Here is a 56,173-nt window from a genome sequence, read left to right as displayed (position 1 = left end):
AGGCCGATGTGATTTTTTGGTGTTTTTCCCGCGCTGCGGAAATTCTGCAAGCGGCTGGCTTTCAAATTGTACTGCGGCAAACCGCGCAGCACCTCAAGGCACATCCCCCAGCTTGGCGCGACTGGGAAAGCGCGGAATTTGCCCGCGCGATTCAGCACATCAAGCCCGATGTGGTGTCATATGACGGTGCGGTCATTGACCCGTTTGTGTTTCGCGGCCTGCGCCATCCAGGATGCGGGCGCACCGCCTTTGTCTGGGTGTTGCGCGGCATGATGCGCCCGGATGCCGACCCCGCGTTTCTGGAGAACGCGCAATATTGTGACCTGATCCTTGAACCGGGCGATTTTGCCGTTTCGGTTGACCGCGGCGCGACCCGCACACGCCAGCCGTATTTACGCGGGTTCAGCAGCAAGATCACCACGCAGCCGGTCGCGTTTTCGCGCACCCAAAGCAAGTTTTCCCGGCGCGAGGCCAAAAAACGCATGCAGCTGGGGTGGGGCAAACATTGTCTGGTCTCGCTCGGCGGGGCGTTTGGCGATTGGGACGCGATTGAAGCTGAAATTATTGCCGAGGCCAAGGCACATGGGGTGACGTTGATCTGGGCGCAGTCCCCGTTGGCCCCGCCCCCGCGTGACAGCGATACGCCTGTGCGCCGGCTGTTTCCTTTATCGCGCTATCTGGCAGGCATTGATGGGGTTATCACCGCGACGGGCTACAACAGTTTTCATGAACTGATGCTGGAATATACCGGCCCGGTGATGTTTGCGCCCACCAATCATATCCGCATGGACGATCAGGTGGCGCGCGCACAATTTGCTGCCGATCAGGGCTGGGCCTCGATTGTACTGGCCGATCAGCAAAGTGAGATGAAAGGCCAGATTGCCGCCTTCATGGCCGAGGTGCAAGCGGGGCAAACCTATGAGACACGCCCGGACCAATCGCTGGACGGCGCAGAGTTTGCCCGCCACATTTCAGCGATTTGTCAGCGATACGCGGTCGTGCAGCCGGAATGGACAACATGACCCAGAATGATGATACCCACCTGAGCGCGCCTGCATTGCTGCGCCGCCTGACCCGCGATGCGGAGGCCATGGGGCCACGTCTGGCGCAGCTTGAGTATCAGCTTCTGGCCAAGGAACTTGAAACTCCGGGTCTGTTCGACCTGGATTTGACCATCGAAGCGACGGGGCACGCAGAGCCGCTGCGCCTGCCCGACCTCAACGACATGCCCCAGCGGGCACGCGCCGTTGCGCTGAATGTCACCCTGGGCAAAACCGCCTGGGTCGAAACCCCCGAAGCCCTGCCGGTGATCGGCGTGCTGGTGCGCAGCGCGGACCTTATGGCCTTGCAGCACGCGCTTGCCGCACTGCTGAAGCAACACTACCAGCAGCCCTTCGCCCGCTTTGTTTTTCTGTGCACAACGATGCGGCCGATTCCATTCCTTGGGCGATATGAGTTCACCTATGACTATATCGCCACAGAAAATCCGCTGATCGCGGCGCAACGGCTGAAGCTCCGGTACGAGATGCAGCAGATTCGCGACCTGATCACAGGCCGCGAGATCTGGCGCGCGCCGAAAGTGTAAATCGGTTTTTCGATGGACCGCAGCGGCAACAGGCAGGTTTTTGACCGAAACTGGCCAAAATCCGCCTGCCATAGTCTTGCCACATTTTCTGCGTGACGAGGGCAGAAACGTTTTTTAAATCCCTCTCAGGCATAATCGAATTATGTTGTTTTCGACAACAAACCTGAATGCAGGTCAAACAAGAGCGGAAATTGAGGGCTAGAGTATGAAACTGAAACTCCTCGGAGTACTGTCTCTGTGCATACCAATGGTAGCGGTCAGTGGCGCATCTGCCGCTACATGTGCTGACAGAGATCACGTCACAGCACGTCTTGCAGATCAATTCGGCGAAGCGCCGGTGGCCAACACCGTCAGCCGGAACAATCATGTGCTGGAAGTCTTTGCATCCCCGAATGCGGAAACATGGTCCATCGTGGTGACGCTGCCAGAGCGGAACCTGGCCTGTCTTGCCGCAACGGGCAAGGGCCAGGTCCGGCTAACTTCGACTTTGCAATCGCTCTAAGCGATCGCAAAGCCAAAGCGGTGATTGGGCGCGGGCATCCCCTCCCGCGTGTGGTGACTTGAGTCAGGTGGTTTAGTCGTGACCACCTGAGCCACCGCCGTCGCAATCACCCCCGCCGCCGCCGCCACCCCAGGCTTTCCAAAGCCAACTGTCGAGCGCGGAGCCATCCCCTTGCGGGATCGGCACATCAAGCGATGCGCGCAGGGCAAGATATTGGCCCATCTGCGCAGAGCTGCCCTGAGACACCATCAGATCGACCCAATGGGAATCAAGCGAGGCGATTTCTTCCGGCAAGGCGATGGCATAGGAACTGCGCACCGCAAAATCCAGATCCGCGTCCAGATCGCTCAGCGACAGAATATCCATCAACTCATCGCGCAGGGGCATTTGCGTCTGGCTGTTGTCCAGCTCCTGACGCAGCTTGTCCCAATTGGCGGCGAACTGATCGAACCCCTCATTGGCTGGCGGGGCCATCACAGCCGAGGCGCGTGTCACCGCGATCGACCCGATAATCAGCCCCTTTACGACCGAGGACATCAGTTTGAGTTTGTTTCTGATTTTCATCGCTCAACCCTCCTGATCTGCCAGGACAATGCCGGCGATTGAAAAATCGTTGCTGGCATCAAAGGGCGCGAAGAAATCCAGACCATCCAGACCCGTTGCGTCGCTCAGGTCTACGCCAACCTCCCCGTTGGACATCTGAATCGTTTGACGCTTGCGTTCAGCCACAAGACGCAGGTTGTTCAACTCGGTCTCATTGTCGGCGACGCTTTGCACCTGTTCATAGTTATTGGTGCCAAACGCAAAGAGATTGGTGCCGTGGAACTCTGTCAAAATTCCGGCCAAATCAATTTCGAAGGTTTCGGTGCCTTCGAAAATGGCCTTTTTCTCTTTGTCAATTTTGCCGATTTCATTCTGCAACAGCAGATCTTCCTGATCGCCGGTGCCACTTGGGGCAAGCACTGTCACCAGATCATCCTGAATGATCACCCGACGCCGCAAATCCCCATTCTCTTCGAACCGGGCCGAGACTTCCTGATTAAAGGGAGCCCATGGCAGGCGGTCCTGCGCCGAATAGGTATCTGTGTTGATTTCCTGTCCCGCGGCGATCATCGTCATGCCGGCAATTTCGGCATCCTCTGGTTCGCCCTCAACACGGTCCGTTGCAAACGACCCGTAGCGGCGATCTTCTGAATGGAACAGATCGCTATACCAAACCTTGGCGACGGTCTGTGCCGAAGCAAAGCGAATTTCCAGCCGTTCGTCAAAATCGATCTCGTCGTTCTGGGCCCCGTTTTGCACACCGATACCGTCAATCGGATCCCAGTAGATCGTGGCCTGGCGCCAGCTTTCGTTATCGTCGTTCAGCCGCAAGGCGCGCAGCGTGATATCACCGACGGTGCATTCATGTTCGCCGAGGCATGCCCGAAACAGCAATGCGCGAAAATCAATGTGCTGTCGCAACTCACTATCAATCTGCGATAATCCCTGAGCCTCGCCGGTTGTCGCTGTCGTCGACATAATGGGTGTCGCGGCGACAATAGCGAGGGCCGTTCTCCTTAATATTGACATATTTCCCTCCCTGCACTCGCTATTCGGGCTGCAAACTACGGTCTACAGCGGGTTTAGCCAGTTCTATTTTCTCCTTTAAAAATAACGGATTATGGGCAATTTTTGGAAAGTATTTAGGTTATTAATCGTTCGGGTGATGGGCCAAATCTCGCTGCGCTTCTAAATACGGCAAAAAAAAGGCAGGAGCCTCTATATATAGTGGCTCCTGCTAGCTGTGCTAAAATGCAACAGATAAAACTGATGTTTCGATCTAGAGAAGAGGTTTAGTTCTCCGCTGCGCCAGCGAGTCGTTCTTTCTTCCGCTCAGCCACAGCTTGTGCCATCAGCAAGGCGCTGTCATAGGTCACTGGCCCGTGTTTGCAGGTCTCAAAGATCCCTTCGGCCCGGCAGAAATCGAACATCGCATCAATGGTGCGCTGGGTCAGCTTGCCCGATACACTGCCGGGATAGGCCCCCAGCGCTTTCAGTTCGGACTGCATCAGATAGACATATGACGTGCGCTCAATGCCGCGCATCCGCATGGCAGCGGAGACAAAGGCTGGGCCACTGACCGCTTCGAGCTCTTCGGTCAGCGCGCGGCGCGATTTGCCGTGATTGGCAAGGTCATAGCGCGCGGTGACAATTTCTGCATAGCGGTCTTTTTCCGGCAGGTTTTGCAGGTGATCCGCCACCAATGCCGCATGTTTGGCGCTGGCACCGGGAATAAAGCGGCGCAATTCTCGATAAGCACGCGCCAGTATGTGCGTTGCCCGCGCGTCCCCTTGTGCCATCCGGTCTTCCAAGGCGGCGACAATCGCCGGCACATCAGCACCGCCCATCCGGGTCGAGCGGCGCTCATGGTTGCGCAACACGATATTGGCGGCGCTGGTGTTGCCCGCAGTCGCCATTTGCAAAAGACCACGTTCGCCAAGTGTGCGATCCGAACTTGCGCCCAATTTGCCTTCGTAATGCGCCAGTGCCTGCTTGGCCTCTGCGCCTTTCAGACCCAAGTCGACCGCTTTTTGCAAACTCTGTGCCGCATCAGCCCCCCGGCCAAGCGCAATCTGCGCCTCAGCCAAATGCAGCAGCGCCGCTTCATATCCGCCAGACACCGCCGTATTCAGCGCATCAGCGGCAGCGGTCATATCCTGCGTTGTGCCATTGCCGCGCAAATAGGCGCTGCCCAATTTTGCAGAGGCCCGCGCCTCGCCGGCCGTGGCGGCGGCCTGGTAAAGTGCAATGGCCTCATTGGGTGTGCCGCCAACGCCCTCCATATATAAATCGGCCAGCGTCATCTGCGCCCGCGCCGGGTTGGGCCCCTCGGCCAGGGCGGTCAACATTGCAATGCCCTTCTCCGGATCGGAACTGGCGCCGAAACCGCCGGTGGCATGATATTTTGCCAGCGACATGCGGGCAGAGGCGCTGCCACTTTCGGCGGCCGCTTCGAAGGCGGTGCGCGCAAGGTCCTTTTCACCCAGGGCAAAATGCAACTGCGCAATCCGCAATTGCGAGCGGTTGCTGCCCTGCGCCAGCAGATCCTGTTGCAGTTTCAGCGCCTCGCGCAGGTCAGCGTTACTGCGCGCGGATTTGCGCAGCACTTCAGCGCGTTCATAAAGCGCCTTGGCATTTTCGGCCGTTTGGGCCGCCAAATCAGGCGCGGCGCCCAAAAAGGACAGCAGTGATAAGATTGCGAGACAGCGCAGCATGTATAGTCCTCCCTAAATTGCGACCCTTCTCTGTCGCAAATACCTTTAATTACTTGGGGCCGGTGCCACGGGCTGCGAACTGCCCGCCCCGAGCGCAATTTGCAGCGCGATGTAGTTCAGGGCGCGCTGCCGCCGGTTTTGCGCCAGATTTGCCTCGGCCTGGATTTGATTGCGCTGCAAGCGCACAAAATCGAGCACGGACATTTCCTGCGCGTTGAACAATTGACGCGACAGGTTGATCGCCTCGGTGTTCAGTTTTACCGATTGGCTGGAATTGCCGACCGCCTGACCCAATTTGCGTTGCGCAACCAGCAGGGTCTCCACCTCTTCGATCGCCACAAGCACCTGAGATTTCCATTGCAAAAAGGCCGCCTGCGCATTGGCATGACGCGCTTTGACCTGTGCTTTGCCGGCACCTTGGTTAAAGATCGGGATCGACAGACCCAAAAGGCCAATCGCCCCGCGCACCGGGCTGGCGTCGCTGCGGGCCGAGATGGTGCCATTCAGCGTCAGCTGCGGATACAGGTTTGCCTCAGCCACATTCATTTCAGCAACCGCCAGACGATAGCGGTGCTCTGCGGTGCGGATGTCCGGGCGATTTGCCAATAGATCGGCAGGTACGCCAGAGGCGACATTAAAGCGCGGATAGGGCTGACCGCGATAGCGCAGATCCACAGGATTGGTGCCGGCAATCTTGCCGAGCAAGGTTGCAATGCGGTTTTTCTGACGCTCTACCTCGATTCCCAGCACCGAAATTTCGGCACGGGTTTCGGCGATTTCAGCGGTGGGCTGCAACACATCCAGCCGCGTGGTTGCGCCCTGCTGTTGCAATAGATCCAGATCGCGCGAGGTGCGCTGCCAGGTCTCCAGCTCTTTGTATTTCAGCGACAGGCGCTTTTGCACAAAGCGCAGATCGACATAGGCCGAAGCCAGGTTGGACAGCACCAGAAGCCGGGCGGCATCCAGTTCGGCCAGACTTGCACTGGCGCGGGCGCGCGCGGCCTCTTCGCGGAACCGTTGCGAGCCGAAGAGCACGGCCGAGCCTGAAATCGCCCCAAGGCTGCGGTCATTGCCAATGTTGGAGGACGCCACCTGAGACTCAATGCGGCCGTTGACGTCGATCACCGGACCAGCGGTAAGCACCAGGGCATCCGCCTCGTCAACGCGTAACCGCGCCTGCGCCAGCTGCAAATTATCTCGCAACGCGATGGCAACAAGTTGATTGAGAACAGGGTCTTTGAAGCCCTGCCACCAGGCAGAAGTGGTGGATACTTTGCCAGCATTGGCTGCAGGGGCCGCAAATTTGGCCGGTACAGGTGTCGTTGGTTTCTGATATTCCGTGCCCACGGCGCACCCTGAAACGAGCGCGGCCGCGATAAGCGGTTTGATAAATCCTTGTACGGCAATTGTCCCCATTGCACTTCTCCTGCTGCTTTAAGTCAATTTTTCAATCACTTCCCACTGTTTGAATGCTGCGGTTCCGGGCGCGCACGCCCAGCCCCCTATTGTGCCGTGCCACGGGTGGCGCGGGATGCTCGTGTATGTCTGCCTCGCTTTGGTGTCGGTCAAAGAGGAAAGCTGTGCTTGCGCACCAACTCCCAGATATCCACATTCAAAGCTTCGAGACGCGCGATGCAGCTGTCGATATCAGCTGCTTTGTCGCTGGTCAGAGCTTCGGTTTTGCCGACTTTAATCTCTTTGCGGCGATCCTGAATGCGCATCATAATGGTCTGGATGCCGCCGCTGTCTGCATCAAAGGAATAGATGCAGTGGTTGTATTTGTTGCGCAGCGCCGCCTCGCGCACCAGACGAGAGGTCAGCGCCAGAATATCATCGCGTAAATTCGGGGGCGTGCGTTGCAATTTGGACAAACGCTCCACCATATCCACCCGCGCGCGGGTGGTGTTCAGCGTCAGGAATATCACCACAGCCACATCTTTTTCGACCTCCGCGAGGCCTGCAATCAAGTGGATCAGCAGGCTTTCGGTATTGGTCCAGGTGTAGTTGAGGCGCCCGACGCGGTGAAGAATCTGGTCCAGTTCCACATCGCGCCCTCCAAAGTTTGGCCTGTGCACGGTCTGTCCCATACGCACCCCTCAGTGTGGCATGACTTCCATGAACTTCATCGCCGCCGCGGTGCGGTTGCTGACATTCAGCTTGGTGATGATGTGATGGATGTGCAGCTTGATCGTGTGTTCTGACACGCCAAGCTCGCCTGCGATCTGCTTGTTCTGCAGACCATTTGAGACATGTTTCATAACCGCCACTTCGCGCGGGGTCAGAATGTCGGGGTCAACCGAAGGCGGCGGTGCCGCGGCCGCTACGGGCTTTGGCTTGGGTTTCACTTCCGCAGAAACGGAGCTCAACGCAGCACCCGTTTGCGCCCCCTGCATGATCTCCAGCGGATAATACCCCCCGCCACTGATCAGCAGGCGCATCAGCGCCAAGAGAATTTCGATGCTTTGGTTCATGGGCAGAAAACCCTGCACCCGACCCGCATCGCCAAGCCCCGCAACAACAGCCTGGGCGCAATGATCGCTGCAATAGGCCACCACGATCCCGGGCAGTTCAGCGCCCGGGGCCGCTTCGCCGTGTTTGGCGAGCAATGTTTCGAGTTGCTGCAACTCCTGATCAAAAATCGCCGAGTCCACAATCACAAGCCGTGTTGCCGTTTTCTCAGGGTCGATTTGCGCGTGATATTCCTCAACGCTGTCAAATCGCACCGGCATCACGTCTGGGATTTCCTCTTCGACGTTTCGCAGAACAATATTACTGAAGTTTTTGACCGGGCCGATAAAAACGGCCAATTCACGGTCGACATTCGGTACGTTGTGGCCACCCAATACCAATGGGGCCACAGATTCAAATCCTGGCATTTATCCCTCCCACACAATCGCTACCCGGGCATGAACAATTACACCCGTTACGCAGTGCCGACCCTGCCCCGTCCTGCAACGGCGAACCGGCTTATCCCCAACTGCTCGACTAGTGAGTGGATGTCCTCGTATCCACATGAGACTAATTTAACGTAGGAAATTTTCCTTTGAAATCAGTCTTTAAACGTTAGTTCACAGGCTGCGGCATCGTCAATTAACCAAACGGTTAGTGCGAAACCCTCATTTTATCCACAGCTCGCCAAAGTATTATGTCAACTTTTTCGAGTCGTTTCAAATGATTAACGAATCATAAATCATTCTAGGTAAACGCAGCGATTCTCAGCCCGAGCATTTTTATTAAAGTCTCAAAGCAAGACATTGATTTTCAATGATTCTCGCCCGTCGCATTTTACCCCATCCGAAGTAGACCCAATCGGCAGCTTACGCCGTTACAGGAATTCCACGAGGCTTAGTGGCACCAGATCCCGGGCTATGCCTGCGGATTTGGCACCATTTTAACCGGCGTTTGCATGCCCCCGATTCGGTCCATTTCAGCGAACCGGGCAGCGCCCAAAAAACCAGGGGAGGGAAACAGAACCAAAGAGTGACTTCGCGCGGTCGCAGCTGCTTTTGCATGACCGCATCATGAAAACTCAACTTTCAAACAAATCTAAATCATGTTCGACAATGGTCACATTAGAATGACTGGTGACCGCTCGAACCCTTAGTTAGGGAGAAGTAACAATGCCAGGTGGATCACGACATCACCCACTTTTCGGCCTTCAAGGCCAACTGCAAGGTCAAGGTCAATTGCAAGGCCAAGGCCAGCATCAAGGGCAAGATCAGGGACAGGGCCAAGGCCAACATCAAGGCCAGCACAGCGAAAACCTGAACCTGAACGGGAACGGGAACCTGAACGGAAACGGTAACCTCAATGGCAACGGAAACCACAACGGCAACCACAACAGCAATACCAATGACACCAGCTCTGATTCTTCCAGTGCTGGGCTTGGTGCTGGTCTGGGCGCTGGCCTAGGGGCTGCGGCGGCAGGTGCGGGTTCGCACTCGAATTCTGACGCAAATTCCGGTTCCAATTCCGATTCTACGTCCAAGTCTGGATCGCATTCGAAATCCGGGTCCCACTCCAAGTCAGACGCGACCGCTACCAGCTCGAACACATCCACGACTGAAGTATCGAACACCTCTGACGTAGATGTGGACATCGACATCAGCATGGAAGGCTGGGAGCCAACCGATGATGATTTTGCTGATTTTGACCTGCATGGGTCAACCGTCGGCGACATCACAATGGCAGATGGGGATATGAACACCGATATTGGTGGTGACACCCATATGGCCAAACTGCTGCAAAACTCATTGACCGGTGCAGGGAATGATGTTGGCACGATCAACAACATGAACAACGCGCTTCAGGACAATGACATTGTCGAGGACGCTCGCGTCTCTAACAGCGGCGATTACTCTTCCAAGCAGAAAGCATATGGCGGCGAAGCCAATTCGGAAGAAGGCATCGACAACGAGTCTGACGGCGGCAACGCTGGCAGCGCCAGCACCGACAGCGGTGACGGCAGCGCAGACGATACCAGCGGCGGAAAAGCCTTTGCCATGGGTGGTAAGCACTATGGCAATGAAGGCGGCAAGTCCAAAGGCGACGACGGTGGTGACGGCGGCAATGCCACATCCACTGGCCTTGGGCTGGGCGGTCTAGGCATCGGCCTTGGCCTCGGCGGCGACGCTGGCACAACCGGCGACGGCGGTGATGGCGGCGACGGTGGCGACGGCGGTGACGGCGGCGATGGTGGTGACGGCGGCAACGCAGGTCACGCTGGTGCGCTGGGTGCCGGTCTTGGCGGCCATTCAGGAGCACTGGGTGCAGGTGCTGGCGGCGATGCTTCCGCAACCGGCGGCGGTGATGGTGGAAAAGCCAAAGCTGACGCTGACTCTGGCGGCGGGTATGCCCGTATTCCAACTGGTGGCGGCCGCTCAGACGCTGACGCAACTGGCGGTGCCGGTTATGGCCCAGCAGACGCTGATGGCGGAAACGGCAAAGGCTATGCAGACTCAGATGCCGGTCATGGCATGGGCGCTGGCATGGCGAAATCCTACTCCGGTGGCAATGATGCCGACGGCGGCGCAGGCGCAGGCGGTGGTTCTGGTGCCATGGGTGGCAGCTCAGGCTCTGCTGACAGTGGCGACACTGGCGGCTGGGGTGCTGGCCAAGGTATGGGCATGGGCAAAGCCGGTGCTGGCGGCGGTGACGGTGGTCATGGCGGCCACGGTGGCGACGCAAGCGCAGCTGGTGGTCACGCTGGCAACGGCCTAGCACATGGCGGCGACGCTGGTGTCTGGGGCGGTAATGGCGGTGCATCCGGTCATGCCTCTGCAGATGGCGGCATGGGCGGCAAAACCGGCGGCTCATGGGGTTCGCACAACGGCGATGATGGCTTTGTGAATGGCTATTCCACCGCGTCTGCTGATGCAGCGTTGGATAACGCAGCCTTCAACATGAACATCGTGCAAGGTGCGAATGTTCTGGGCAACACCGTCGATATGACCGTTGTAGGCGGTGGCTATTCCACCACCCTCATCGGTGACGACGACATGTCATAAGGCAAACGCCTGAAACACCGGCCTGCGCAGCGCAAGTTGCGCAGGCCTTTTACAAGAAAAAAATAATCGAGCAGCACAGGGTATTAACGCCAGAACGGCAGGGATTTGACCCATGCTAGACGATAGAACAGAAATTATTGCCCATTTCATCGGAATGTTTGAGCTGAATGCAGAAGCGGCTCGCATGAAGATCCAATATCAAGAAATGCTCGCACGGCTGGCCCAGCAGGCTGACCTGGGCGGGCTTTTGAATGTCACGGTCAATGTCACCAGCGCCTACGGGCTGCAAGATTTCATGGCCGGTATCAAATGGCCGCTATCTTTCGTAAATGTGCCGGTCAGCAATTTTTCCATTCTGGTTCCGGGCATGGCGGGCTTTGCCCCGGCGATGCTGCCAATGTTTTTCCCGCCGGCCTATTTCGGCGATGATTTTTTCAATGGGGTGCAGGCGGCCGCAGGGCCGGTGTTCAGCATCCCCCTGCCCTCATCGATGGCCAACATCACGGTCGAGGCCAACTATCTTGAGGATCAGGACAAGTTTCTCAACTATGACGCCGGCGTGGAATTTGTCGCGGCGCGCGATTTTGATGACGCGCTGCAACAGCTGGTAGATACGGCCAATGTGCTTCAGCCCCTCGGGGCCCCAGCCCTGCCGCAGAACGAAGAGGTGATCGCCCAGACCGGCGTCGATCTGGCACAGGACATCGCAACGCTGCGCACCGACGGCGGGCTGCCCGAAGTGGATGGCGCAACGCAACATGTCGCCTTTGGCGGCGACGTGGCGGGCAAGACCGTCAATGGCGAGAGCGTCGAGGACATTCCGAAGCTGGCCGAGCTGCGCAAACGTTTTGAGGAAAAGGACGAAGAGGACGAGGATGCGCCGCTGCTCGAAGATCATCTGGCCAATCACGAACTTTCGACGGGCCAGAACCTGCTGCTGAACGAAGGTGTGGTTGTTACCAATTGGCTGGACGCGCCGATGATTTCGGTGATGGGCAAGGCGATTTTTGCCAAAGCCATCAGCCAGACCAACGTCTGGAACGACAGCGACACGATCAACGGCATGCTGCATGCCAGCGCCAATTCCAGCACGCAAAGCATGAACGCAGCCGCGTTCACAGCCGAATCCAACCCACATCACAGCCAGATCGAAAAGGTCGAAGGCGAAGAGATGGGCGATGGGCCGAACCATGTGGTCGTCACCCGCCTGGAAGGCAATCTGATCAACTACAACCACGTGTGCCAGTATAATTTCGCCAATGATTCAGACACGGTCAGCGTGAAATTTGACGCGGATTCAACATTCCTGCAAATGGGCGACAACACGCTCTACAACGTGTTTGATATTCTTGGTCTGGGCTTTCACTACGATCTGATTGTGGTTGGCGGCGACATGATCGACGCGACGTTCATTTCGCAGACCAATATCATGCTGGACAGCGACTACCTCTATTACCAAGAGGGCTTCGGCGGCACGATCGAGACTAGCGACAACTTCCTTTATAACTACGCCTCGATCTCGGATTTCGGCATCGACATGACCGAAGAGATGACCGAGGACATGGCCCACGCCTCGCAAAAAGCCTCAGAAGGCAGCAATGCGCTTGGCGACAAGATCCTGGGTCACAAGGCCTTTGCCGACAGCGACATCATGAGCGTGCTCTACATTTCGGGCAGCTGGCTGGATATTCAGATCCTGCAGCAGTTCAACATTTTGGGCGATGCGGATCAGGTGGCGCTGGCGTCGGCCACAGTGCAGAGCGCGGAAGGCGCAGATATCTCTGTGCTGACCGGCGGCAACGATCTGATCAACTATGCCGCTGTCCACGACGCGGGGCTTGATTCCACGATCTACACCGCAGACGGGGCCTATTCTGAGGCCTTCTTGTATCAAGCAGATTTCGTCTCTGAGAGCGATCCATTGATGCTGCTGGATGCAGATCCGCTGGCTGGGGAGGCTGTGCTCTTCCTCGCGGATGGCATGCTTGAAAACACCTACGAAGAAGACGGCGTCACCGTGGCCGTGAATGCACCTGCTGAAACCACAGTGGATGTCATGCAATCAGTACTTGCCTGATTTGGGCATTATTTTGGGGAGAGCACCATTGAAGGACTACACATCAAAAGATGTAGAAACCGATCAATCCACTTCAGAGCTCAAAGGAATTTCTTCAGAAGACCCACGTCTTAAGACCACACTCACGGATAAGGACGGTGCCAAGGGCAAACCCAAGGCGCGGGCCTTTGAATTTCAATCCCGACGGGGGCAAGCCGCAGAGAAACCTGCGGGCACCGATCTGCAAAAGAAATCAAATGGCAAACCGGCGCTGGCCAATGGCTCTGGTGGGGGCGGGCGCAATGGTAAATTTCACCGTCGCCTCGGGCCGAATGATTTTGCCGGTGGGCTGAAACGTGGCCTCAAAGCCATTCGTAAGAACCTGGTTCTGGTGATCTTATTCACCTGCGCCACCAACGTTCTGATCCTCGCCATTCCAGTTTATCTGTTTCAGATCTCAGACCGTGTTCTGACCAGCCGGTCGTTGGATACGTTGATCATGCTGACCGCTGTGATTGTCGGGGCCGTGCTCTTGCAGGCCATGCTGGATGCGATCCGGCGGTTCGTTCTGATGCGCACCGCTGTCGAAGTCGCGGCGCAGCTTGGTTCGCCCATTCTCAGCGCGGCGGCGCGCGCCTCGCTCAACAGCAATGGGCGCGAGTATCAGACCCTTGGCGATCTGCAGCAGCTGCGCGCCTTTCTGGTCTCTGGGACGCTGCTGTCTTTCCTTGATGTGCCATTTGCACCGCTGTTCATTCTGGCGATCTATCTGGTGCACCCGCATCTGGGCTCCATCGTGGTGGTCACAGCGCTGATCCTGTTTATGTTGGCGATGATCAACCAGCGCATCACTTCGCGCAGTTTTGCCGAAGCCAACATGCACCAGAGCAAGGCGAACCTGCATCTGGACAGCATGTCGCGCAACAGTCAGATCATCAATGCCTTGGCCATGATCCCCGAAGCGGTTTCGATCTGGGGTGCGGATACGGCAAAATCGCTCAAAGCGCAGGTCAAGGCGCAGGACCGCAACATTGTCACCGCCGCGCTGTCGCGGGCGGTACGCCTGCTCACGCAGATCGGCATGCTGGGCTGGGGGGCCTATCTGGCGATCCATGGTGAAATCACCGGCGGGATGGTGATTGCCGCATCGATCATCGCAGGCCGTGCCCTTGCGCCCATCGAAGGCGCCATCGAAGGCTGGAACCACTTTTTGCTGTCGCGCGCTGCCTATGGCCGCATCTCGGCCCTGCTGCGCGCCTCGCCACTGAACACCGATCGGCTGCTGTTGCCGAACCCCGAAGGCCGCTTGGATGTTGAACGGCTACTTTATGTGCCCATCGGCACAAAGCGCGTCGTCCTTAATGGGCTGAGCTTTGCATTGGCACCAGGTGAATCCCTGGCCGTCATCGGTAACTCCGGCGCTGGGAAAACCACCCTTGGCAAGATGCTGGTCGGATCTGTCATGCCAACATCCGGTGCCGTACGGCTTGACCTGATGGACCTGCGCAATTGGGATCAACGGCAGCTGGGCACCAATCTTGGCTACCTGCCGCAAGATGTGCAGCTGTTTCCCGGCACAATCAAACAGAACATCGCCCGTATGCGCGCGGACGCCACCGATGATCAAATCCACAAGGCGGCTGTTCTGGCGGATGTGCATGAAATGATTGCCACATTCCCGGAAGGTTATGAAACCATCGTGGCGGCCGACGGCACGCCCTTGTCCGGGGGTCAGAAACAGCGCATTGCGCTGGCACGGGCCTTCTTTGGCGATCCGCGCCTTGTGGTGCTGGATGAGCCGAACTCCAATCTGGATGCCGCAGGGGATCAAGCGCTGGCGCGCGCGATGGTCCATGCCAAGCAACAGGGGATGACCGTCGTGGTCATCACGCAGAAGCCTTCGCTGCTCAGCTCGGTCGATAAGATCATGCTTATGGCGGATGGCAATATTTCTATGTTCGGCTTCCGCCAGCAGGTGCTGGAAGCGCTGGAACAGCGGCGACTGGACCGACAGGCGCGCATGAACCAGATGCAACGGCCACAAGGCGGGCCGCCGCAAAATCCGAACCAACCAAATGCTTAATGGGGACCAATTATGAGCGTTGTAAATCTTCCTGGGGAGCCAATGAATGATTGGTCGTCCGAATTGCCACGGCAAATTTGGCGGATCGGTATTGTTGGCTTGTTTTTAATGTTTGGTGCCTTGGGCGGCTTTGGCTATTGGGCCTTCTCTGCCCCACTTGCCGCAGCGGTTGTCTCACAGGGCAGCTTTGTGGCCACCGGGCGCAATAAGGTGATCCAGCACTTTGAAGGCGGGATCATCAAGGACATCATCGCCAGCGAGGGCGATGCGGTGCAGGCTGGCGATACGCTGATCACGCTGGACACCACGCCATCGTTCACCAAGCTGACCGAACTGACGCTCCGCAAAGCGCGGCTGGACGCCATGGTCACACGCCTCAAGGCGCAATATGGCAATGATACGCAGCTCACTTTTGCCAGCGCTCTGCGGACGCAGGCGATCACTGATATTGGCCTCGCCGATATCTTGGACAGCCAATCGCAGAGTTTCGAGCTGTCGCGCGACAAGCTGGAAAACGAATTGCAGCTTCTGAATTCAAACATCTCGGCGCAGGAACTGCGGATTTGGGGGTATGAGGAACAAAGCAAGGCTCTTGATGACCAAATGGCCCTGCTCAACGAGGATTTGGCCGCAAAGCGCGAATTATTCAGTTCCGGCCTGACCCGCAAGACAGAGATCAACGCACTGCAACGGGCGCTGGTGGATGCCCGCGGGCAAAAAGCACGATTGGCGGCAGAGATTGGCGAAAGTGAATCGATGATCGGCAAATATCGCAAACAGGCGCTGCAGATCCGTCACGCCTATTCCCAAGAGGCTCTGGATGAATTGCAGGCCGCGCAGGCCGAGCTAGACAGTATCAATGAACAGATCCTGAGCGCCGAGGACGTTTTGCGCCGCACCGAAATCACTGCGCCCGTTTCGGGCACGGTGTTTCGCATGCACTACCATACGTCAGGCGGCGTTATCAAAGGCGGACAGGAAATCGCCGAAATCCTGCCGATGGACGCGCCTTTGATCATCGAAACCCTGATCCCGCGTACAGAAATTGACAGTGTGCAGATCGGCCAGCACGCCTTTGTGCGGCTCACCGCCTTGAACCAGCGCACCACGCCGGTGCTAGATGGCGAAGTGTTCTATCTCTCGGCGGATGCGGTTCACAACGCAGCTGATGCCACCAACCCCGAGGTATATATTGCCCGCATCAACATCACCCCGGAAAGCATCGCCAAGGTGCCACGGTTTGTGCCAACACCCGGCATGCCCGTTGAGATCCTGATCGCGACAGAAGAACGCACGTTCTTTCAATATCTGACCAAACCGATCGTGGATTCAATGTCGCGGGCCTTCCGCGAGGATTGATCAGCTTTTGGGAAATTCGAAGGCGGGCAACCGGCCAAATGCATCACGCAGGGCCACGCCCCAGCCTTCGGAGATCTTCTGATAATAGGGATCGTCCCGGCCAATCCGCAGGCTTTGTCCTGCGGCCAAGCTGTCTTTGTGATAGATCCGCAGATCAATCGGCAGATCGACCCCAAGATTGGCTTTGATCGTACTGTCAAAAGACACCAGCAGCAGCTTCACCGCCTCTTCAAAGCTCATGTCAGCGTCAAAGGCACGCACCAAAATGGGGCGGCCATATTTGGTTTCACCGATCTGCAAGAACGGCGTATCGCTGCTGGCCTCAATAAAATTGCCCTCAGGATAAACGAGGAATATCGTCGGATCCCCATCCGCGATCTGCCCACCCAGGATGATCGTTGCATTAAACGATGCATCGGCCCGCTGTCCCGCTTGCGCATGTGTGTCGAGGACCTCTTTCAGAGTTTCCCCCACCAAAAGAGCCGCCTGATACATGGTCGGCACTTTCAGAATGCTGGGGTCACGCTCATCGCTGGCCTTGCTGCGCTCTTTCAGCAGGCTGATCACGGCCTGTGTCGTCGCCAGGTTTCCAGCGGTCATCACCGTGATGCTGCGCTCTCCGGCAACATCGAATGTGAACATCTTCCGATAAGTCGAAATGTTATCGACGCCCGCGTTGGTGCGGGTGTCGGACATAAACACCAATCCTTGGTTCAACATCAGGCCGACGCAATAGGTCATCTTGGGATCTCAACTGTTCGCACTGTACAATCTATTGCTGCACTTGCAGAGTCACTGCAAGTTTTTCCGTGCCCATTCCCTGGCGAATACCCAAGATCGGTGCCGCATCGCGATAGTCGCGCCCGGTCGCCACACGCACATAGCGAGAATCCGGCGAAATCCCGTTTGAGACATCAAACCCAACCCAGCCTAGGCTCTGTGTAAAGACCTCGCACCAGGCATGGGTCGCATCCTGATCCACGCGATCATCCATCAGCAGATAGCCCGAGATGTAGCGCGCCGGAAAGCCAAGCTGCCGCGCCAGCGCAATCATGATATGGGCGTGGTCCTGACAGACCCCCTGCCCGGCGGCCAGCGCATCTTCGGCACCTGTGGTGCTGTCTGTGGTGCCGAGCTCGTATTGCACCGATTTCGCAATCTCTGCGGACATCGCGTGCAGCAAGGCAATGTCATCGACATCCGCCTGATATTTGCGCAGGGCGGTTGCCATGGCGGTCAGCTTGGGGCCGGGTTTGGTCTGCTCTGTCTGGGCCTGAAACAGCCACAGAGGCGCATAGCCACGATGGTGGCCAATCACACCGGCTGAATCTTCGACTTCCACGGTGCCGGTACTGACAATTTCAACCTGTTTCACGCCACTGTCGACCTTCACAAGATCGGTGTGGTTAAGGAAATGATCGTCAAAACTGACCTGCTTTGACCCACCCTGAACGGTGCATTCCCAGTCAAGCACGGTCTGCCCATGCCCATTTCGCGGTGTCAGACGCAACTGCTGCAAGGCATAGTGCACAGGTTCATCGTAATCATAGGTGGTGATGTGACGGATCGTCAGCCGCTTCATGTCAGCCATTGAATCTAAAGTCCTCCTCGACCTGCTGTGCAAGCTTACCATTATCCAGCAGGAACTGAGTGAGGAATTCGTGCAAACCCTCTTCGAAAATGGTTTCGATGGATTGGCTGTCAAAGCGGTGTTGCAGGGCCTCGGCCAGAACATTGCTTTCCTGGCGGCTCAGATAGCAACGTTCCAGAAACGCCAGATTTTCCCTGACCTTTTTGGCGCAGAACGCCAAAGATCGGGGCATCTGATCATCCAGGATCAGGAAATTCGCAATGCTGATCGGGGTGCTTTCACCACCATTGATCCAGCGATAGGAGCTTTCGGCACTGACCGAACGCAGGATCACCTCCCATTGCGCATTGTCGATGGCCTGGCCGACAAAGGCGGCAGACGGCAGCAGCACATAGTATTTTACATCCAGAATGCGCGCGGTGTTGTCGGCGCGCTCTACAAAGGTGCCAAGCCGCGAGAAGGCATAGATATCATTGCGCAGCATCGTGCCGTGCAAGGCGCCCCGCACAACCGACGTGCGAAAGCGGATTTGCGTGAGCGTGTCATGCAACGCGCGTTCGGTGATAGGGCGCGAGAGGAGCGCTTTGATCTCCATCCAGCATTCGTTGGTCGCCTCCCAGACTTCCGAGCTGAGCGCGGTGCGCACCAGACGCGCATTGCTGCGCGCGGCGCTGATCGCCCCCATGACAGAGGACGGGTTGTCCTTGTCGCGCAAAAGATAGTCGATCACCGCCTCAGCGGAATACTCTTCGTATTTGGTGCGAAACCCGGCATCCATCCCGGCGGTGGTGATGATGGATTGCCATTCGCTTTGCGCTTCGCTGCCACCCGCGCGGGTCAGGGCAATGTGCCACCCAGCGGCCAGAAGCCGTGCGGTGTTTTCGGCACGCTCAAGGTAGCGGAACATCCAGAACAAGCCGCCTGCGGTCTTTCCAAGCATCATGTCTTAATCCCCCAATACCCAAGTGTCTTTTGTGCCGCCGCCCTGACTGGAGTTCACCACGAGCGAGCCGGCCTTAAGCGCCACGCGCGTCAGCCCGCCAGGGGTCAGATCAATGCGGTTGGGCGATACCAGCGCGAAGGGGCGCAGATCCACATGTCGCGGCGCAAGGCCGGATTTGGCCAGGATCGGCACTGTCGACAGGCTCAGCGTTGGCTGGGCGATATAATTATGCGGCTTGGCGCGCAGCTTCTTTTCAAAGGTCGCGATTTCCTTCTTGCTCGCTGCGGGGCCGACCAGCATGCCGTAACCACCTGAACCGTGCACCTCTTTGACAACCAGTTCTGGCAAATGCTCCAGCACGTATTTCAAGCTGTCTTCTTCCGAACATCGCCAGGTCGGCACATTCTTTAATATGGCCCGCTCGCCGGTATAAAATTCAACAATATCAGGCATATAGGAATAGAGCGCCTTGTCGTCGGCAATGCCCGTTCCCGGTGCGTTGGCAATGGTGATATTGCCCGCACGATACACATCCATGATGCCGGGCACGCCCAGCATGCTTTCCGGGTTGAATGTCAGCGGGTCCAGATAATCATCATCCACGCGGCGGTACAGCACATCAATCTGCTGATAGCCCTGCGTGGTGCGCATCGCCACGTGGCCGTTTTCGACACGCAGATCATTGCTTTCAACCAGCTCCACACCCATCTGATCCGCCAAAAACGCATGTTCAAAATAGGCGGAGTTGTGAATACCCGGCGTCAACACCGCAACCACGGGTTTGGCACTGTTGCTATTTTCCGGAGCGCAATCAGACAGCGACCGACGTAGCAATTGCGGATAGCTGCTGACCGGGCGCACATTCAACTTGGTGAACAGCTCAGGGAACATGTGCAGCATGGTTTCCCGGTTTTCGAGCATATAGCTCACCCCGGACGGGGTGCGCGCGTTGTCTTCGAGCACATAAAAATCATTCGGACCGGTGCGCACCAGATCCGTGCCCACAATATGCGTATAGACGCCACCGGCGGGTTTGACGCCAACCATCTCTGGCAGGAACGCCTCGTTTCCAGCGATGATTTCGCGCGGAATGCGACCGGCGCGCAGAATTTCCTGGCGATGATAGATATCGTATAGGAAGGCGTTGATCGCGCGCACACGCTGTTCGATCCCGCGCTCCAACGTGCGCCATTCGCTGGCTGAAATGATCCGGGGCACCACATCAAAGGGGATCAGCCGCTCATCCGCTTCTTTTTGCCCATAGACGTTGAAGGTAATGCCTATGCGGCGGAAAAACTTCTCAGCTTCGATCGAGGTGCGCCTGAGCGCCTTGATATCCTCGCCTTTGAACCATTCATAATACGCTTCATAAGGTTGCCGAGGCTCATCCGCGCTCGCCAACATCTCGTTAAAAAAATCTTGTTTCTCCGACATGGCAACAGGCTGGCATTTTTGCGGGCAGTTGCAAGCAGGTCGCGGAACTTTCGCCTTAAAAAAGCGCGAAACATTAGAAAAGAAAAATTGGCAAGCGCGAAATAAATGAAATACTGCCTAAAATTTAGGCACACTGGCTGCAATTCGGCAGGGTGTGGAAAAACCCGGCGAGTCAGCCAAGGCTTTTGCAAAGCGCCTCTGCGGGCTACACAAGAGATGAAAGTGCACTGCGAGGACCCGTGAAAGACACTCTTGATCGCAAAATCATCGCGGCGTTGCAGGCCAACGCGCGCCAGTCTACTGCCCAAATCGCCAAGAGTTTGGGGGTCGCGCGCACGACGGTGCATGAGCGGATCGCCCGTATGGAAGCCGCAGGGACAATTCGCGGCTATACCGTCAAACTCGGTGCCGAGGAAATGGCGCCACTGGTACAGGTCATTGTTCTTTTGTCGGTGCAGCAGCCGGAAACATCACGCATTATCAAACGCTTGGAAGCCTATCCGGAGATCAAACTCTGCCTGTCCGTGAACGGTGAGTTTGATCTGATGCTCTCCGCCGAAGCGCCGCGACTGGAAGATCTGGATGTGTTGACCGATGAGCTCGCCGCGATCGCCGGGGTCAACCGCACCAAGACCCATGTGGTTTTTGGCCGGCGCATAGATCGGCACTGACATATCGGCGCATCTTTCGTCGATGTGACGGATAATTTCAGCACTTCGTCACTTTGCCCCCTCCCCTCCGAACAGTGAATGCGCGACCCTGTTTAGACAAAGAGCGGAGGATCAGATGCAGTGGCATATTTGCGTTATCGGGGCGGGGAAGATTGGTCAGATGATCGCGGCCCTGCTGAAACAGGCCCCGAATTATCAGGTGACGGTGGCCGATCATGACCTCGCGGCCTTGGCAACAGCGCGCGACATGGGCGTGGCGACACAGCAGATTGACGCAACCGATATCGCTGGGCTCACCCGATCGCTGCAGGGTTTTCACGCTGTGATTTCTGCCGCGCCTTTCTTTCTGACCCCGACGATTGCCGCCGCCGCAAAAGCGGCGGGCGCGCATTATTTTGACCTGACCGAAGATGTCGCCGCCACCCAGGCGGTCCGGGAACTTGCCAAGGGCAGCGCCACGGCATTCATGCCGCAATGCGGCCTCGCCCCTGGATTTGTCGGCATCGCTGGCGCCGCGCTCGCCGCCGAATTTGATACGCTTCAAAGCCTGCATATGCGGGTTGGCGCGCTGCCGCTCTTTCCCACCAATGCGCTGAAATACAATCTCACCTGGTCCACCGACGGCCTCATCAACGAATATTGCAATCCCTGCGACGCCATTGTCGACGGGCAGTTGGTCAAAACCCAACCTTTGGAAGATTACGAGATCCTCGGCCATGACGGTGTGGAATACGAATGTTTCAACACCTCGGGCGGGCTTGGCACTTTGCCCGAAACTCTGCTGGGCCGCGCCGAAGACGTGTCTTATCGCTCCATCCGCTATCCCGGGCATTGCGACGTTCTCAAACTGCTGCTGCATGACCTCGGCCTGCAGAAACGCCGGGACCTGCTGAAAGAGATTTTCGAAGCCGCCCTGCCCCGCACCGATCAAGACGTCGTGCTGGTGTTTTGCACCGCAAAGGGCACCAAAGACGGCGTTCTGCGCGAGCAAAGCTATATCAACAAGAGCCTTTCGGCCAAGATCAATGGCCAGATCTGGAGCGCGATCCAAATCACAACCGCCGCCGGTGTTCTGGGCGTGGTGGATTTGATGCGCCAAGGCAAGATCCCATCAAAAGGCTTCGTGCGCCAGGAACAGGTCAAGCTCTCAGACTTCCTGAACACCGAATTTGGCCAGCTCTACCGGGCTGGCGAAAAATCACAAACGCATCAAGCCGCATAAGAAAGGCCCGCAAAATGAAAGACATGCCCCACACCGCCGACCAAATCCTTGCGCGCCTTGGCCTGAGTGCCGACCAGCTGACCGGCGGCACCCTCACCGTGACCTCCCCCATTGACGGGACGACGCTGGCGCAGGTTCATATACATGGGCTGGACGATGCTGACGGCGCCATCGCCCGCGCTGACACGGCCTTTCGGGCGTGGCGTGAAGTCCCGCCGCCCCGGCGCGGCGAGTTAGTGCGCCTGTTGGGCGAAGAGCTGCGCGCCGCGAAGGATGATCTTGGCGCGTTGGTCAGCCTTGAGGCTGGCAAAATCACTTCAGAGGGCCTTGGCGAAGTGCAGGAGATGATCGACATCTGCGATTTCGCTGTTGGCCTGTCGCGGCAACTCTACGGGTTGACCATCGCCTCCGAACGTCCGGGACACCGCATGATGGAAAGCTGGCATCCGTCGGGGGCGGTCGGGGTGATTTCGGCCTTCAACTTCCCAGTCGCGGTCTGGAGCTGGAATGCCGCCTTGGCCCTTGTGTGCGGCGATCCGGTGATCTGGAAGCCATCGGAAAAAACACCGCTGACGGCCTTGGCCTGCGCCGCGATATTTGACCGCGCCTGCGCCCGCTTTGGCACGGACGCCCCCGACAATCTGCTGCAGCTTTTGATCGGTGGCGCGGATCTGGGCGCGGCGCTCGCCGCCACGGACAAAGTACCGGTGATCTCGGCCACCGGCTCTACCCGCATGGGCCGGGCGGTGGCCCCCATGGTCGCCGCGCGCTTTGGCAAAAGCATTCTGGAACTTGGCGGCAACAACGCGATGATCGTCTGCCCATCGGCGGACCTGGAGATGGCCGTGCGCGCCATTGTGTTTTCCGCCGTTGGCACGGCTGGGCAGCGCTGCACAACATTGCGCCGCCTGATTGTGCACGAAGATATCAAGGCCCCGCTGCTGGAACGTCTGCAGAAAGCTTATGCCGCACTGCCCATTGGCGACCCGCGCGCCGACGGCACTTTGGTTGGCCCGCTGATCGATGCAGAGGCAGGCACCGCAATGACAGCGGCACTGGCGCAGGCTGAGGCCGAAGGCGGCACGGTATTTGGCGGCGCAGCCGTGACAAAGAGCGTTCCAGAGGGCGGCACCTACATGCAACCGGCGATTGTCGACATGCCCAAACAAAGCGCGGTGGTGCGCGACGAAACTTTTGCACCCATCCTGTATGTGCTGAGCTATCGGGATTTTGACGAGGCGCTTGCGCTGCAAAATGACGTGCCGCAGGGGCTCAGCTCCTGCGTGTTTACGCTGAACATGCGCGAGGCCGAACGCTTCATGTCTGCAGCAGGGTCAGACTGCGGCATTGCCAATGTGAACATCGGCCCATCGGGGGCCGAAATCGGCGGCGCTTTTGGCGGCGAAAAGGACACCGGCGGGGGGCGCGAAAGTGGATCGGACGCCTGGCGCGCCTATATGCGGCGGCAAACGAACACCGTCAATTACTCCGCGGACCTGCCTTTGGCACAGGGCGTAAGGTTTGACATTTAGCCCGCGATTGAGGACGCTCGTTTCAAGTTGAGATTTGAATGCTCTTCCGGCGCATCAGGGATATGGAGGATGACGTCGGAACCAAGAGGGTCGCGCAGCAGTGCGCGACCCGTTTTTTTATAATTTGCCCTATTTTTCAGCGGCTTGCGCAGCGAGTCACCAAGGCTCTAAAACGCCCCGACGTCACCGCCGCGCGCGGCAATTTGCCCTGAATATCCTCAAGGGGGGGCGCGCATGATTCGGCCGCAGGCACCTGTTTCATGGCCGCCGGACAGAATTTTTCTGCCCCGCACGGCAATTTAGCGGCTTTTACGCCCAGAGCGCGAAAAAATTTCAGCCCAGACAATCAGGTCGTCAGGCCGCCCCTTGCGCGGTGGCCTCGTTCAGATACGCGGCAATGCGCGCCTTTTGCGTATCGTCCAGACGCAACCCCAGTTTGGTACGCCGCCACAAGAAGTCTTCGGCAGTACGCACCCATTCGTTGTCTTGCGCCCAGGTCAGCTCAGCTGCAGTAATGCCGGCTCCGAAATCTTCGCCGAGATCATCGGCAGAAGAGGCTTTGCCGAGCACATGAAACGTTTCGGTGCCATAAGTGCGCACAAGGCGCAGCGCCACGGCGTCCGTCAGGAAGGGATATTGCGTTTTGACCTTGGCGATCAGCGCCTCCACGCCATCCACGGGAAAATCCCCGCCGGGCATTGGCACACCGGCAGTCCAGGGACCGGGCAGATCAGGAAAGACCTTGCCAATCTCTTCCAAAGCACTTTCGGCGAGACGACGATAGGTTGTGATCTTGCCGCCAAAGACATTCAGGATCGGCGCGCCGCCCTCGGCATTCACCCGCAGCACGTAATCGCGTGTAGCCGCCGTGGCGCTAGAGGCCCCGTCGTTATAAAGCGGGCGCACGCCGGAATAGGTCCAGACGACATCTTCGGCGGTCAGATCTTGTTTGAAATAGCCATTGGCAAACTTCAGCAAATAGTCGCGTTCTTCCGGCGTGCAGACGGGCGCTTCATCCGCGTCATTGTGATCGGCATCGGTGGTGCCAATCAGGGTGTAATCCTGCTCATATGGGATCGAAAAGATGATCCGCCCATCTTCACCCTGAAAGAAATAGCATTTGTCGTGGTCATAGAGCCGCTTGGTCACAATGTGACTGCCGCGCACCAAACGCACCCCTTCGGAGGAGTTGATACCCGCCACGCCGCTAATCACATCCATCACCCAAGGACCGCCTGCGTTCACCAACATCCGCGCGCGAAACTCTTGCTGCGCGCCTTTTGCGTCTTCGGTTGTGATGATCCACAGGCCGCCTTCGCGGCGGGCATTGATCACTTTAGTGCGGGTCATGATCTTGGCCCCGCGCGCCTCTGCATCACGGGCGTTCAGCACCACAAGGCGGCTGTCTTGTACCCAGCAATCCGAATATTCATAGGCCTTCACGAACCGATCATCGATTGGCGCGCCTTCGGGGCCGCTGGTCAGATCCACGGTGCTTGTGCCCGGCAGGATTTTCCGCCCGCCCAGATTGTCATAAAGAAACAGGCCCAGCCGGATCAACCACGCCGGGCGACGGCCTTTCATCCAGGGCATAAAGGTCGTCAGCAGCTTGGAGGTCGGCGTTTCAGAGTCAAAGCGCATGTCTTTGTGGTAGGGCAGCACAAAGCGCATCGGCCAACTGATGTGCGGCATGGCGCGCAGCAGGGTTTCCCGCTCGATCAACGCCTCGCGCACCAGACGGAATTCAAAGAATTCCAGATAGCGCAGCCCACCATGAAACAACTTGGTCGAGGCCGAAGAGGTCGCCGAAGCAAGATCATTCATTTCCGCAAGCGCCACGGACAACCCCCGCCCGGAGGCGTCGCGGGCAATGCCACAGCCATTGATGCCGCCGCCAATTACAAAGAGATCAAGGGTATCGCTGTCAGTCATCGGGTTCACTCAGATTGATTAGTTTTGTGCCCCCGGCCTCTGCGGCTTGGACAAAGCGCGCAGGCGGGCGTGTGTCGGTGATTACATAATCAAGGTCAGCCACATCGCAGATCCGGACCGGCGCGCTGCGGTCAAATTTGGAAACATCCGTGACCAGGATCTTGGTGCGGGCGTTTTGCAAAATGGCGCGGGCCACCGCGACCTCGCGTTCGTCAAAATCCAGGATGGCCCCGTCTTCATCCATCGAAGAGGTCCCAATCACCGCAAAGTCGACCTTGTAGCGGTTGATGAATTCCACGGCTTCCACGCCAACCACCGCGCCATCGCTTTGCCGGACGGAACCGCCCGCGATCACCAGAGATTTCAGCCGCGCGCCGCGCATGATGTGGATGACATTCACGTTGTTGGTGATCACCGTCAGCTCTTCGTGGGTCGCCAGCGCCGCCGCCACCTGTTCGGTTGTTGTGCCGATATTCAACAACAAAGAGGCCCCATCCGGGATCAACGCCGCGGCGCGTTTGGCGATCGCTTGTTTTTCCGCCGATTGCCGCAAACGCCGCTCTTCATAGCCAAACGAGGCCGTGGACACGAGTTTGCGTGCGCCGCCATGGGTGCGCGTTGCGAGCCCACGTTCGCAAAGCTCTGTCAGATCCCGGCGCACCGTCTGGGTGGTGACGGCAAACCGGCGCGACAGGTCATCCACCTCGACGCGATCTTCGGCGCGCAACAGGTGCAAGATCTTTTCCTGACGGTCATTCAAAGCCATTCCACGCCCTCAAATATTCATTTGATGATCGAATTACATCAAATGAACATTGCTGTCCATGGGAATCTCCGAAAACTGCATGCTCTGGCCAAGGCAAACGTAGCCGGTTGCCACAATTGGTTCATATGAACGCGCGCGCACTGCTGACGCCGCGTGAGAATACCACGCAAATGCGTCAAATGCTGCCGCTTTTGCGTGGCATCCCGGCTGGCGTGCCCGTTAAGGTGGCGGCACGACATTGGAAACCGGCCATGAGTGACATCACCCAGGGTCTGCTGGCAGCATTCACTCTGATTGTGACTCTGGATGCGGATCTGATCGAAATTTCGCTGCGCTCACTTTATGTGACCTCCTCCGCCGTGCTGATCGCCTCGGTGATTGGTTTGCCGTTGGGCTGTTGGCTGGCGCTGCGCCGATTTCGGTTTCGCCGCGCGACCATTGCCGTTCTGAACGCTCTGATGGGGCTGCCGCCTGTGGTGGTTGGGCTGCTGGTCTATCTGCTGCTGTCGCGGTCGGGCCCTTTTGGGGTCTTTGGCCTGCTGTTTACCCCCGCTGCGATGATCATTGCACAGGTGATCATTCTGACGCCACTGATTGCCTCCATTGCGCATCAGGCGATCCGGGACCTTTGGGCGGATTATCATGACCTGCTGATCTCGCTGAATACCTCGCGCGGCCAACGCATGCGCACCCTTTTGTGGGATGGGCGGCGCGCCTTGCTGACCGCTGCGCTGGCGGGTTTTGGCCGGGGGATTGGCGAAGTTGGGGCGATCATGATCGTCGGCGGCAATATCGACCATGTCACTCGCGTATTAACCACCGCCATCGCGCTTGAAACCGGCAAAGGGGACTTTGCACTGGCCCTCGGGCTGGGGTTTGTTCTGATTGGCCTCGCCATCACCGTTAACCTTGCCATCCATCGGCTGACCGGCACAGAGGTCCGTGGCCGATGGTAGGCTCGATCCTCCCCGCGCGCCTAGAAAACGTCGAAGTGCGGCGCAAATCGCTGCGCCTGCTGGGCCCGGTGTCCTTTACGCTCGTGGAACACGGTATCACCGTGATCATGGGGCCAAATGGGGCCGGAAAATCCACGCTTTTGCGCGCCTTGCATGGGATGGAACGGCTGTCTGCTGGGGCAATCCGCTGGGCCACAGATCAACAGACCGCGCAGCAGCGGCAGGCCTTTGTTTTTCAAACGCCCACCCTGATGCGCCGCACGGTTCTGGACAATGTCGCCTATCCGCTGCGTCTGGCGGGGCACACACGCAAGGCTGCGCGCGGCAAGGCGCTGGCGCTGCTCAGCAATGTCGGGCTGGCAGAGCGCGCGGACGTACGCGCCAGTGTGCTCTCCGGTGGGGAACGCCAGAAAATGGCGCTGGTGCGGGCCTTGGCACGCGCGCCAGAAGTGCTGTTTCTGGACGAAGCCTGCGCCAATCTGGACGGCAGCGCCACCCGCGACATCGAGGCCATTCTTCAGGCTCAGGCCCAACAAGGCACGCGGCTGATCTTAACCACCCATGATATTGGGCAAGCACGGCGCCTGGCCGATGACGTGCTGTTTCTGCATCGCGGCAAATTGGTCGAAGCCGGCCCGGCCGCCGCATTCTTTGACGCCCCGCAATCACGCGCTGCCCGCGCCTATCTCAACGGAGACATCGTCGAATGACCCTGCGCCACACGCTATCTCTGGGCCTGAGCCTGCTGATATTGACCGCACCGCTGCGCGCCGCTGCGGATGAGATGAAATTGGCTGTAACGACATCCTTTCACAACTCGGGTCTGGCCGACGTGCTTTTGCCCGCCGTGAAAGCGGATCTGGATTTGACCGTTCACCTGCTGGTGGTGGGTACTGGGCAGGCCTTGCGCCTTGGGCGCGCCGGGGATGTTGATGCCATTTTAGTTCATGCCAAAGCAGCGGAAGAGGCCTTTGTCGCCGCAGGTCACGCGCCGCATCGCACCGAGGTCATGTATAATGATTTTGTGCTGATTGGACCGAAGTCCGACCCCGCAAAGATTGCCGATGCCCCGGATGTCGGCAGCGCGCTCTCCGCCATCTGGCAGGCGCGTGCGCCGTTTGTCTCGCGCGGTGATGACAGCGGCACCCACACCAAGGAAAAAGCGCTCTGGGCTGAGATTGGCGCAGACAGAACCGCCTTTGACCCCGGCTGGTACCGCGCCGCTGGGGCCGGCATGGGCGCAACGTTGAATTTGGCGTCTGGTCTTTCGGCCTATGTGCTGAGCGACCGCGCCAGCTGGCTGACCTTTGGCAATAAGGGGGATCTGGCGCTGCTTTTTGCGGGGGATGCCGCGCTATTTAACCAATATGCTTATTTGCCGCTGGACCCTAAGCGCCACCCGCATGTCAACGCGGCGGCAACGCAGGCCTTTGAACACTGGTTGACCAGCCCGCGCGCCGCTACGCTGATCGATGGCTATCGGCTGAATGGCGCGGCGCTGTTTCATTTCAACGCGGCAGCGTCCCAATGAGCGTCGGCCCCACCCCCGGTGCCATTGCGATGCTCTTGCATGCGGGACAATTCCTGCTGGTTAAGCGCGGCAAAGACCCCGGGCGCGGGCTTTGGGGGTTTCCAGGCGGTCATGTTGAGCCGGGCGAAACCGCGACGCAGGCCGCGCTGCGCGAACTCACCGAAGAAACCGGGGTACACGCCAAAGCCCTCGGCGTTTTGACCGAATTAACGGTGAAACTGCATGACTCCGATGGTCGCGTCACCCACAACTATCGCATCAAGGCCATTGCCTGCGTTTACCAGAGCGGCACGCCGGTGGCCGCAGACGACGCCGCCGCCGCTGAATGGGTGCGCAGCGAAGACCTGCTGCACGGCACTCGCCCCCTGCATCCCGACGTGATTGCTGTTGCCAGACTGCGCTTGGAACAGGACTGGGGCTAAACCACCAAGACGCGACAACAGGAATGCTGTTGCGCCCGGCCCCGCAATCCGCTTCACTCCGCCAAGCGCAACATAGGCTGCGCGCCGGACAGCGACAGGAGCCCCAATGCAGGACATGCCACAAAAACCACTCAGATTTGCGCTGGTGGCGCATGACGCCTGCAAATCCAAGATGATCGAATGGGCACAGTCCCATGCCCAGTTCTTTGACGGCGTGGATGTCTTTGCCACCGGCACCACGGGTGGGCTGTTGCAAGACAACCTGCCGGGCCTGAAAGTCACCCGCTTTAAAAGTGGGCCATTGGGCGGCGATCAGCAGCTTGGCGCGATGATCTGCGAAGACAAGCTGGATGCACTGGTATTTTTCATCGACCCGATGTCGCCCATGCCGCATGACGTTGACGTCAAGGCGCTGACCCGTTTGGCCATTGTGTATGATCTGCCCATGGCCTGCAGCCCGGCCACAGCCAATTGCCTTGTTGAATATTTCGAGCGTCACGCCGCTGGCTGATGTTCCCCCCAAGCGAGGCCGCGATGACTGCTTCTGATCTTCTGCGGCTCGCCGCGATTGTGTTTGCCGCCGTCAGTTTTATTGTGGTGGGCGATACCGCTGGCAAACTGCTGACCGCCGGGGGGGTGCACCCGATTGTCGTGGCCTGGGCGCGCTTTGGCATCGGGGCTTTGGTGCTCTTGCCCTTCAGCGGCCTGAAACTGCCTGAGTTGCGCGACCTGCTGCAATGGCGCGTCGCGCTGCGCGCGGTGTTTGTAATCACCGGGATCAGCTGCATTCTGACCGCGCTGAAAACCGAACCGATCGCCAATGTCTTTGGCGCGTTTTTTGTCGGCCCCATCGTGTCCTATGTGCTGGCCATCATCTTCCTGGGCGAGCGCCCGTCAAAGCTGCGCAGCCTGTTGCTCATGATTGGATTTCTCGGCGTTCTGCTCGTGGTCAAACCCGGGTTTGGCGCGTCTGTCGGCATGGGGTTTGCCCTGGCTGCCGGGACGTTTTACGGCGCTTACCTGATGATGACCCGCACCATTGCGGGCGCGTTCAGACCACGGTTTCTGCTGCTGTCGCAATTGCTGATTGGGTCGGTTCTTCTGGCCCCTTTCGGCCTGACTGTGGGGTTGCCCGAGTTGACAGGCGGCCTGGCGCTGCTGTTTCTGGTCAGCGCTCTGGGGTCGGCGGCGGGCAATTATCTGTTGGTGATTTCCAGCAAGAAGGCTGAGGCCAGCCTGATCGCGCCTCTGGTCTATACCCAGCTTGTCTCGGCCACGCTTTCGGGCATTCTGGTCTTTGGAGATTGGCCGGATCTTGTCTCGCTCATCGGGTTGGCGTTGATTGCCCTGTCGGGGGGCAGCGCGCTGTGGGACCATCAGCGTCGCCAGCGTAGCGCGCCGATTTAGTCGCGATCCGTGCGCAGGCTGGAGCCCGCCGGCGGTTTGCGTTTGGGATCGCGTTGCAGCGCCATCACGAAGCTGATGATTTCCGCCACAAGTTCCCAATGCTCGACCGGCACGGCGTCATCAACCTCGACCACATCAAAGAGCGTGCGCGCCAGCGGTTTGTTTTCCACAATCGGGATCTCATTGTCATGCGCAATGAGGCGGATCTGCCGCGCCATGACATCGGCGCCTTTGGCCACACAGATCGGGGCGACATCCACCCCTTGTTCATAGCGCAGCGCCACGGCAAAATGCGTCGGGTTGGTCAGGATGACGTTGGCGGTGGGCACCGCCATGGCGATGCGCTGTTGCGCGCGCTGGCGGCGCAGCGCGGCGCGTTTGCCCCGGATAAGCGGGTCGCCTTCGCTTTCCTTCATCTCATCACGCACCTCTTTCATCGACATCATTTGTTTGCGCCGCCAATCGTAACGGCGCCACAGAATGTCAAAGATGGCCACCGGCACCAGAAAGGCCGCCGCCGCGATCAGAAGTTTGCGCGTGGCGTCGGCCATGTAGCCCGGCAGTGTTTCCGGCACAAAGCCCGGGCCCTGCCAGATGCCGCGCACCGCCGTATTCGTGACCCAAAGCGCCAGCCCGCCAACCACCAGCACTTTCAACAGGTTTTTAACAAAATCCACCAGCGTATTGGCCGAAAATTGACGTTTTAGACCCTCTTTGATCGAGACTTTTGACAGCTTGGGCTTGATCCGTTCCACCGCAGCAACGGTTTCGCCCTGGATCAAGACGCCAAACAACGCCCCCGCCAGCAAAAGCCCGAAAATCGGTGCCACTGCGACGCTGACCCGGCCGATAAATTCCCAGAACACCGTGCCCAAAGTCGCCACGCCCGGCCTTTCGACGCCGACGTGGATACGCCCGGCATTGTCGATGAGTGTGGACAGCGCCGCGACCAATTCTGGCGTCTGCCACTGCAGGCCAAATGTGACAATCCCGATCATCGCGACAACAACCATCATGTTGCCGGTTTCGCGCGAATTGGGCACATCCCCTTTTTTGCGCGCATCACGCAGCTTTTTCTCGGTGGGTTCCTGGGACTTACTACTCTGGTCTTCTTCGGCCATGTGTCAGAACCTGAATGCGCTGAACCAGCGGATGAATTCGGTCAAAAAGTGTTCAATCATCGACGGGATGGCGATCGATAACACGATCAGGCCAACCCCGATCAACATCGCCGCCGCCACAAAAAACACCGGCAGTTGCGGCATCATGCGGTTGGCCAGACCCATGCCCAGATTGAGGATCACCCCCATCACAAAGAAGGGTGCCGCAATCGAGGTGCCAATGTAAAGGCTGCGACTGCCCGCCTTGACCATTTGCTGCGCCAGATCGCCTGCCATAATCACCCCCGGGGGGAACACCACATAGCTTTCCATCAGTCCGCGCAGAATGATGTGATGCGTGTCCGTCACAAAGATCAGCGCAACCGAGCCAATGATCAAAAGCGAAGCCATCAGAGTGGCCCCCTCAAACGAGCCAAGCGACGGACCAAAGGCATTGGCCAGACCAGAGACCTGCCCCACCTGATATCCGGCAAACTGCATCGCCGACAGCAACACGCGCGCCACCAGGCCGATCCAAAGCCCGATAGTGGCCTCCGCTGCGAGCAACACGAACATCGCGCTAGGGGTGCTTGGCGGCGTGGCTGCCACGGGCACCACCGGATAAAGCGCAAGGCACAGAACCAAGGCAAACGACAGCCGCGCGCGCAGCGGGATCTGTGTTTCGCCAAAGCCGGGCAGAAACAGCATGGCGCTGCCGATCCGGGCCACCACCAGCAGGTAGCCAAAAATCAGCGTTGCGATATAGCTGTCGACCGTCATGGCTTAGGGGCCGACCGTCGCCACGGTCTTAAGCGACGCTTTGCGATGCACCTCATTGTGAGAAATCACCTGCGTCATCGGGCTGACCCGTTCAAGGATCGAGCGCACATAAGGTCGGCTATCAGGCGCAACCAGGATCGCAGGCCATTGATCGCCCTCGGCGAACTTTTGCACCTCTTTGCGCACGGCCAGCACAAATTCCTGAACCCGCTGTGGGGACATGATGAAATTCACCTCATCGCCGTTTCGCGAAATCGCGTTCATCAATTCGGTTTCCCAGGACTGGCTGAGCGTGATTACAGGCACGTAGCCCTGCGCATCCACCAGTGCCTGACAAATCTGCTTGCTCAACTGGGCGCGGACATGTTCGACAATGATCTGCACATTCTTTGTGGTGCCCGCCGCTTCGGCCACGGCTTCGATGATCTTGGGCAGATTGCGGATCGACACACGTTCCGAAAGCAGCGCTTGCAACACATGCTGCGTCAAGACCATCGGCGCGTTGTTGGAAATGTCATTGAGCAGCTTTTGATATTCCTTGCTCTGCCCCTCCACCAACGTCTGGGTTGAGGCATAGGTCAGCAGCTCTGGCATGTGTTCTTTGATGATTTCAGTCAGATGGGTGGTGACGACGCTTTCCGGGTCGACCACCGTCATGCCGCGGGCTTCGGCCTCAGAGGCGCGAGATTGGTCCACCCAGATCGCATTCAGCCCAAAGGTCGGCTCGCGGGTGCGTTCGCCCGGTATCTCAACATCCGCGCCGCTTGGCTCGATCACCATCATCGCGCCGGGCCGCAATTCGCCGCGCGCGGTTTCCACACCATGGATCGAAATCGCATAGCTCATGGCCGGCAGCAACGGATCATCCTTGATGCGCACCGGCGGGATCACATAGCCATAATCCTTGATAAAGAGGCTGCGCAGGCTTTTCACTTTGCCCGGCAATGCCGCATCCGGCGAATTGATCAGCGGCACCAAAGCACTGCCCAGATCAAGGCGCAGATCATCCAATTTCAACATCTCTTTCAGCGGATCTTCCGGCGCCTCAGACGCGGTTTTTGCGGCGGCATCTTGCGCCGCGCTCAGCTTGGCCTGTTCAGCCAATTGCCCTTGCATGAAATAGCCCAGCACAGCCATGCCGCCCGCCAACGCGCCAAATACCAAAAACGGAAACCCGGGCAGAAAGCCGACCACGAAACACAGGGCCGCCGCCATATAAAGCGCGCGCGGGAAATTCCCCAGCTGTTTCAGAACCGCTTCGTTTGTTGCCCCTTTGGTGCCGCCCTTGGTCACAAGCAGACCTGCCGCCAGCGACACCACAAGCGCCGGAATCTGAGTGACAAGCCCATCGCCAATCGTCAGCACGGTATAATTGCTCGCCGCTTGGCCAATCGACAGGCCCCGGCTTGTCACCCCGATCAGAATGCCGCCAACCACATTGATCAGCGTGATAATCAGCCCGGCAACGGCATCGCCGCGCACGAATTTTGACGCACCATCCATTGCGCCGAAAAAGGCGCTTTCTTCTTCCAGAATACGGCGGCGCTCACGCGCCTCGTGTTCGTCGATCATGCCGGCGCCCAGGTCCGCATCAATCGCCATCTGTTTGCCCGGCATCGCGTCCAAGCTAAAGCGCGCCGCAACCTCGGCGATCCGGGTCGAGCCCTTGGTGATCACGATGAAGTTGATGATCACGAGGATCGAAAAGATCACGATCCCGATCACAAAATCGCCGCCCACGATAAAGCGCGAGAAACCTTCGATCACACTGCCCGCAGCGGCGGTGCCATTGTGCCCTTCGGACAGGATCAGCCGGGTCGAACTGACGTTCAGCGCCAGTCGCAGCATGGTGACAACCAGCAGGATGGTCGGGAAGGAATTGAAATCAAGCGGTGTGGGAATCCACAGCGCCACCATCAGGATCAGAACCGCAAGTGACAGCGATGTCGCCAGCCCGAAATCCAGCAGAATGGGCGGCAAGGGCACAAAGAGCATGCCCAGGATCATCACAACCCCAAGCGCGAACATCACATCGCGGTTGGCAAGAACCCGGGTGAAATCCCGACCCGTGGTTTTGGCGCTATTGGTATCACTTACGCTCATGCCGGGCCTCAGAACATTTCGCGGTACTTGGGTAAGACCGCCTGCAAAGGTGTGTTGGAATAGATCGAATACTGGCTGCCCTGCCCGCCGCCGCCCCAGAACACCGCCGGTGTTGGCGCCGCAGGTTCTGTCTGCGCCACAGCGACCGGCGCGGCGCTATGCGCAAGGGCCGCCAGGCGGTCAAAATGTTTGGCAACCACTGCGGTGTTGCGTTGCAGTGAACTGAGATAGCGCTGCTGATGCACGTCAGTGGCCGAATGGTAGCGGCCTGCGGCCTCGTCCCAACTGCCGGTCTTTTCAAAGAGCGCACGCAGGAAGCGCGCCGCGTAATCTGCGTTCAGATGCGGATCAAACGCGGCTTCTTGCGTGGCAAACTCGGCGCCGTGCCAACGCAAGTTGATCTGCATGCAGCCCACATCGATGCTGTCGATCCCCGCCGCCTGTTTTTCGCGCACCCAATCAAGGGCCGCCTGCCGAGACTGAAAAAACGCCCCTTCGCCAGCGGCATTCACCGTCCAGGGCCAGACTGTCAGACCCTGCGGCCCGCTGCGCCCGGCCTCTTGGATGCCAATGCTCAGCAGCAGGTTGTCCGGGATGGCATGATTGGCCTGCGCTTCAAGGATAGCGGCGATGCACATACCAGATATGCTTGGCTCTATCCTTGGCTTCTCTGCCGGGCGCTTCGGCTGGCTCTGCGCGGTGTAAAAGCCCGAGAACAGATCGGCCGCCGCAAAGGGCGCGCCACCCAGGGCCAAAGCCCCAAGCAGAACCGCGCCAAGAACCCGCCGGGCGCGGCGCATCAGACGCCCCCGCTGACAATAAGGTCAAACACCCGATCAGACAGCCGCGTCAGCGTGCCGAAAATAAAGGGCAACGTCAGCGCCAGCGCGCCAAAGATCGCCACGATCTTGGGTACAAATGTCAGCGTCATTTCCTGAATTTGTGTCAGTGCCTGAATGAACGAAATGATCAGACCAACCAGCAACGCCACCGCCAGAATCGGAGCGCAGGCCAGTAGGATCGTATCGATCGTCATCCGCAAAATGTCATATGCGCTTGCGGTATCCACTGCCCTATGTCCCTTCGCGCGCCATCCCGATCCTCAGATCGGCATGCGCATGATTTCCTGATATGCCTCGACAATTTTATCGCGGACCGCGACCGAGACGCGCACTGTGCTTTCCATCGTCATTGTGGCCTCGACCACCTGCTGAATGCCGGCTTGTCCGATCAGCCCCTGCGTGGCGACCTCATCCCCCTGCCGGACGTTCTGCACCGATTGCGCCGCAGCATCGCGCAGCAGATCACCAAAGCTTTGCTTGGCCTCTGCATCCGGGGAGGACGGCCCCTTGAGGGTCTGCGCTTTGCCATAGGCCCCCTGAATGGCCGCGCTGGAACGAATGGAGGAAAAATCACTCATCTTGGGGCCTATTCAATCAAATCAATCAAGCGGTTACGCATGGAACGTGCATTTTCGAGCATCGACATATTCGCCTCATAAGACCGTGAAGCCTCGCGCATGTTGCTCATTTCAAGCAGGGGGTTCACGTTCGGCAGTTTTACATAGCCATTGTCATCCGCCGCCGGGTGCGCCGGCTCATAGCGCACGGTAAAATCACTCATGTCGCGAGAGATTTCTGCCACCTCAACCTGCGAAATCCCGGTACCGTTATCGATCAGCTCTGAAAAAGAAATCGTTTTGCGGCGATAGGGATCACCACCCGGCTGATCAGAGGTCGAATTGGCGTTGGCGACGTTTTCAGACACCACGCGCATGCGTTCACCCTGCGCGCGCAGGCCACTGGATGCGATGGCGGTGATGGTTGAAAGGGAATCCATATCTGCCTCCTAGCTGTCAGCCCGAAACCGCGCGGATCATTTCATGCGCCTTGCGATAGAGATTGGCCGCAATCCGGTATTGGCCTGCGGTGCTGGTTGCCTCAAGCATCTGCTCTTCGAGCACAACATTGTTGCCGGTGAGATCTTCGCCCCATGTATGTGACGACTGCAGGATATTGGCGTCCGGTGAAACCTCCCGGCCCTCGGCGGCCCTCATATAGGCCTCAAACCCTTCCACCTCACGCGCCCGATAGCCTGCCGTATCTGCATTCGCGATGTTCTCGGACACGACCTTTTGGCGGTCTGACAGCCACTTCAGGCGACGCGACGCAAGTTCAAACAGATTTTGGGCATCCAGATTCATGATGGACTCCTGCGTAATTATTGTTGATTATAGCAAGTACAGCAAAGATTAACAGAGGGTTTATTCTTGTGTCCAAGGTTTTTTTGGAGTTGAAAAGCAAGATTTCCTCGTTGGAAAGCACCCGGATCATCGGCCGCGTCAGCGCGATTTCCGGCATGTCTTTAACGGTGGCCGGGCTGCAGCACGCGGCGGGGATCGGCCAGCGCTGCGTGGTCAAAGGCGCGAAAAAGCCGGTGCTGGCCGAGGTGATCGGAGCCCGCGATGACGGGCTGCAGCTTTTGCCGTTTGGCACCTGGGACGGCGTTGCCATCGGCGATCCGGTTGAACTTGTGCAGCATGACGTCGGGCTGCGCCCAGATGACAGCTGGATCGGCACGGTGATTGACGGGCTTGGTCGCCCGATGACCATCTCACCGCGGTTCAAAAAGGGGCGCACCCGCCGCAGCGACCGCGCCGAACCACCGCCCGCCTTTGGCCGCCGCCGCGTTGGGCCCAAACTGCAGACCGCCGTGAAATGCATCGACGTTTTCACCCCCCTGTGCCAAGGGCAACGGATGGGCATTTTCGCGGGCTCCGGCGTCGGCAAATCCACACTGATGGCCATGCTGGCGCGCAACACCAATGCCGATGTGATCGTGATTGGCCTCGTTGGGGAACGGGGCCGCGAAGTGCAGGAATTCATTCAAGAAGATCTGGGGCCCGAAGGCATGGCGCGATCGGTTGTTGTGGTCGCCACCGGGGACGAAGCGCCGCTGATGCGGCGGCAGGCCGCCTATACCGCGACCACCGTTGCCGAACATTTCCGCAGCGCCGGAAAGCAAGTGCTGCTGCTGCTGGATAGCGTCACCCGCTTTGCCATGGCGCAACGCGAAATCGGCCTGTCCGGCGGCGAGCCGCCCACCACCAAAGGGTATCCACCCACGGTCTTTTCAGAACTGCCGCATTTGTTGGAACGGGCTGGCCCCGGCTGCGAAGGCGAAGGCGATATCACTGCCATTTATACCGTGTTGGTGGATGGCGACGATATGAACGAACCCATTGCCGATGCCATCCGCGGTATCGTGGATGGGCATTTGGTGCTGGATCGCAATATCGCCGAAAAAAACCGCTACCCTGCGATCAATATCCAGCGCTCGATCTCGCGTATGCTGCCGGCCTGCCACAGCGACGAAGAATACAAGATCATGCACGAAGCGCGCAAAGCCCTGGCGCGTTATGCCGATATGGAAGATCTGATCCGCGTTGGCGCGTATAAACCAGGCACCGACCCGGAAATTGATGCGGCGGCACAGTTTCACAAAGGCGCCGATGTATTTTTGGCGCAGCGTAAATCTGAAAAACTGTCATCTGATCAAAGCTTTGCAGAACTGTTTCGCCTGCTGCTAGAGGCCGGCATTGACGTGCCGATTGATCTGGGCGCTGCCCCCTAAAAAACAAGCCGGCCACCCTGGGGTGGCCGACCGAGCTCCTGCAAAGGAGACTTTACTCTGTCTGATCGTTACGGAAAGCCTTTGAAGGAGCTTTCCCGTTAACCATTTAACCTTAACGGAAGAGCGACATGATGTTCTGCGGTGCCTGGTTCGCGATCGACAGCGACTGTGTCGCCAGCTGTTGCTGAACCTGATAGGCCTGCAGACGGGCTGCTTCTTCTTCCATATCGGCGTCAACCATCGCGGATACACCTTTGTCCAGTGTATCGGTCAGAGCGGACAGGAAGTCCTGCTGACCTTCGAGGGTTTTCTCTGCAACACCCAGGGATGTCGCCGCCGCGATTGCGTTGCCCAGCTGTGTCTCTGCCAGTTCCAAAGCTTCTGTCAGAGAGTTCGGGTTCAGCGCGTCGGTGGTGCCTGTGTCAAGGTTGGTCAGGTCGATGGACGACAGACCAGTTTGGATCGCAGTCAGATCCACCGAAGAGAAGCTCATGGTGGTGGCTGCAAATGTACCGCCTGTACGGCTCACACCGGATACAACGGTTACGGTTGCGGCCGCGGAGACCAGATCGTCGCCATTGAATGTTGCCTGGCTGATCGCGGAACCGATCTGAGTCACCAGAGAGTCCAGTTCGGACTGCACTTCGGACAGGTCGATGCCGTTGCCTTGCGCAAACGCGACACGCTCGGTGAACTGCTGCGCCAGATCCTTAACGGTTTCTGAGCCCAGGCGCGCGGTCGATACAGAGTTTTTGGTCGCGGTCAGGCCATCGTTGATCGCCTGGAACATGCCGCTGTCGCCCTTCATCGTCTCAGAGATCGCGAAGTAAGCGGCGTTGTCTTTACCGGAGCTGATCTGCAGACCGGAGGACACGCGGTTTTGAGTTTCGTTCAGACCCTTGTTCACCATGTTCAGGGTGGCAAGGGCAACCATTGCGGAATTATTTGTGAGAATGGACGACATTTAATGCTCTCCTCATTTCTCGAGTTTATGAACAGTCTTCTGACTGAGTTTGGTTTTACACCAATACCGAGAATATAACGGCACTGGTTAAAGCCCGGTTTACGTTTCTTAAGAAACTTTTGAAACTGTTGCTAAAACTCCTGATCGATGGTCATTTTTGCCACCTTGGGGTCATTTAGCTTTTGGCCCGATTTGCCATAAAGACCGTTTAAACTATGGCGCTGCGTGGCTTTTTCGATCTCACGCACCACCGATCCGGCCGCCTGCGCCATGCGTGACAAAAGTGCACTATTTTCGGCCACGATGTCTTTCAGCCCCTGCAATTTTTCCGGCAATTTGCGCGTAATCGCGGGATCGGTACTCATAAATGGCTCAACCAGAGGCATCTTAAGCTCCAGCCATTTGAGAATCGCTGACTTCTCTTCATAGAGGTCACTGACCATGGAAAGGGCGCCGGAATTGATCGCTTCAATCTCGCGCTGCAGGAGCGCGACGGCCTCATCCAGTTTGACGGCAAAGGCATCAAGGTTCTCTACATCCCGCTCGGTCAGGGTGCCCCCTGCATCGGTACGGGCCTGCCGCCGATCTCCCATTCTGAACTGCCGTCCCGCGATCACCTGACTACCCCCGCTTACTTTTTATACGCCGTCATCATCTGCTGAATATTGGCCGCCAGACCCAGGCCGCCCTGCTCCACCAGACTTTCAGACAAGGCCTCTGACATAAAGGAGCGCCACATATGCGCATCCTTACCGCCCGTTGCCGCGCCCATATCAACGGTTTTCATCATCTCGTCGACAAACTGCGACAGGAAAACCGCTTCAAACTCCTTGGCCGATTGCAGCTCTTTTTCTGAGAGCTGCGGTTTTTTGGCCTGCATCTCGGTCAGGGCCTGCTGCAGGCTTGCGGTCATTGCCACATCCGCCATCAGATAATCTCCAGATCCGCATGCAGGGCACCAGAGGATTTGATCGCCTGCAAAATCGAAATGGTCTGACGCGCCCCGACACCGATGGCGTTCAGCCCGTCCACCAGATCTTGCAGGCTCACGTCGCCCTCAAGAATGGTGAATCTGCTGTCCTGCTCATCCACATCAACGTCGGTGTCAGGAATAACCACAGTTGTGCCGCCGATTGAAATTGGCTCTGGCTGGCTGACATTGAACCTTTCGCGCACGCGCACGGTCAACCCGCCCTGACTGATCGCAACCTGGCCGATCCGCACGTTGGAGCCGATCACGATGGTGCCGGATTTTTCATCGACCACAACACGCGCAATACTGTCGGGGGTGACGGTCAAATTTTCAATAACAGAGACAAATTCAGCGACATTTGCCTTGTCATCTATGCGCACCTCCACGGTGCCAGGGTCCAGGACATAGCCGTATTTCGCGCCAAGCTGCGAGTTGATTGCGTCCCGCACGCGCGTGGCGGTGGTGAAATCGGGCGTGCGCAAAGCGATACGAAAGCTGCTGAGATCGCTTAGGCTGAACCCCACTTCACGCTCGACAATGGCCCCGTTGTCAATGCGGGCGATGGTTGGCACGCCTTCGGTGACGGTGGCGGCATTGCCTTCGGCGCGAAACCCCGAAACCGCGACCGGCCCCTGCGCCACCGCGTAGACTTCGCCATCCGCGCCCGACAGCGGCGTCACCAAAAGTGTGCCGCCGCGCAGGCTGGTCGCATCGCCCAATGAGGATACCGTAACATCGATGGGCGCGCCGCGCCGCGCGAAAGGTGGCAGCTTGGCGGTCACCATGACTGCGGCCGTATTCTTGGTTTTCAAAAGGTCAGCATCCAGGTTCACAACCCCCAGACGCTCAAGCATGCCGCGCATGGATTCTCGGGTGAACGGGCTATTGCTGAGCTTATCGCCTGTGCCGGACAACCCGACAACCAGACCATATCCGATCAGATGGTTTTCGCGCACACCCTCAAAACTGGCGATGTCCTTGATGCGCACATCCGCCGAGGCAGAGGCGATCCCAAAGCAGATCAGCGCGCCCACCAAAGTGAAAACGCGCTGAACCGTAAGCATCAGGTGCTTGGAAATTATGAGGTACTGCTCCATAGGTCTTTCCTGTATGCCTGATACAAGAATAGCGATTTATTCTTGCCACGTCTAGCTTTAACCCAAAATTAATCTTAATTATTTTTCCTTTTATCATTGAATAGATAATTTATCCTTGCTACCGATAAAGAATAACATGAATAAGTCGGCGGAGGTGACAATGCGCGCCTATGTATTTGAACCGCGCGAAAAGCGGCGGGCGTCCCTTGCGGCGGAGCTGGAAAATGTTGGCTTAAAGCCTCTCTTTGTTGGTGAAGAGTTTTTTGACACCGGGCTGGCCCCTCTGACGCAACCGGGTTGCGAGCATCGGGCGATCCTGATTGGCGAGTCGGTCAATACCCACAAGCAGATCCGCACCATTCGGGCCTCTGGCTGTGAGAACCCATTGATTGTCCTGCGCGATTTCCGCAATTCCACCGATACAGCCGCCGCGCTGGACCGCGGCGCGGATGATGTGATTGTCAGCCCGATCAAAGGGTCCGAAGTCTTTTCGCGCATCAATTCGATCATTCGCCGTTCGCACGGCCATGCCTCCGAAAGCATTGTGGTGGGCGAAGTGACCGCGTTTTTCGATGGCCGCGACCCGCTGGTTTCCGGTGCACGCATCAAACTCAGCAAACGCGAACATTCGATTTTTCAGCACCTAGCGCTGAATTCAAACAAGGTGATTTCGAAAAATGCCATCTATGACGCGGTCTATGGCATGAGCGCGGATCAACCGTTTGACAAGGTGATCGACGTGTATATCTGCAAGCTGCGCAAGAAAATCGCCGCTGCCGCAGAAAGCGGTGCGCAGTATATCGAGACGATTCATGGGCGCGGCTACAAGCTGAGCGCGCCGGAAGATTATGAATTGCCATCCGTGGAAACCATCACGCCACAACTGAGCCTGCAAGCGCGCGCCTGACGCCGCTTGCCACACACCCCAAAAAATTAGCGCATGTGGCTGAGGATGCTTAGCCCTGAAAGCCGCGCCGAAACATTGTAACTGGCCTGCAGTTGGGTTTCGAGTGCGGTCATCTTTGTGGCGACCTCGTAGGGGTCAATGTTCTCATAGGTGCCGATCTGCGTGCGCTGCACGAGTGACATATCTTCAAGCCGCTGCTGGGCCTTATCAACCAATTGCTGGTTGAACCCGATGTTCGTCGCCGCATCCAATGTGCCCTGCACCCCCGAGGACAGCACCTGTGTGGCTTCCTCCATCCAGGCGCGATAGGCGTCCGGGTCGGTGATGTCCTGCGGATCAATAGTGGCAATCATCGCAAGGCCCTTGATGACATCGCGCAGACCCTGATCATTGGCCTGCACGCCATAATTCAGCACCTGCCCCACATCCAGCCGCGCTGTGATACGTTCGCTGGGCTGGCCGCCGCCGTCCAGTTCCGGTGTGCCGGAATAAAAACTGGCCTCAAAATCATAATCCGGCGTCGTCCCATGCGATGAGGAAAACACCGCATCAAGTTCAGCGATGATGGTGGCCGCTTCGGTGGCGTCTGCCGGGCCGGTGCCAATCACCGCCTGCATGATGGCCTCTGGCGAAAGGCCCGTGTCCGGGTGCGCCTCGCTCCAGCGGGTCATGGGCGGCACATTGCTGACCGTGCCCGCAAAAAGATGTTCGCCATTGAAACTGGTATTAAGCGTGCTGATCACAGTTTCCAGCGCGGCGCGGGCCTGCGCCTGCATCGCATGCGCCCCTGTCACCGGCGCTTCCTTGTTCAGCAGCACGGCCTGCAGCACATCCTGCGCAGGATCGCGGATGGCCGTCACGGCCGTCAGCATCGCTTCGAGCTTGTTTTCCAGCGCCTTGTTGGCGGTGATATAAGATTGCGTGTTTTCTTCGCGGCCCCGCATCGTGATGGCGATACCAGCACGCGGCCCCAGATCGCCAAACATGTCAGACCGGCGTCCGGTCGACAGCTCTTGCCCCGCCCGCTGCAACTGCAGCGAGGATTGCGAAACATTGTCCCGCAGAAAGTAATTCATCTGGTAGGTCGACATGCGCGTTGAAAGCCAGCTCATTTCAAACCCCTAGACCGCTGCCAACAAGGTATCGAGCATTTCGGCCACCGCGGTCAGCATCTTAGAATTGGCCGCGAAACTCTGCTCGATCATCATCAGCTTTTGCATTTCTTCGTCGATATTGACGCCCTCGACATTCTGTCGAGAGGCCTGGATCACCTCGGCTGCAGACCGGGCGGCATTATAGCTTTGCTCAGCGCGGGCGGTCGCGGTGCCCTGCGCGGTGACGACTTCGGCCCCGAAATCCGCCAATGTGACCGCCGCATTGATCCCAGTGCCCGGATCGGCGGAAAACGACTGGTTCATCCCGTCAATAAACGCCTGAATCTGCGTGGCGGATGACGCCGGCCCCTGCGCCGTGGCCCCCAACCCATCGCGGATCAGCCAGGCCGAGCCGCCGGCACCAGCATGCAGCGCCTCATTGACGCGCAGGCGCGAGGCCAAGCCCTCAAGGTTTGCCGCATCAAAGGCAAAGCCGTTGTCGGTGAACAGACCCGCCTGCCCGGTGGTCAGCGTCGCGTCGGCTGCCTCAAAAGACTGAATCAGCCCACGCGCATATTCATCAAGCTGCAACTGAAACTGCGGGATGGTTTCGCGCTTTAGCGTCGCAAACCCAGCCAGACTGCCATGTTCGATCCCGCGCACGCCGGGTTCACCGGGCGTGATCTCCTGCGATCCGGCAAAAAAACTGCCATCGCCGGGGTTATAGGTCACGTCTTGCACCCGGTCCCCCTCCAGCAGCGCCGCGCCGCCGGTGGTATAGACATTGACCCAGCCATCAGCGGTCTGCGTCACACGGATATCGACAATGCCCGACACCTGATCAAGCGTCTTGGCGATCTGATCATGAAACGCCGCCGCCTCATGCGAACCGGGCGCAAAATCACCCAGCCGGGTGTTAAAGTCGCGCAGCTGATAGAGCATGTCGTTGAGGTCAGAGACCTCATAGCGAATTTCCATATCAACATCAGCGCGCACATTCGCGAGCCGATCACTGGCATCGCGGATCGAGGCGGCCAGATCCTCTGCCGCAAACACCGCCCCTTGCTGCGCCGCTGCCGAGGACGGCAGGTTGACCAGCGTTGTCATCGACGAATTGAAGGCCGAGAATTTTTCCGCTGGCGAGGCCCCATCGCCAATCTGCCCCAGAAACAGCGTATAGTCGCGCAGGCCTTCGTGGATGGCCTGCTGCTCTGCCATTTTGGAATTTTCATTGCGCGACATGCGCACCAGCGCGGCGTCAACTTCGCGGCGGATTTCCGCAACTTGCACGCCGCCGGTGCCAATCGAAGTGCTGACAAGATGCGCATCGCGTCGCGCATAGCCTTCGGTCATGGCATTGGCCACGTTGCCCGCCGTCACCCGAGACAGGCTCTGGTTCACGTTCAGACCGGCTGTGGCCGTATAGAGGGCTCCCGAAAGGCTCATGTCAGACGCCTCTTAACCTTGCTACTATCGTTTCAGTCGCGTGGTTTCTTCCATCATGTCATCCACTGTGGTGATCACCTTTGCATTGGTCGAAAAGGCGCGCTGCACACGGATGAGATCGGTCATCTCTTCGGCGATATCCACGTTGGATCCTTCAAGCGCATTGCCGTTGATGGAACCGGTGGAACCGGAGTTGGCCTGTAGCGCAAAGAAGGCCCCCGTTTCGCCGGACAGGCTGTAGGCATTGCCCTTTTCTTCCAGCAGGCCATTGGGGTTGGCCACCGTCGCCACCGGAATTTCGTAAAGCGGGCGGCGCATACCGTTGTCAAACACGCCGAACAATGTGCCCGCCTCGTCGATTTCGGTGCGCACCAATTCCCCCACGCTGGAGCCATCGCGTTCAAAAGACTGCGAAAAATCACCAGCGAACTGCGTGATCCCCGAGAAGCTGCCCGGCTCCCCCAGGTCGACAACGATGGTCTGCGGGGTGGTGCCATTGTTCACTGTGATGGTCGCCTGACCCGTCGCGGTATCAAAGGAAAACGCCGCTGGTGCTGTCGCCGCTGAGGTCGCGCCCGAATAGCTGGCCGGCGTGCCCGACAAAGAGCCTGAATCGTTAAAGTTCACGGTCACAGAACCCAGATCGGTACCAGTGTGATCCCGCAGCGTGACATTCCATTCGTTTTCGGTGCTGGACGGCTGCCAGCTGAATTCAATGCGCTGGGTTTCGCCCAGGCCCGTGAAAAACTCGGAAGAGGTCTCAAACGGCGCGCCGGGTGTGGCCAATCCGGTATCCTGCGCAGGCAGGTTGCCGACAACGCCCATTTCGGTTGTCCCCGCCGCTGATAGGCTGATGTTGCCGACGTTCACCGTCTCCATCGAGCCGAAGGAACTGCGGTCCACATTGCCGATGGTGCCATCGGTGCCATAGGGAAAGCCCGAAAGGAAAAAGCCTGCGGCATTCTTCAGGTTGCCGTCTTTGTCGGGCAGGAACGACCCGGCGCGGGTCAACATATAGTTGGTTTGCACGGTCTCGTTCGGGTTAACCGACACGATGAAAAAGCCCGCCCCGCCAATCGCTAGATCGGTGCCGGAATTGGTGGAAATCAGACCACCGGAACGGCTGATATCATGCGCTTCGACCGCCGAAACCGATAGCACGCCGTTGCCGTTGCCGCCAGAGGCTGTGGTTGTGACCATATGCGAAAACCCGCGGCGATAGCCGACCGTGTTCGCGTTGGCGATGTTTTCAGAGATGCCGCCAACCGCTTGAGAGTTGGCCTGAAGACCGCTGACCCCGGTTTGCAATGCACTGGAAATTGACATGACAATAGCCTCAATTTTTTTGTTTTTGGTTTGCCTTACGGAAGAATTACATGATTTTCTTTTAAGGAAAGTTAAAAGATTAGCTAAATCTGCAAAAACAGGTGATTTTTATCTTTGCTGAGGCATCGGAAACGACACATTTGCGCCGTCAAAGACCAGAGTTTTTCAGATTATCCAAAGACTGATCCAGACTGTTCATGCGCTCTTCTGCGGCTTGACGGGTCAAAGGCATCAGTTCTGCCGGGGGTGCCAGCAAGCTTTGCGCAACCCGCATCAATCCGGCGCTTTCGGTCAAATTCGGAAAGGCCGCGACAACCCGCTGCGCTGCTGCAATATCGCCGGAGCGATGCGCAGCGATCAAAAGATAGGTCGCATCATCAACATCAAACTGCCCGGGGTATTCCGCCCATAGCCGGTCAAAAAAGATGCGCGCCTCATCCCAATCCTGGTTCTTCCAAAGCGCCAGGCCGACGTTGCGCAAATTCTGCGCGCTGGGGGCCTGCACATGGGTACGCAACAGCCCATCCTTATCCCCCAGGCGCGCCATGACGTCTGATCGCAGCGCGTTCACATCATTGCGTTTTTTCTGATCTTCCGGCACATCCATGGCCATCAAAAGCGCCTTGGCGTCCTGATACTGCCCGCCTTTGGCAAAGGCTGTGGCAAGCTTGAATTGCAGGCGAAAATCCTGCGCCGCGTCCGCTTTGTCCGGATAGTGCAGCACCAGATCTTTGCGCAAATCGATGGCGCGCTGATATTCCTTGGCCGCCATGGTGGTGCCGCCCTGCGCCAAAAGAAAATCCCCGACCCGTTCCACGTAATCCGGGAACTGGTCGTAATAGCGGAAAGCGGGTACCAGCTGATAATGCACCGCCAACCACCGCGACATGGGCAGCTCCCCGGCTTCGCCTTGCCGGTAAACCTCGGCCAAGGCCCCTGCCGCCTCCAGCTCGGCCTCTTTGGCCGCCGCGCTTGTCGGGAACCGCAACATAATCATGCCAAGGGTCGTCAGCGCATCAACGCTGTCGTTGTTGGCCTCGTAAACCTCGGCAAGCGATTGCAGGGTGGCGATTTCCAGATGGTCGCCCTTCCAGCTGTCCGCCCCGTATTCCAGCACATCCTTAGCCGCCAAAATGGCCCCGCGCCCACCATCGGCCAGCGCCATCTCGGCCAGCGCAAGCCGGGCACGTGCGGCAAATCGGTCCCAGCCCTTGGACGCTTTGAAATAGGCCGTGAGGGCAGCGGCCTCGTTACGTTGCACTTCCTCGGCCCGCCCACGCAGGTACAGCCCGACAGAACCTTCGGAGAGACCGGGGAATTCATCCATCAGGCGCAGTGCTTGCGCCGCCATCGCATGGGCACCGGATTCAATCATTGCCTCAGTCAACACCGGCAGAACCGTGCGTGCCACCGGGCGGGTTTGGTGCATAAGGCCCAAAAGGCCCGGTTCCAAGTTGGCCGTCAACAGCGGCGCATCGGCCGTGGCAATGGCCTGCATGGCGGCCCAAAAGGCGCGGTCCTCGCGGCCAAATTCCGCGAGCGGCGAGCCTTCGAAATCCATAACCGGCACGCCTTCGAGAAGATGGCGCGCGTCCTGCAGCGCGCGCAGGCGCCGCGCTTGCGCCGGACCTTCGGGCACGGCCGCATCCAGGATGGAGCCCGCTTCGAACACCATCATCTGCCCCAGATAGATTTCCGCGGTGTCGAGCATGACAGCGACGCTTTCCGCGCCATGCGAGCGCGAAAGCAGATCCACCTGGGCGGTCACGTTTTCATAAAACCGCTCTTCCGGCCAGCGGCGCAGATCCAGATCCCAAAGTTGCTGCACACCCGTCGGCGGGGGCTGGATACGCTCGGGCGTGGCGCGCAACGGGGCCGGCGCGGTGATCTCTTCGGGCGAAGAGGCCGCCTGCAACGCAGCACTGCTGACCAGCCCTAGCAATAGGGCCATCAAAGAAATGCGCGCATTGTTCATGAGTGGCGACACGATCCCGAAACTATCCTTGTCTATCCAGAATTAAATCTTGTTTTAATCTTTATATTGATGGATAGTTTAACAAGCAATAACCAAGGTATTCCTAATATCCGCCCGGCTGTTCTTGAAGCCGATATGTGTGAGGCTCTGGCATGGGAACAACAAATTACGTCTCCCTTTCGCTTGCGACCGCGCTTGAGCGCAGCATCGATCTGGCCGCGCACAACATGGCCAACGCGTCGACCGCAGGCTACAAGACCTCGCACCCCTTGCTCGAAGCGGTTGACCCCGCCAACACGGGCGATGACACCACCGCCGTCAATTACGTCAAGGACAAGGGCGTCTACGTTGACATGACGCAGGGGGCGCTGCTGCCCACCGGCAACCCGCTGGACATTGCCGTCACCGGCACCAGTTGGCTTGGCTATGAGACCGCAGGCGGGCAAACCGCCTATGGGCGTGACGGGCGGCTGACCATCGACACAGAAGGGCGACTTGTGACCATGGGCGGCTCGCCCGTCGTGGATATCAGCGGTGCCCCCATCACCATCCCGGCCGAAACCGGCCAATCCGTCACCATCGCACTGGATGGCACCATCACCGATCAGAACGGCGGCACCATCGGGCGCATCGGGCTGTTTCAGGTCAGTGACCCCTCTGCGATGGAAGCGCTTGGCAATGGGTTGTTTCTGGCCCCGCAGGGCGGCGCCGAAGGTACCGAAGAGGGCACCATTGCCCAAGGATATATCGAGCAGAGCAATGTCAAACCTGTGGTGGAGATGATCCACCTGATGGATATTCAGCGCGCTTATGAGCGCGCGGTGAAATTGATGAACGAAGAAAATGACCTCACCAAGCAAGCGATTCAACGACTTGGGCGTGTGGTCTGATCTGGCGACAGAGAGCAGGAGCAAGAGGCAATGAAGGCACTGGGCATCGCAGCGACCGGCATGTTGGCACAGCAGACCAACGTGGACGTGATCGCCAACAATATCGCAAACGCCAATACCACCGGCTTCAAAAGCGGCCGCGCCGCCTTTCAGGATCTGATCTATCAATCCATGCTGCAAGAGGGCGCGCTGACCTCTGCAGATGGAACCGCGCGCCCCGTCGGGCTGAACGTTGGCCTTGGCGTGCAGGGCGCCGGCGTGATGCGGCTCAATAGCCAAGGCGGCCTTATTCAGACCGAAAATCAGATGGATCTGGCGATCGAGGGGCGCGGCTATTTTGTGGTCAACCGCCCGGATGGCAGCCTCGCCTATACCCGCGCTGGCAATTTCAACCTGTCGGCCGAGGGTCAGATTGTGACCCTAGATGGCTATGAGGTGGACCCAGGGGTCACAATTCCCGAAGGCACCCGGCAAGTGGTCGTCAACGCGCAGGGTGTGGTGATGGCCTATGTCGACAATGACTCCGACCCGGTGGAACTGGGCCAGCTGACGATGGCAACCTTTCTCAATGAGGCAGGCATGAAACCGATCGGCAACAACCTGCTCGAACAGACCGCCGCCTCCGGCGAGGCCACAACCGTGACCCCCGGCGATCCGGGCATTGGTGTCATCCGCCAGGGGCATCTGGAAAATTCCAACGTCAATATCATCCAGCAGATCACCGATCTGATCTCGGCACAACGCGCCTATGAAATGAATTCAAAAGCGATCGAGACCGCTGATCAGATGCTGCAAACCGCCAATCAGATTAAATAACCATGCGCGCGCTCCCTAAATATCTGAAATATCTGCGCCGCGCCTGTCTGGCGGCGCTTTTGCCCCTCTCCTTCGGGCCACTTCAGGCCGCGCCGATCACCGAGCTTGTCGCCGAACGCGCCGCCGCAGAATATGCCGTGGCCATGCCTGAAAATGGCTATTTCTCGGTGCGCCTAGCCGATGGCTTGCCGCGCGATGGCGAATATATTCAAGAATTCTGGGTTGATCAGGACACCGGGCAATTTATCGCTAATGTCGTCTCGGATCGTGGCACCATTCAACGGGTCTTTGGCCTTGCGGTCCTGACCGTGCCGATCCCGATGGTGAACCGGCGCATTCAGCCCGAAGAGATCATCCAGCCGCAGGACATCGAAATGGTCGATGTGCCCTGGGCGCGGGTGCATAATTTTGCGGTGATCGAGCGCGAGAACCTCGAAGGGATGCAGGTGCGGCGCATGCTCGCCGCCGGGCGCCCGGTCCATCGCCAATCGGTTATCCCGCCCATTGTCGTGGCGCGCGGAGACCGCGTGACCATCCAATTGCAATTTGGCGGCATGCATCTGACCGCCAAAGGCAAAGCCATCAGCGACGCGCACAAAGGCCAAGAGCTGCGCGTTGTGAACCTTGCAAGCAACAAAACCATCATCGCCGTGGCCCGCGCCAATGGCCTTGTGGAGGCTCAATTTTGACCCGCTCTTTCTCTGCCTTTCGGATTTCTGGAACCACGCTTTTGTTGGCGACGCTGGCCGTCGCTGGCTGTACCCAGAACTACAAAGAACACCGCAATCCGGCGTTTAACGAAATGGATCCGCAGCTGGTGCCCGAAGTGAACCGCGTCAGCGTTCCGCTGCCGCCCACCCAACCGCACAGCCGCCCCAAACGCGCCGAAGCCTCCAGCCTTTGGAGTCGCGGCACCAGCAGTTTCTTTGATGACCAGCGCGCGCAGGCGGTTGGGGACATTCTGACCGTGGTGATCAATATTGACGACGATGCCTCGCTCAAAAATGAATCAGAACGCTCGCGGTCATCCTCACAGGCGGTGCAAGATCCGTCGTTCTTGGGCTATGGCGGCAAAATTGCCAGCATCCTGCCCGGCATCAGCGCCTCTGATCTGCCAACCGGCGGCAATATCGTCGACCTTGGCAACACCTCCAGCTCAGGCGGGGCCGGCACCATAAAACGGAACGAAGCGATCAATCTGCGCATCGCGGCCATCATTCTGAAAGAACTGCCCAACGGCAATTTCGTGATCGCCGGACGTCAGGAAGTTAAGGTCAATCAGGAACTGCGCGAATTGCGCGTCGCCGGGATCATTCGCCCCGAGGACATCAGCACCGCCAACACGGTCGCTTATGACAAAATCGCCGAGGCACGCATCGCCTATGGCGGGCGGGGACAGCTGACCGTGGTGCAGCAACCGCGCTATGGCGAAGATTTCCTAGATGTAATCCTGCCATATTGACCCCATGAGATGAAAAAACTGCTTCTCATACTGCTCGGGCCCATCCTACTGGGCCCGGCAGGCTATTTCGCCGGGCAAATGCTGGCACCGGAACCGCCGGCACCGGAACCTGCCGCGGTCAAAGCGCATGTCACGAAAGAAGAGATCCTCTACAAAATGCCGATCGGCAAATTCACGGTGCAAGTGCTGCAACCCCACAGCATTCTGCACCTCTTGATGGACATCGACGTTTATATCGCCGGGGCGTCAAATTTTGAGCGTCTGAATGGGGCCAGCGGGCGCACGCGGCTGCGCGACGCCACAGTGTCAATCATTTCGGATATGGCCGAAAGCTCGCTTTGGCTAGAACCGGGGGAAGAGGTCAATATTGATCAGGCCCTGCTGGCCGAAGACATTGTGCGCAAATTGCATTTGCGGTTCCAATCGGTGCGCACCGGGCGCATCAATGAATTTCACGCCGAACGTTCGCTGCGAAATTAACCTGCGCTGGCTGCCAGCACCGCCTCGGCTGGGATGGTTTCATCGCCGGTCAGTTTGAAATAATTCTGCCCTTCGGTGAACAGAACCTCCTGCACTTCGGCTTTGCGATAGGTATAGGCCCCGACCGGGTCGTCCTCACCGCGCCGCGCCGTTACCGTCACAGTATATGTGCCATCCAGCACCGGGTTGCCGTATTCGTCCAGACCATCCCAATCGATTTTCTGCAATGACGATGCATCCGTTGACAGCCCCGTCAGCTTGCGCACCACCTGCCCCACCGGATCGGTGATCGTGGCCGTCACCTGCGTGGCCCCTTCATCAACGTTGTAATAGCCATCAACCACGCCATTGCTCAGCGTCATCTGACTGGACGACACCGTCACCTCGCGGCCCAGCATATCCGCGCCCGAGACCGCGAGCAGCGAGCCCATCTGCGCCCCGAGAGATTCAAGATTGCTGTTGGATTTCACCGCTTGCTCCACCTGGCTCAGCTGCGCCAGTTGCGAAACGAACTGCGTTGCGTCCATCGGGGCAAGCGGATCCTGATGCTGCACCTGCGCGGTCAGCAATGTCAGAAAGCGGGTATAATCTTCGCCCAGCTGCGACAGAGAATTTGCACTATCGCTGCCCGCGCCTTGCGCCGCGCCGCTCTGGCCTGTGATCGGTGCCAATGCCATGGCAATCCCCTTACGTCATCATATCCAAATGGCCGCCACCAATGGTGGCCGTGGGTGCCGTGTCTGGTGCGGCGGAGTCAGCGACCTCAGCGCCCTGGCCCCCAGAGCCAGAATATCCGCCATCGCGCCCCTGGCCCTGCTGATCGGGTTTTTCATATTCCTGAAACTCGACAGAGCTTTCGCCCGCACCGGCAATCGCATCCGCAAGCAGGCTGCGCTCTTCACGCAAGCTGTTCAGAACATGGGCGTTTTCGGCACGCACCACCACGGACAAGGCACCATCGGAACTCGTCTTAAGCTCGATCTCGATATTTCCCAGCCCGCGTGGGGTCAGCTCAATCTTGGTGACGCCTTCGCGAAATTCGACGCCGCGCACCTGGTTCATCAACGCCGTGGCAAACCGTGGCGCTGTTGCCTCATTGGCGCGCGCGGCCTGGGCCGACTGCGCAGCTTGGGTCGATTGCACGCCCTCTGGAGCCTCGGAGACCAGCGCCGCAATTTCATGGGGCACAACCGGGATCAACTCTTTTGGAAGCTCCGCGAAAGGCACGCCGTTTTGCACCATTTGCGCTGCGCCCGTTGCGCTCTGCTGCGCATTGGACATGATCGCCGAAAGGACCGATTGCGCCTTGTGTGACAGCACAGGTTCCTCGGCGAGCGCTTCGGTGGTCTCGCCCGGGGCCACAGCGATGTCACCCAGCGGCGCAACGCCGGTCTGCGTTGCCGCGCTGAGCGTTGCCTGAGCCTGCGCAATCTGGGGCATAACCCGCGCGATCGCCTCGATATTCAGCGCGCCGTCCGATTTCACCAAGGCGGCAACGTCGCGTTTGACGACGCGCGCAATTTCAACCAGCGCGGCCACAAGCTCCGTGCCCGACAATGGGGTGCTTTCGATTTCGCCAGACGTTTGCAGCGCGCTAAGGCTCTGTTTGAACTGCTCAAACAACTTGCCCTTGGTTTCGGTGTTCAACGTACCCAACACATCCGCAAGCGCGACCAGCGCCTCGCCTGCCTCTTCTGCGGTGGGCACCGCTGCGCTCTCATCCTTTGGCAGCAATTTGTTCAGGATCGTTTCAATCTTTTGAAACAGGCCTGCGATCTTCTCCAGAGGTAGATCTGCCTTGGGTCCCTGTACCAACTGCGCCGCACTTTGGGCCTGTGCCGCAACCATCGCGCCAAACCCGCTCTGCGCCGAGGCCAGCCCGGCAATGGTGCCCGCCTCGGCTGCGGGTGCGCCGCCGAGCAAAGAGAGCAAAGGATTACCAGAGATATTCATGATCAAACCATCCGCGCAGTGGTGACACCGCGCGCCAGAAGAGCGTATTTCAATCGAGACAAGGCCCGGCGTTCAATCTGGCGCAGACGATCACGGCCCATCCCCAAACGCTGGGCCAAATCCTCTAGGGGCTCTGGCGTTTGCCGCAAATTGCGCGCAATGACAATGTCCTGCTCTGTCGCGCCAAGATCTGTCAAAGCGGCGGCCATTAGCTGGCGCAGCTCACGCTTATGCGCCCGTGCTAATGTGGCCTCTTCCGGTGTTGGATCGTCGCTGGCCAAGGAATCTTCAAGCGTGCCTTCGCCCTCCTCCGCGCCATGAAAATCGTGTATCGCCAGCGATCTGGCGTTACTGGGGGTATCAATAACCGACCTCAGTCGCGCATTGGCCGCACGCACGTAGTTCTGCACCCACCACTGGGCATAAGTTGAAAACCGCGTGTCGCGCGAAAGATCAAAGCGATCTGCCGCCTGAATGAGCCCAATGAGCCCTTCGGCCAAAAGATCCTCTTGGTGATCAGGGGTGCGATTGATCCGCCGCACGCAGGCATGCACTTGGCGCGCATGCGACGTCACAAGCGCCTGCATGGCTGCCCGGTCCCGCTGTGCCTGCCATTTCGTGATCAACCTGCGCTCCTGCACACTATCAAGCATCGGCGCTTTCAGCGCCGCCGCATAAGAAATAACCATGTCCTGCCTCGCGAAATCTATGTTTCGTTAAGGATTACAAGATCACAGCAACAAGGATACGCAAAGATAAATGTGATTAACGCCGAATTAAATCAGCCCAGCGTTGCCAATAGGTTAACCGATTATTGCAGGCGCGACGCCCCAGGGACCATCACACCTGTTGCCTGCGCCAGAGCGCCCAAATGCTCAAACTCGGCGGCATCGGCGTCGGCCAGACGGCTTTCCTGCGACATATTCAGAACGACCTGACCCAGAATTTCGCCCAGTTTGGCACCGGAATAATCCTGCACACAGGCAAAACCGCGTGGCTGCAGCAGGATCACCGCGCCATAGGGGATGTCGAGCGCGAGCTCTTCGGCCAGCATGTCACCCAGACTCACGCCAGGCAGCACTTCGGTCGCTTCAAGGAACGCATGCGGCAAGGCCCCGTCGCTCTGCAACGCCAGCGGGATCACAGGCGCATTCATCAAAGAGCCCAACACACCACAGAGCGGCGATACGATTTTGGTTTCTTCTTCAGAGATAGCACCACCCCAGATTTGGGCGGCCAATTCGCGACGTTCCACTATATATTCCCCCAGGCCATATATCAGTCTCATTAACAGCGTAATCTGTTTCCCGGGAAAGGAGAATTACCTCTTTGTAAAATTGAGTGCACTCTCCCATAAGTCGCAAATCGGTCTCAGGGCGAGATTTAGAACAGGTCCAAGTTGTAATATTACCGTTACGCTCGCCAAATCACCTTGAAACGCAGGGGAATGGCAACATGTGGGGAGCGATCAAAAGTTATCCACAACCTCTTGTGGTATCACCAAGCTGTGATCAGCCCTTACCCCTATGGGTCCAGAATTTACAAAAACCCCACTTGACAGAAGATTTACGGCAAAACGGCCGCTTTAGAACAAAGGTTTATGCCGCCAGCAACTGTTCCAAAGCCGCCCGATCCAGTCGCAATTCGTACCCAACGGAGCGCACGGTTGTCACGGTGACATGCGCCCCAAACACCTGGGTCAGCTTTTTGCGGATCTTGGCGATATGCACATCAAATTTACGGTCGCCATAGTCCCACGGCCGATCGTCAATCGCGTAAGACAGCTCATCGCGGGTCACAATCTCGCCATTCCGGCTCATCAAGATATGGGCAATTTGTGCCTCTGCTGCGGTCAAATTTGCATGTTGGGCAATATAAGCCCCGGAATTCCAGTTGGACCGATCCTGCAAAATCGCCCGCCCCTGCGCGGTGTCCAGCATGCCAATGCGCGCGCGCAGCCGCAGGGCCAGCGCCCGCAGTGAGAAAGGATAGCGCACAACATCATCCGCCCCGGCAAGAAAAGCGTCCTCTGCTTCTTGCGGCGACTCCTCGCGGTCGATGGCCAGAAGAAACGACGGCAGAACAGCCGAAAGATGCGCAAGCAACGCGGCCCGCCCCGCCATTCGGCCGACAATCACAATCTCGGGCGCGGCGCTGTGATCAAACAGCGCGTCCGCCTCGTCCTTGGTCAGGCAAACCTCGCAGCTCAGCCCGCAGATCACGGTAAACAGATAGCGCAAGGACAGCGCCACACCGGGATCAGAATCAATGATGATGGCAAAAGGAGCTTTGGCCTGCATGTCTTACCTGGCTGTCTGAATCTGCGCTCGAATCGAGAATTTGGCCGCAGTGTAGCGTCTGCCCCGGCAAAGCGCCCCCGGAAAATTTGCATAACACTGATGACATCGCGCACAGAAC

57 protein-coding genes (1 of these 57 running past the window's edge) are annotated in these 56,173 nt (G+C 58.3%); 23 read left to right on the top strand and 34 right to left on the bottom strand.

Annotated features, from left to right (window positions below):
- The 3 genes from N6L24_RS14525 to N6L24_RS14515 form a co-directional block, all read left to right on the top strand.
- On the top strand, nt 1–1,022 hold the 3' portion of the coding sequence (locus N6L24_RS14525; protein WP_271845421.1) for a hypothetical protein. It extends 748 nt beyond the left edge of the window; only the last 1,022 of its 1,770 coding nucleotides appear in the window; its start codon lies beyond the left edge, outside the window; the stop codon is at nt 1,020–1,022.
- Nucleotides 1,019–1,585, top strand: a complete 567-nt coding sequence (locus N6L24_RS14520; RefSeq protein WP_271845420.1) for a hypothetical protein — start codon at nt 1,019–1,021, stop codon at nt 1,583–1,585. Before N6L24_RS14525 ends, N6L24_RS14520 begins: the two co-directional genes overlap by 4 nt.
- A 205-nt stretch (nt 1,586–1,790) precedes the next feature.
- Nucleotides 1,791–2,087, top strand: coding sequence for a hypothetical protein (locus N6L24_RS14515; protein ID WP_271845419.1), 297 nt, complete (start codon nt 1,791–1,793; stop codon nt 2,085–2,087).
- Nucleotides 2,088–2,159: 72 nt separating this feature from the next.
- On the opposite strand, the gene N6L24_RS14510 is transcribed toward N6L24_RS14515, so the two are convergent.
- From N6L24_RS14510 to N6L24_RS14480, 7 genes are all read right to left on the bottom strand, one after another.
- Nucleotides 2,160–2,651 carry a hypothetical protein gene (locus N6L24_RS14510; RefSeq protein ID WP_271845418.1) on the bottom strand — a complete coding sequence of 164 codons (492 nt, stop codon included), beginning with the start codon at nt 2,649–2,651 and terminating at the stop codon, nt 2,160–2,162.
- A gap of 3 nt (nt 2,652–2,654) precedes the next feature.
- A complete protein-coding gene (locus tag N6L24_RS14505; RefSeq protein ID WP_271845417.1) occupies nt 2,655–3,608 on the bottom strand; it encodes a hypothetical protein in 954 nt (317 codons plus the stop codon).
- A gap of 314 nt (nt 3,609–3,922) precedes the next feature.
- Nucleotides 3,923–5,344: a hypothetical protein gene (locus N6L24_RS14500; protein WP_271845416.1), complete on the bottom strand. Its 1,422-nt coding sequence runs from the start codon at nt 5,342–5,344 to the stop codon at nt 3,923–3,925.
- Nucleotides 5,345–5,389: 45 nt separating this feature from the next.
- Nucleotides 5,390–6,760 carry an efflux transporter outer membrane subunit gene (locus N6L24_RS14495; protein WP_271845415.1) on the bottom strand — a complete coding sequence of 457 codons (1,371 nt, stop codon included), beginning with the start codon at nt 6,758–6,760 and terminating at the stop codon, nt 5,390–5,392.
- 149 nt (nt 6,761–6,909) lie between these two features.
- Nucleotides 6,910–7,431 carry a hypothetical protein gene (locus N6L24_RS14490; protein WP_271845414.1) on the bottom strand — a complete coding sequence of 174 codons (522 nt, stop codon included), beginning with the start codon at nt 7,429–7,431 and terminating at the stop codon, nt 6,910–6,912.
- Nucleotides 7,432–7,440: 9 nt separating this feature from the next.
- Entirely contained in the window at nt 7,441–8,220 is a 780-nt protein-coding gene (locus tag N6L24_RS14485; protein ID WP_271845413.1) for a response regulator transcription factor, read from the bottom strand.
- Between the two features lie 756 nt (nt 8,221–8,976).
- A complete protein-coding gene (locus N6L24_RS14480) occupies nt 8,977–9,099 on the bottom strand; it encodes a hypothetical protein (RefSeq protein ID WP_271845412.1) in 123 nt (40 codons plus the stop codon).
- A 336-nt stretch (nt 9,100–9,435) separates the two neighbouring features.
- On the opposite strand from N6L24_RS14480, the gene N6L24_RS14475 reads away from it, so the two are divergent.
- From N6L24_RS14475 to N6L24_RS14460, 4 genes are all read left to right on the top strand, one after another.
- Nucleotides 9,436–10,851 (top strand): hypothetical protein, encoded by a 1,416-nt coding sequence (locus tag N6L24_RS14475; RefSeq protein WP_271845411.1) that lies wholly within the window; start codon nt 9,436–9,438, stop codon nt 10,849–10,851.
- 112 nt (nt 10,852–10,963) lie between these two features.
- Nucleotides 10,964–12,928 (top strand): hypothetical protein, encoded by a 1,965-nt coding sequence (locus tag N6L24_RS14470; protein ID WP_271845410.1) that lies wholly within the window; start codon nt 10,964–10,966, stop codon nt 12,926–12,928.
- A complete protein-coding gene (locus tag N6L24_RS14465; RefSeq protein ID WP_442872607.1) occupies nt 12,879–14,990 on the top strand; it encodes a type I secretion system permease/ATPase in 2,112 nt (703 codons plus the stop codon). Before N6L24_RS14470 ends, N6L24_RS14465 begins: the two co-directional genes overlap by 50 nt.
- Nucleotides 14,991–15,002: 12 nt before the next feature.
- Entirely contained in the window at nt 15,003–16,349 is a 1,347-nt protein-coding gene (locus N6L24_RS14460) for an HlyD family type I secretion periplasmic adaptor subunit (protein ID WP_271845408.1), read from the top strand.
- Here the strand turns inward: N6L24_RS14460 and N6L24_RS14455 are convergent, their stop codons facing one another.
- From N6L24_RS14455 to N6L24_RS14440, 4 genes are read right to left on the bottom strand one after another with little or no spacing between them, the layout of a single operon-like run.
- Complete coding sequence (locus N6L24_RS14455) at nt 16,350–17,090, bottom strand: proteasome-type protease (RefSeq protein WP_271845407.1); 741 nt, start codon at nt 17,088–17,090, stop codon at nt 16,350–16,352.
- Between the two features lie 31 nt (nt 17,091–17,121).
- Nucleotides 17,122–17,940, bottom strand: a complete 819-nt coding sequence (locus N6L24_RS14450; RefSeq protein WP_271845406.1) for a transglutaminase family protein — start codon at nt 17,938–17,940, stop codon at nt 17,122–17,124.
- Complete coding sequence (locus tag N6L24_RS14445) at nt 17,933–18,880, bottom strand: alpha-E domain-containing protein (RefSeq protein WP_271845458.1); 948 nt, start codon at nt 18,878–18,880, stop codon at nt 17,933–17,935. The genes N6L24_RS14450 and N6L24_RS14445 overlap by 8 nt, the downstream gene beginning before the upstream one ends.
- Nucleotides 18,881–18,886: 6 nt before the next feature.
- Nucleotides 18,887–20,317, bottom strand: a complete 1,431-nt coding sequence (locus N6L24_RS14440) for a circularly permuted type 2 ATP-grasp protein (RefSeq protein WP_271845405.1) — start codon at nt 20,315–20,317, stop codon at nt 18,887–18,889.
- Between the two features lie 239 nt (nt 20,318–20,556).
- Between N6L24_RS14440 and N6L24_RS14435 the strand changes: the two genes are divergently transcribed.
- The 3 genes from N6L24_RS14435 to amaB all read left to right on the top strand — a co-directional run bounded on the left by N6L24_RS14435 (nt 20,557) and on the right by amaB (nt 23,742).
- On the top strand, nt 20,557–20,988 hold the full coding sequence (locus N6L24_RS14435; protein ID WP_271845404.1) for an Lrp/AsnC family transcriptional regulator: 432 nt from the start codon (nt 20,557–20,559) through the stop codon (nt 20,986–20,988).
- A 115-nt stretch (nt 20,989–21,103) separates the two neighbouring features.
- A complete protein-coding gene (locus N6L24_RS14430; protein ID WP_271845403.1) occupies nt 21,104–22,210 on the top strand; it encodes a saccharopine dehydrogenase family protein in 1,107 nt (368 codons plus the stop codon).
- A gap of 14 nt (nt 22,211–22,224) precedes the next feature.
- A complete protein-coding gene (gene amaB / locus N6L24_RS14425) occupies nt 22,225–23,742 on the top strand; it encodes an L-piperidine-6-carboxylate dehydrogenase (RefSeq protein WP_271845402.1) in 1,518 nt (505 codons plus the stop codon).
- 354 nt (nt 23,743–24,096) lie between these two features.
- On the opposite strand, the gene glpD is transcribed toward amaB, so the two are convergent.
- Nucleotides 24,097–25,674: a glycerol-3-phosphate dehydrogenase gene (gene glpD, locus N6L24_RS14420; protein ID WP_271845401.1), complete on the bottom strand. Its 1,578-nt coding sequence runs from the start codon at nt 25,672–25,674 to the stop codon at nt 24,097–24,099.
- On the bottom strand, nt 25,667–26,440 hold the full coding sequence (locus N6L24_RS14415) for a DeoR/GlpR family DNA-binding transcription regulator (protein ID WP_271845400.1): 774 nt from the start codon (nt 26,438–26,440) through the stop codon (nt 25,667–25,669). Before N6L24_RS14415 ends, glpD begins: the two co-directional genes overlap by 8 nt.
- A gap of 251 nt (nt 26,441–26,691) precedes the next feature.
- Here N6L24_RS14415 and N6L24_RS14410 point away from each other — a divergent pair, with 251 nt between their 5' ends.
- The 6 genes from N6L24_RS14410 to N6L24_RS14385 all read left to right on the top strand — a co-directional run bounded on the left by N6L24_RS14410 (nt 26,692) and on the right by N6L24_RS14385 (nt 30,756).
- Entirely contained in the window at nt 26,692–27,396 is a 705-nt protein-coding gene (locus tag N6L24_RS14410; protein WP_271845457.1) for an ABC transporter permease, read from the top strand.
- Nucleotides 27,390–28,106 (top strand): ATP-binding cassette domain-containing protein, encoded by a 717-nt coding sequence (locus tag N6L24_RS14405; RefSeq protein ID WP_271845399.1) that lies wholly within the window; start codon nt 27,390–27,392, stop codon nt 28,104–28,106. Before N6L24_RS14410 ends, N6L24_RS14405 begins: the two co-directional genes overlap by 7 nt.
- Complete coding sequence (locus tag N6L24_RS14400) at nt 28,103–28,927, top strand: substrate-binding domain-containing protein (RefSeq protein WP_271845398.1); 825 nt, start codon at nt 28,103–28,105, stop codon at nt 28,925–28,927. The genes N6L24_RS14405 and N6L24_RS14400 overlap by 4 nt, the downstream gene beginning before the upstream one ends.
- Complete coding sequence (locus N6L24_RS14395) at nt 28,924–29,349, top strand: NUDIX hydrolase (protein ID WP_271845397.1); 426 nt, start codon at nt 28,924–28,926, stop codon at nt 29,347–29,349. Before N6L24_RS14400 ends, N6L24_RS14395 begins: the two co-directional genes overlap by 4 nt.
- A gap of 115 nt (nt 29,350–29,464) precedes the next feature.
- Nucleotides 29,465–29,860: a methylglyoxal synthase gene (locus tag N6L24_RS14390; protein ID WP_271845396.1), complete on the top strand. Its 396-nt coding sequence runs from the start codon at nt 29,465–29,467 to the stop codon at nt 29,858–29,860.
- Nucleotides 29,861–29,883: 23 nt separating this feature from the next.
- The gene (locus N6L24_RS14385; protein ID WP_271845395.1) at nt 29,884–30,756 is read left to right on the top strand and encodes a DMT family transporter; all 873 of its coding nucleotides are present in this window, start codon (nt 29,884–29,886) and stop codon (nt 30,754–30,756) included.
- Here the strand turns inward: N6L24_RS14385 and N6L24_RS14380 are convergent.
- From N6L24_RS14380 to N6L24_RS14345, 8 genes are read right to left on the bottom strand one after another with little or no spacing between them, the layout of a single operon-like run.
- On the bottom strand, nt 30,753–31,877 hold the full coding sequence (locus N6L24_RS14380; RefSeq protein WP_271845394.1) for an EscU/YscU/HrcU family type III secretion system export apparatus switch protein: 1,125 nt from the start codon (nt 31,875–31,877) through the stop codon (nt 30,753–30,755). The genes N6L24_RS14385 and N6L24_RS14380 overlap by 4 nt on opposite strands.
- A 3-nt stretch (nt 31,878–31,880) precedes the next feature.
- Nucleotides 31,881–32,636 carry a flagellar biosynthetic protein FliR gene (locus N6L24_RS14375; RefSeq protein WP_271845393.1) on the bottom strand — a complete coding sequence of 252 codons (756 nt, stop codon included), beginning with the start codon at nt 32,634–32,636 and terminating at the stop codon, nt 31,881–31,883.
- Between the two features lie 3 nt (nt 32,637–32,639).
- The gene (gene flhA / locus N6L24_RS14370; protein ID WP_271845392.1) at nt 32,640–34,739 is read right to left on the bottom strand and encodes a flagellar biosynthesis protein FlhA; all 2,100 of its coding nucleotides are present in this window, start codon (nt 34,737–34,739) and stop codon (nt 32,640–32,642) included.
- Between the two features lie 8 nt (nt 34,740–34,747).
- Nucleotides 34,748–35,539, bottom strand: coding sequence for a transglycosylase SLT domain-containing protein (locus N6L24_RS14365; RefSeq protein WP_271845391.1), 792 nt, complete (start codon nt 35,537–35,539; stop codon nt 34,748–34,750).
- A complete protein-coding gene (gene fliQ / locus N6L24_RS14360) occupies nt 35,539–35,808 on the bottom strand; it encodes a flagellar biosynthesis protein FliQ (RefSeq protein ID WP_271845390.1) in 270 nt (89 codons plus the stop codon). The genes N6L24_RS14365 and fliQ overlap by 1 nt, the downstream gene beginning before the upstream one ends.
- 33 nt (nt 35,809–35,841) lie before the next feature.
- Nucleotides 35,842–36,159, bottom strand: a complete 318-nt coding sequence (locus N6L24_RS14355; RefSeq protein ID WP_271845389.1) for a flagellar hook-basal body complex protein FliE — start codon at nt 36,157–36,159, stop codon at nt 35,842–35,844.
- An 8-nt stretch (nt 36,160–36,167) separates the two neighbouring features.
- Nucleotides 36,168–36,578 carry a flagellar basal body rod protein FlgC gene (gene flgC / locus N6L24_RS14350; protein ID WP_271845388.1) on the bottom strand — a complete coding sequence of 137 codons (411 nt, stop codon included), beginning with the start codon at nt 36,576–36,578 and terminating at the stop codon, nt 36,168–36,170.
- 16 nt (nt 36,579–36,594) lie between these two features.
- A complete protein-coding gene (locus tag N6L24_RS14345) occupies nt 36,595–36,942 on the bottom strand; it encodes a flagellar basal body rod protein FlgB (RefSeq protein WP_271845387.1) in 348 nt (115 codons plus the stop codon).
- A 68-nt stretch (nt 36,943–37,010) separates the two neighbouring features.
- Between N6L24_RS14345 and N6L24_RS14340 the strand changes: the two genes are divergently transcribed.
- On the top strand, nt 37,011–38,372 hold the full coding sequence (locus N6L24_RS14340) for a FliI/YscN family ATPase (RefSeq protein ID WP_271845386.1): 1,362 nt from the start codon (nt 37,011–37,013) through the stop codon (nt 38,370–38,372).
- A gap of 112 nt (nt 38,373–38,484) precedes the next feature.
- On the opposite strand, the gene N6L24_RS14335 is transcribed toward N6L24_RS14340, so the two are convergent.
- The 4 genes from N6L24_RS14335 to N6L24_RS14320 all read right to left on the bottom strand — a co-directional run bounded on the left by N6L24_RS14335 (nt 38,485) and on the right by N6L24_RS14320 (nt 41,373).
- Complete coding sequence (locus tag N6L24_RS14335) at nt 38,485–39,336, bottom strand: flagellin N-terminal helical domain-containing protein (protein ID WP_271845385.1); 852 nt, start codon at nt 39,334–39,336, stop codon at nt 38,485–38,487.
- Between the two features lie 131 nt (nt 39,337–39,467).
- Nucleotides 39,468–39,929 carry a flagellar biosynthesis protein FlgI gene (locus N6L24_RS14330; RefSeq protein WP_271845384.1) on the bottom strand — a complete coding sequence of 154 codons (462 nt, stop codon included), beginning with the start codon at nt 39,927–39,929 and terminating at the stop codon, nt 39,468–39,470.
- 38 nt (nt 39,930–39,967) lie between these two features.
- On the bottom strand, nt 39,968–40,264 hold the full coding sequence (locus N6L24_RS14325; RefSeq protein WP_271845383.1) for a rod-binding protein: 297 nt from the start codon (nt 40,262–40,264) through the stop codon (nt 39,968–39,970).
- The gene (locus tag N6L24_RS14320) at nt 40,264–41,373 is read right to left on the bottom strand and encodes a flagellar basal body P-ring protein FlgI (protein ID WP_271845456.1); all 1,110 of its coding nucleotides are present in this window, start codon (nt 41,371–41,373) and stop codon (nt 40,264–40,266) included. The genes N6L24_RS14325 and N6L24_RS14320 overlap by 1 nt, the downstream gene beginning before the upstream one ends.
- Nucleotides 41,374–41,566: 193 nt before the next feature.
- On the opposite strand from N6L24_RS14320, the gene N6L24_RS14315 reads away from it, so the two are divergent.
- A complete protein-coding gene (locus tag N6L24_RS14315) occupies nt 41,567–42,313 on the top strand; it encodes a response regulator transcription factor (RefSeq protein WP_271845382.1) in 747 nt (248 codons plus the stop codon).
- A 26-nt stretch (nt 42,314–42,339) separates the two neighbouring features.
- On the opposite strand, the gene N6L24_RS14310 is transcribed toward N6L24_RS14315, so the two are convergent.
- The 4 genes from N6L24_RS14310 to N6L24_RS14295 form a co-directional block, all read right to left on the bottom strand.
- Nucleotides 42,340–43,425 carry a flagellin N-terminal helical domain-containing protein gene (locus tag N6L24_RS14310; RefSeq protein WP_271845381.1) on the bottom strand — a complete coding sequence of 362 codons (1,086 nt, stop codon included), beginning with the start codon at nt 43,423–43,425 and terminating at the stop codon, nt 42,340–42,342.
- Nucleotides 43,426–43,434: 9 nt separating this feature from the next.
- Nucleotides 43,435–44,853 carry a flagellar hook-associated protein FlgK gene (gene flgK / locus N6L24_RS14305; protein ID WP_271845380.1) on the bottom strand — a complete coding sequence of 473 codons (1,419 nt, stop codon included), beginning with the start codon at nt 44,851–44,853 and terminating at the stop codon, nt 43,435–43,437.
- 24 nt (nt 44,854–44,877) lie between these two features.
- Nucleotides 44,878–46,179: a flagellar hook protein FlgE gene (locus tag N6L24_RS14300; RefSeq protein ID WP_271845379.1), complete on the bottom strand. Its 1,302-nt coding sequence runs from the start codon at nt 46,177–46,179 to the stop codon at nt 44,878–44,880.
- 148 nt (nt 46,180–46,327) lie between these two features.
- Nucleotides 46,328–48,130, bottom strand: a complete 1,803-nt coding sequence (locus N6L24_RS14295; protein WP_271845378.1) for a tetratricopeptide repeat protein — start codon at nt 48,128–48,130, stop codon at nt 46,328–46,330.
- 176 nt (nt 48,131–48,306) lie between these two features.
- Between N6L24_RS14295 and N6L24_RS14290 the strand changes: the two genes are divergently transcribed.
- From N6L24_RS14290 to N6L24_RS14270, 5 genes are read left to right on the top strand one after another with little or no spacing between them, the layout of a single operon-like run.
- Nucleotides 48,307–49,044: a flagellar hook-basal body complex protein gene (locus N6L24_RS14290; RefSeq protein ID WP_271845377.1), complete on the top strand. Its 738-nt coding sequence runs from the start codon at nt 48,307–48,309 to the stop codon at nt 49,042–49,044.
- A gap of 30 nt (nt 49,045–49,074) precedes the next feature.
- The gene (gene flgG, locus N6L24_RS14285) at nt 49,075–49,860 is read left to right on the top strand and encodes a flagellar basal-body rod protein FlgG (protein WP_271845376.1); all 786 of its coding nucleotides are present in this window, start codon (nt 49,075–49,077) and stop codon (nt 49,858–49,860) included.
- Between the two features lie 2 nt (nt 49,861–49,862).
- Nucleotides 49,863–50,549, top strand: a complete 687-nt coding sequence (gene flgA / locus N6L24_RS14280; RefSeq protein WP_271845375.1) for a flagellar basal body P-ring formation chaperone FlgA — start codon at nt 49,863–49,865, stop codon at nt 50,547–50,549.
- Nucleotides 50,546–51,322 (top strand): flagellar basal body L-ring protein FlgH, encoded by a 777-nt coding sequence (flgH, locus tag N6L24_RS14275; protein ID WP_271845374.1) that lies wholly within the window; start codon nt 50,546–50,548, stop codon nt 51,320–51,322. The genes flgA and flgH overlap by 4 nt, the downstream gene beginning before the upstream one ends.
- Before the next feature lie 9 nt (nt 51,323–51,331).
- Nucleotides 51,332–51,802 (top strand): flagellar biosynthesis protein FlgH, encoded by a 471-nt coding sequence (locus N6L24_RS14270; protein WP_271845373.1) that lies wholly within the window; start codon nt 51,332–51,334, stop codon nt 51,800–51,802.
- Here the strand turns inward: N6L24_RS14270 and N6L24_RS14265 are convergent.
- The 5 genes from N6L24_RS14265 to N6L24_RS14245 form a co-directional block, all read right to left on the bottom strand.
- Nucleotides 51,799–52,479, bottom strand: a complete 681-nt coding sequence (locus tag N6L24_RS14265) for a flagellar hook assembly protein FlgD (protein ID WP_271845372.1) — start codon at nt 52,477–52,479, stop codon at nt 51,799–51,801. The genes N6L24_RS14270 and N6L24_RS14265 overlap by 4 nt on opposite strands.
- A 10-nt stretch (nt 52,480–52,489) precedes the next feature.
- The gene (gene fliK, locus N6L24_RS14260; protein ID WP_271845371.1) at nt 52,490–53,755 is read right to left on the bottom strand and encodes a flagellar hook-length control protein FliK; all 1,266 of its coding nucleotides are present in this window, start codon (nt 53,753–53,755) and stop codon (nt 52,490–52,492) included.
- A 2-nt stretch (nt 53,756–53,757) separates the two neighbouring features.
- The gene (locus N6L24_RS14255; protein WP_271845370.1) at nt 53,758–54,444 is read right to left on the bottom strand and encodes a sigma-70 family RNA polymerase sigma factor; all 687 of its coding nucleotides are present in this window, start codon (nt 54,442–54,444) and stop codon (nt 53,758–53,760) included.
- A 122-nt stretch (nt 54,445–54,566) separates the two neighbouring features.
- Entirely contained in the window at nt 54,567–55,010 is a 444-nt protein-coding gene (locus N6L24_RS14250; protein WP_271845369.1) for a hypothetical protein, read from the bottom strand.
- 343 nt (nt 55,011–55,353) lie between these two features.
- Complete coding sequence (locus N6L24_RS14245) at nt 55,354–56,055, bottom strand: winged helix-turn-helix domain-containing protein (protein WP_271845368.1); 702 nt, start codon at nt 56,053–56,055, stop codon at nt 55,354–55,356.
- Nucleotides 56,056–56,173: the final 118 nt, after the last annotated feature.

It is taken from the genome of Cognatishimia sp. SS12, assembly GCF_028369055.1.
GTDB lineage: Bacteria > Pseudomonadota > Alphaproteobacteria > Rhodobacterales > Rhodobacteraceae > Cognatishimia.
Note: the sequence above shows the minus strand (reverse complement) of the source record. Positions and strands in the feature narration are given on the sequence as shown.

What these genes read in the sequence shown, in the direction of transcription:
- N6L24_RS14520 (WP_271845420.1), top strand. Translation starts at nt 1,019, where the DNA reads ATGACCCAGAATGATGATACCCACCTGAGCGCGCCTGCATTGCTGCGC.
- N6L24_RS14515 (WP_271845419.1), top strand. Translation starts at nt 1,791, where the DNA reads ATGAAACTGAAACTCCTCGGAGTACTGTCTCTGTGCATACCAATGGTA.
- N6L24_RS14510 (WP_271845418.1), bottom strand. Translation starts at nt 2,651, where the DNA reads ATGAAAATCAGAAACAAACTCAAACTGATGTCCTCGGTCGTAAAGGGG.
- N6L24_RS14505 (WP_271845417.1), bottom strand. Translation starts at nt 3,608, where the DNA reads ATGTCGACGACAGCGACAACCGGCGAGGCTCAGGGATTATCGCAGATT.
- N6L24_RS14500 (WP_271845416.1), bottom strand. Translation starts at nt 5,344, where the DNA reads ATGCTGCGCTGTCTCGCAATCTTATCACTGCTGTCCTTTTTGGGCGCC.
- N6L24_RS14495 (WP_271845415.1), bottom strand. Translation starts at nt 6,760, where the DNA reads ATGGGGACAATTGCCGTACAAGGATTTATCAAACCGCTTATCGCGGCC.
- N6L24_RS14490 (WP_271845414.1), bottom strand. Translation starts at nt 7,431, where the DNA reads ATGGGACAGACCGTGCACAGGCCAAACTTTGGAGGGCGCGATGTGGAA.
- N6L24_RS14485 (WP_271845413.1), bottom strand. Translation starts at nt 8,220, where the DNA reads ATGCCAGGATTTGAATCTGTGGCCCCATTGGTATTGGGTGGCCACAAC.
- N6L24_RS14470 (WP_271845410.1), top strand. Translation starts at nt 10,964, where the DNA reads ATGCTAGACGATAGAACAGAAATTATTGCCCATTTCATCGGAATGTTT.
- N6L24_RS14465 (WP_442872607.1), top strand. Translation starts at nt 12,879, where the DNA reads ATGCACCTGCTGAAACCACAGTGGATGTCATGCAATCAGTACTTGCCT.
- N6L24_RS14460 (WP_271845408.1), top strand. Translation starts at nt 15,003, where the DNA reads ATGAGCGTTGTAAATCTTCCTGGGGAGCCAATGAATGATTGGTCGTCC.
- N6L24_RS14455 (WP_271845407.1), bottom strand. Translation starts at nt 17,090, where the DNA reads ATGACCTATTGCGTCGGCCTGATGTTGAACCAAGGATTGGTGTTTATG.
- N6L24_RS14450 (WP_271845406.1), bottom strand. Translation starts at nt 17,940, where the DNA reads ATGGCTGACATGAAGCGGCTGACGATCCGTCACATCACCACCTATGAT.
- N6L24_RS14445 (WP_271845458.1), bottom strand. Translation starts at nt 18,880, where the DNA reads ATGCTTGGAAAGACCGCAGGCGGCTTGTTCTGGATGTTCCGCTACCTT.
- N6L24_RS14440 (WP_271845405.1), bottom strand. Translation starts at nt 20,317, where the DNA reads ATGTCGGAGAAACAAGATTTTTTTAACGAGATGTTGGCGAGCGCGGAT.
- N6L24_RS14430 (WP_271845403.1), top strand. Translation starts at nt 21,104, where the DNA reads ATGCAGTGGCATATTTGCGTTATCGGGGCGGGGAAGATTGGTCAGATG.
- amaB (WP_271845402.1), top strand. Translation starts at nt 22,225, where the DNA reads ATGAAAGACATGCCCCACACCGCCGACCAAATCCTTGCGCGCCTTGGC.
- glpD (WP_271845401.1), bottom strand. Translation starts at nt 25,674, where the DNA reads ATGACTGACAGCGATACCCTTGATCTCTTTGTAATTGGCGGCGGCATC.
- N6L24_RS14415 (WP_271845400.1), bottom strand. Translation starts at nt 26,440, where the DNA reads ATGGCTTTGAATGACCGTCAGGAAAAGATCTTGCACCTGTTGCGCGCC.
- N6L24_RS14410 (WP_271845457.1), top strand. Translation starts at nt 26,692, where the DNA reads ATGAGTGACATCACCCAGGGTCTGCTGGCAGCATTCACTCTGATTGTG.
- N6L24_RS14405 (WP_271845399.1), top strand. Translation starts at nt 27,390, where the DNA reads ATGGTAGGCTCGATCCTCCCCGCGCGCCTAGAAAACGTCGAAGTGCGG.
- N6L24_RS14400 (WP_271845398.1), top strand. Translation starts at nt 28,103, where the DNA reads ATGACCCTGCGCCACACGCTATCTCTGGGCCTGAGCCTGCTGATATTG.
- N6L24_RS14395 (WP_271845397.1), top strand. Translation starts at nt 28,924, where the DNA reads ATGAGCGTCGGCCCCACCCCCGGTGCCATTGCGATGCTCTTGCATGCG.
- N6L24_RS14390 (WP_271845396.1), top strand. Translation starts at nt 29,465, where the DNA reads ATGCCACAAAAACCACTCAGATTTGCGCTGGTGGCGCATGACGCCTGC.
- N6L24_RS14385 (WP_271845395.1), top strand. Translation starts at nt 29,884, where the DNA reads ATGACTGCTTCTGATCTTCTGCGGCTCGCCGCGATTGTGTTTGCCGCC.
- N6L24_RS14380 (WP_271845394.1), bottom strand. Translation starts at nt 31,877, where the DNA reads ATGGCCGAAGAAGACCAGAGTAGTAAGTCCCAGGAACCCACCGAGAAA.
- N6L24_RS14375 (WP_271845393.1), bottom strand. Translation starts at nt 32,636, where the DNA reads ATGACGGTCGACAGCTATATCGCAACGCTGATTTTTGGCTACCTGCTG.
- flhA (WP_271845392.1), bottom strand. Translation starts at nt 34,739, where the DNA reads ATGAGCGTAAGTGATACCAATAGCGCCAAAACCACGGGTCGGGATTTC.
- N6L24_RS14365 (WP_271845391.1), bottom strand. Translation starts at nt 35,539, where the DNA reads ATGCGCCGCGCCCGGCGGGTTCTTGGCGCGGTTCTGCTTGGGGCTTTG.
- N6L24_RS14355 (WP_271845389.1), bottom strand. Translation starts at nt 36,159, where the DNA reads ATGAGTGATTTTTCCTCCATTCGTTCCAGCGCGGCCATTCAGGGGGCC.
- flgC (WP_271845388.1), bottom strand. Translation starts at nt 36,578, where the DNA reads ATGGATTCCCTTTCAACCATCACCGCCATCGCATCCAGTGGCCTGCGC.
- N6L24_RS14345 (WP_271845387.1), bottom strand. Translation starts at nt 36,942, where the DNA reads ATGAATCTGGATGCCCAAAATCTGTTTGAACTTGCGTCGCGTCGCCTG.
- N6L24_RS14335 (WP_271845385.1), bottom strand. Translation starts at nt 39,336, where the DNA reads ATGTCGTCCATTCTCACAAATAATTCCGCAATGGTTGCCCTTGCCACC.
- N6L24_RS14330 (WP_271845384.1), bottom strand. Translation starts at nt 39,929, where the DNA reads ATGGGAGATCGGCGGCAGGCCCGTACCGATGCAGGGGGCACCCTGACC.
- N6L24_RS14325 (WP_271845383.1), bottom strand. Translation starts at nt 40,264, where the DNA reads ATGGCGGATGTGGCAATGACCGCAAGCCTGCAGCAGGCCCTGACCGAG.
- N6L24_RS14320 (WP_271845456.1), bottom strand. Translation starts at nt 41,373, where the DNA reads ATGCTTACGGTTCAGCGCGTTTTCACTTTGGTGGGCGCGCTGATCTGC.
- N6L24_RS14315 (WP_271845382.1), top strand. Translation starts at nt 41,567, where the DNA reads ATGCGCGCCTATGTATTTGAACCGCGCGAAAAGCGGCGGGCGTCCCTT.
- N6L24_RS14310 (WP_271845381.1), bottom strand. Translation starts at nt 43,425, where the DNA reads ATGAGCTGGCTTTCAACGCGCATGTCGACCTACCAGATGAATTACTTT.
- flgK (WP_271845380.1), bottom strand. Translation starts at nt 44,853, where the DNA reads ATGAGCCTTTCGGGAGCCCTCTATACGGCCACAGCCGGTCTGAACGTG.
- N6L24_RS14300 (WP_271845379.1), bottom strand. Translation starts at nt 46,179, where the DNA reads ATGTCAATTTCCAGTGCATTGCAAACCGGGGTCAGCGGTCTTCAGGCC.
- N6L24_RS14295 (WP_271845378.1), bottom strand. Translation starts at nt 48,130, where the DNA reads ATGGCCCTATTGCTAGGGCTGGTCAGCAGTGCTGCGTTGCAGGCGGCC.
- N6L24_RS14290 (WP_271845377.1), top strand. Translation starts at nt 48,307, where the DNA reads ATGGGAACAACAAATTACGTCTCCCTTTCGCTTGCGACCGCGCTTGAG.
- flgG (WP_271845376.1), top strand. Translation starts at nt 49,075, where the DNA reads ATGAAGGCACTGGGCATCGCAGCGACCGGCATGTTGGCACAGCAGACC.
- flgA (WP_271845375.1), top strand. Translation starts at nt 49,863, where the DNA reads ATGCGCGCGCTCCCTAAATATCTGAAATATCTGCGCCGCGCCTGTCTG.
- N6L24_RS14270 (WP_271845373.1), top strand. Translation starts at nt 51,332, where the DNA reads ATGAAAAAACTGCTTCTCATACTGCTCGGGCCCATCCTACTGGGCCCG.
- N6L24_RS14265 (WP_271845372.1), bottom strand. Translation starts at nt 52,479, where the DNA reads ATGGCATTGGCACCGATCACAGGCCAGAGCGGCGCGGCGCAAGGCGCG.
- fliK (WP_271845371.1), bottom strand. Translation starts at nt 53,755, where the DNA reads ATGAATATCTCTGGTAATCCTTTGCTCTCTTTGCTCGGCGGCGCACCC.
- N6L24_RS14255 (WP_271845370.1), bottom strand. Translation starts at nt 54,444, where the DNA reads ATGGTTATTTCTTATGCGGCGGCGCTGAAAGCGCCGATGCTTGATAGT.
- N6L24_RS14245 (WP_271845368.1), bottom strand. Translation starts at nt 56,055, where the DNA reads ATGCAGGCCAAAGCTCCTTTTGCCATCATCATTGATTCTGATCCCGGT.